This window comes from Amycolatopsis sp. NPDC104587, from assembly GCF_055583645.1.
The window spans coordinates 607,249-663,148 of the sequence record NZ_JBVJNO010000002.1; the positions used below are offsets into that span (position 1 = coordinate 607,249).

General features: G+C 73.3%; 52 protein-coding genes and 1 riboswitch (2 of these 53 running past the window's edge). Of the genes, 26 read left to right on the top strand and 26 right to left on the bottom strand.

All coding sequences use genetic code 11. From position 1 onward, the window contains the following. The 3 genes from ACZ61C_RS07240 to ACZ61C_RS07250 form a co-directional block, all read right to left on the bottom strand. Positions 1 to 459, bottom strand: the 5' portion of a protein-coding gene (locus ACZ61C_RS07240) for a S1C family serine protease (protein ID WP_465303822.1). The gene continues 564 nt to the left of window position 1, outside the view; the window shows 459 of its 1,023 coding nt (coding positions 1-459); it begins with the start codon at positions 457 to 459; its stop codon lies off the left edge, out of view. Positions 460 to 557: 98 nt separating this feature from the next. After that, a complete protein-coding gene (locus ACZ61C_RS07245; RefSeq protein WP_465303824.1) occupies positions 558 to 1,880 on the bottom strand; it encodes a M20 family metallopeptidase in 1,323 nt (440 codons plus the stop codon). Between the two features lie 39 nt (positions 1,881 to 1,919). Beyond that, entirely contained in the window at positions 1,920 to 2,663 is a 744-nt protein-coding gene (locus ACZ61C_RS07250) for a class I SAM-dependent methyltransferase (protein ID WP_465303826.1), read from the bottom strand. A gap of 163 nt (positions 2,664 to 2,826) precedes the next feature. On the opposite strand from ACZ61C_RS07250, the gene ACZ61C_RS07255 reads away from it, so the two are divergent. After that, complete coding sequence (locus ACZ61C_RS07255) at positions 2,827 to 3,729, top strand: DNA-3-methyladenine glycosylase family protein (protein ID WP_465303828.1); 903 nt, start codon at positions 2,827 to 2,829, stop codon at positions 3,727 to 3,729. A gap of 505 nt (positions 3,730 to 4,234) precedes the next feature. On the opposite strand, the gene ACZ61C_RS07260 is transcribed toward ACZ61C_RS07255, so the two are convergent. Next, positions 4,235 to 4,483, bottom strand: coding sequence for a hypothetical protein (locus ACZ61C_RS07260; RefSeq protein WP_465303830.1), 249 nt, complete (start codon positions 4,481 to 4,483; stop codon positions 4,235 to 4,237). A gap of 15 nt (positions 4,484 to 4,498) precedes the next feature. Beyond that, positions 4,499 to 4,747 (bottom strand): hypothetical protein, encoded by a 249-nt coding sequence (locus ACZ61C_RS07265; RefSeq protein ID WP_465303832.1) that lies wholly within the window; start codon positions 4,745 to 4,747, stop codon positions 4,499 to 4,501. A 726-nt stretch (positions 4,748 to 5,473) separates the two neighbouring features. Here ACZ61C_RS07265 and ACZ61C_RS07270 point away from each other — a divergent pair. The 9 genes from ACZ61C_RS07270 to ACZ61C_RS07310 all read left to right on the top strand — a co-directional run bounded on the left by ACZ61C_RS07270 (position 5,474) and on the right by ACZ61C_RS07310 (position 16,500). Further along, positions 5,474 to 5,605: a hypothetical protein gene (locus ACZ61C_RS07270; protein ID WP_465303834.1), complete on the top strand. Its 132-nt coding sequence runs from the start codon at positions 5,474 to 5,476 to the stop codon at positions 5,603 to 5,605. Between the two features lie 338 nt (positions 5,606 to 5,943). After that, positions 5,944 to 9,897, top strand: coding sequence for a Pls/PosA family non-ribosomal peptide synthetase (locus ACZ61C_RS07275; protein ID WP_465303836.1), 3,954 nt, complete (start codon positions 5,944 to 5,946; stop codon positions 9,895 to 9,897). After that, positions 9,894 to 10,697 carry a dimethylarginine dimethylaminohydrolase family protein gene (locus tag ACZ61C_RS07280; protein ID WP_465303838.1) on the top strand — a complete coding sequence of 268 codons (804 nt, stop codon included), beginning with the start codon at positions 9,894 to 9,896 and terminating at the stop codon, positions 10,695 to 10,697. Before ACZ61C_RS07275 ends, ACZ61C_RS07280 begins: the two co-directional genes overlap by 4 nt. Next, a complete protein-coding gene (locus tag ACZ61C_RS07285) occupies positions 10,694 to 11,356 on the top strand; it encodes a BPL-N domain-containing protein (RefSeq protein ID WP_465303840.1) in 663 nt (220 codons plus the stop codon). Before ACZ61C_RS07280 ends, ACZ61C_RS07285 begins: the two co-directional genes overlap by 4 nt. Further along, the gene (locus ACZ61C_RS07290; protein WP_465303842.1) at positions 11,353 to 12,564 is read left to right on the top strand and encodes a heparan-alpha-glucosaminide N-acetyltransferase domain-containing protein; all 1,212 of its coding nucleotides are present in this window, start codon (positions 11,353 to 11,355) and stop codon (positions 12,562 to 12,564) included. The genes ACZ61C_RS07285 and ACZ61C_RS07290 overlap by 4 nt, the downstream gene beginning before the upstream one ends. Next, positions 12,561 to 13,292, top strand: coding sequence for a BPL-N domain-containing protein (locus tag ACZ61C_RS07295; protein ID WP_465303844.1), 732 nt, complete (start codon positions 12,561 to 12,563; stop codon positions 13,290 to 13,292). The genes ACZ61C_RS07290 and ACZ61C_RS07295 overlap by 4 nt, the downstream gene beginning before the upstream one ends. A gap of 122 nt (positions 13,293 to 13,414) precedes the next feature. Continuing rightward, complete coding sequence (locus ACZ61C_RS07300; protein WP_465303846.1) at positions 13,415 to 14,197, top strand: M50 family metallopeptidase; 783 nt, start codon at positions 13,415 to 13,417, stop codon at positions 14,195 to 14,197. Between the two features lie 44 nt (positions 14,198 to 14,241). After that, positions 14,242 to 15,192, top strand: coding sequence for an aldo/keto reductase (locus ACZ61C_RS07305; protein WP_465303848.1), 951 nt, complete (start codon positions 14,242 to 14,244; stop codon positions 15,190 to 15,192). A 75-nt stretch (positions 15,193 to 15,267) separates the two neighbouring features. Beyond that, positions 15,268 to 16,500 carry an aldehyde dehydrogenase family protein gene (locus ACZ61C_RS07310; protein WP_465303850.1) on the top strand — a complete coding sequence of 411 codons (1,233 nt, stop codon included), beginning with the start codon at positions 15,268 to 15,270 and terminating at the stop codon, positions 16,498 to 16,500. Positions 16,501 to 16,506: 6 nt separating this feature from the next. On the opposite strand, the gene ACZ61C_RS07315 is transcribed toward ACZ61C_RS07310, so the two are convergent. Then, positions 16,507 to 16,758 carry a hypothetical protein gene (locus tag ACZ61C_RS07315; RefSeq protein WP_465303852.1) on the bottom strand — a complete coding sequence of 84 codons (252 nt, stop codon included), beginning with the start codon at positions 16,756 to 16,758 and terminating at the stop codon, positions 16,507 to 16,509. Between the two features lie 54 nt (positions 16,759 to 16,812). Between ACZ61C_RS07315 and ACZ61C_RS07320 the strand changes: the two genes are divergently transcribed. Then, positions 16,813 to 17,907: a dihydrofolate reductase family protein gene (locus ACZ61C_RS07320; protein ID WP_465303854.1), complete on the top strand. Its 1,095-nt coding sequence runs from the start codon at positions 16,813 to 16,815 to the stop codon at positions 17,905 to 17,907. Between the two features lie 36 nt (positions 17,908 to 17,943). Here the strand turns inward: ACZ61C_RS07320 and ACZ61C_RS07325 are convergent, their stop codons facing one another. Both ACZ61C_RS07325 and cobN read right to left on the bottom strand, forming a co-directional pair. Further along, positions 17,944 to 19,152 carry a chitinase gene (locus ACZ61C_RS07325; protein ID WP_465303856.1) on the bottom strand — a complete coding sequence of 403 codons (1,209 nt, stop codon included), beginning with the start codon at positions 19,150 to 19,152 and terminating at the stop codon, positions 17,944 to 17,946. Positions 19,153 to 19,589: 437 nt separating this feature from the next. After that, the gene (gene cobN, locus ACZ61C_RS07330; protein ID WP_465303858.1) at positions 19,590 to 23,156 is read right to left on the bottom strand and encodes a cobaltochelatase subunit CobN; all 3,567 of its coding nucleotides are present in this window, start codon (positions 23,154 to 23,156) and stop codon (positions 19,590 to 19,592) included. A 49-nt stretch (positions 23,157 to 23,205) separates the two neighbouring features. Continuing rightward, positions 23,206 to 23,277: riboswitch (cobalamin riboswitch) on the bottom strand. Between the two features lie 84 nt (positions 23,278 to 23,361). Here cobN and ACZ61C_RS07335 point away from each other — a divergent pair. Beyond that, positions 23,362 to 24,090 carry a hypothetical protein gene (locus ACZ61C_RS07335; RefSeq protein ID WP_465303860.1) on the top strand — a complete coding sequence of 243 codons (729 nt, stop codon included), beginning with the start codon at positions 23,362 to 23,364 and terminating at the stop codon, positions 24,088 to 24,090. On the opposite strand, the gene ACZ61C_RS07340 is transcribed toward ACZ61C_RS07335, so the two are convergent. Genes ACZ61C_RS07340 through ACZ61C_RS07350 form a run of 3 tightly spaced genes read right to left on the bottom strand, consistent with a single transcriptional unit; the run spans position 24,087 to position 26,097 of the window. Further along, positions 24,087 to 24,320: a helix-turn-helix transcriptional regulator gene (locus tag ACZ61C_RS07340; RefSeq protein WP_043784651.1), complete on the bottom strand. Its 234-nt coding sequence runs from the start codon at positions 24,318 to 24,320 to the stop codon at positions 24,087 to 24,089. The two genes, ACZ61C_RS07335 and ACZ61C_RS07340, sit on opposite strands and share 4 nt — an antisense overlap. 2 nt (positions 24,321 to 24,322) lie before the next feature. Then, positions 24,323 to 25,174 (bottom strand): ABC transporter permease, encoded by an 852-nt coding sequence (locus ACZ61C_RS07345; RefSeq protein WP_465303862.1) that lies wholly within the window; start codon positions 25,172 to 25,174, stop codon positions 24,323 to 24,325. Then, positions 25,171 to 26,097, bottom strand: a complete 927-nt coding sequence (locus tag ACZ61C_RS07350) for an ABC transporter ATP-binding protein (RefSeq protein ID WP_465303864.1) — start codon at positions 26,095 to 26,097, stop codon at positions 25,171 to 25,173. Before ACZ61C_RS07350 ends, ACZ61C_RS07345 begins: the two co-directional genes overlap by 4 nt. Before the next feature lie 107 nt (positions 26,098 to 26,204). Between ACZ61C_RS07350 and ACZ61C_RS07355 the strand changes: the two genes are divergently transcribed. Genes ACZ61C_RS07355 through ACZ61C_RS07370 form a run of 4 tightly spaced genes read left to right on the top strand, consistent with a single transcriptional unit; the run spans position 26,205 to position 29,704 of the window. Then, entirely contained in the window at positions 26,205 to 26,519 is a 315-nt protein-coding gene (locus ACZ61C_RS07355; protein WP_465303866.1) for a DUF6191 domain-containing protein, read from the top strand. A 4-nt stretch (positions 26,520 to 26,523) separates the two neighbouring features. Further along, on the top strand, positions 26,524 to 27,597 hold the full coding sequence (locus tag ACZ61C_RS07360) for a precorrin-3B synthase (protein WP_465303868.1): 1,074 nt from the start codon (positions 26,524 to 26,526) through the stop codon (positions 27,595 to 27,597). Then, entirely contained in the window at positions 27,594 to 28,217 is a 624-nt protein-coding gene (locus ACZ61C_RS07365) for a precorrin-8X methylmutase (protein WP_465303870.1), read from the top strand. Before ACZ61C_RS07360 ends, ACZ61C_RS07365 begins: the two co-directional genes overlap by 4 nt. Continuing rightward, complete coding sequence (locus tag ACZ61C_RS07370) at positions 28,214 to 29,704, top strand: precorrin-2 C(20)-methyltransferase (protein WP_465303872.1); 1,491 nt, start codon at positions 28,214 to 28,216, stop codon at positions 29,702 to 29,704. Before ACZ61C_RS07365 ends, ACZ61C_RS07370 begins: the two co-directional genes overlap by 4 nt. On the opposite strand, the gene ACZ61C_RS07375 is transcribed toward ACZ61C_RS07370, so the two are convergent. Then, complete coding sequence (locus ACZ61C_RS07375; RefSeq protein WP_465303874.1) at positions 29,698 to 30,306, bottom strand: LuxR C-terminal-related transcriptional regulator; 609 nt, start codon at positions 30,304 to 30,306, stop codon at positions 29,698 to 29,700. The two genes, ACZ61C_RS07370 and ACZ61C_RS07375, sit on opposite strands and share 7 nt — an antisense overlap. A gap of 89 nt (positions 30,307 to 30,395) precedes the next feature. On the opposite strand from ACZ61C_RS07375, the gene ACZ61C_RS07380 reads away from it, so the two are divergent. Together ACZ61C_RS07380 and ACZ61C_RS07385 are read left to right on the top strand one after the other, a co-directional pair. After that, complete coding sequence (locus ACZ61C_RS07380; RefSeq protein ID WP_465303876.1) at positions 30,396 to 34,055, top strand: nSTAND1 domain-containing NTPase; 3,660 nt, start codon at positions 30,396 to 30,398, stop codon at positions 34,053 to 34,055. Continuing rightward, entirely contained in the window at positions 34,052 to 34,774 is a 723-nt protein-coding gene (locus ACZ61C_RS07385; protein ID WP_465303878.1) for a GNAT family N-acetyltransferase, read from the top strand. Before ACZ61C_RS07380 ends, ACZ61C_RS07385 begins: the two co-directional genes overlap by 4 nt. 1 nt (position 34,775) lies before the next feature. Here the strand turns inward: ACZ61C_RS07385 and ACZ61C_RS07390 are convergent, their stop codons facing one another. From ACZ61C_RS07390 to cbiE, 6 genes are read right to left on the bottom strand one after another with little or no spacing between them, the layout of a single operon-like run. Continuing rightward, positions 34,776 to 37,871: an arabinosyltransferase domain-containing protein gene (locus tag ACZ61C_RS07390; protein ID WP_465303880.1), complete on the bottom strand. Its 3,096-nt coding sequence runs from the start codon at positions 37,869 to 37,871 to the stop codon at positions 34,776 to 34,778. A gap of 18 nt (positions 37,872 to 37,889) precedes the next feature. Further along, complete coding sequence (gene bluB, locus ACZ61C_RS07395; RefSeq protein ID WP_465303882.1) at positions 37,890 to 38,549, bottom strand: 5,6-dimethylbenzimidazole synthase; 660 nt, start codon at positions 38,547 to 38,549, stop codon at positions 37,890 to 37,892. After that, positions 38,546 to 39,265, bottom strand: coding sequence for a cobalt-precorrin-6A reductase (locus ACZ61C_RS07400; RefSeq protein ID WP_465303884.1), 720 nt, complete (start codon positions 39,263 to 39,265; stop codon positions 38,546 to 38,548). The genes bluB and ACZ61C_RS07400 overlap by 4 nt, the downstream gene beginning before the upstream one ends. Beyond that, positions 39,262 to 40,278, bottom strand: coding sequence for a Gfo/Idh/MocA family protein (locus ACZ61C_RS07405; RefSeq protein WP_465303886.1), 1,017 nt, complete (start codon positions 40,276 to 40,278; stop codon positions 39,262 to 39,264). The genes ACZ61C_RS07400 and ACZ61C_RS07405 overlap by 4 nt, the downstream gene beginning before the upstream one ends. Beyond that, positions 40,275 to 41,036 carry a precorrin-4 C(11)-methyltransferase gene (gene cobM / locus ACZ61C_RS07410; RefSeq protein WP_465303888.1) on the bottom strand — a complete coding sequence of 254 codons (762 nt, stop codon included), beginning with the start codon at positions 41,034 to 41,036 and terminating at the stop codon, positions 40,275 to 40,277. The genes ACZ61C_RS07405 and cobM overlap by 4 nt, the downstream gene beginning before the upstream one ends. Then, positions 41,033 to 42,241, bottom strand: coding sequence for a precorrin-6y C5,15-methyltransferase (decarboxylating) subunit CbiE (cbiE, locus tag ACZ61C_RS07415; protein ID WP_465303890.1), 1,209 nt, complete (start codon positions 42,239 to 42,241; stop codon positions 41,033 to 41,035). Before cbiE ends, cobM begins: the two co-directional genes overlap by 4 nt. Positions 42,242 to 42,309: 68 nt before the next feature. On the opposite strand from cbiE, the gene ACZ61C_RS07420 reads away from it, so the two are divergent. The 5 genes from ACZ61C_RS07420 to ACZ61C_RS07440 all read left to right on the top strand — a co-directional run bounded on the left by ACZ61C_RS07420 (position 42,310) and on the right by ACZ61C_RS07440 (position 47,678). Continuing rightward, complete coding sequence (locus tag ACZ61C_RS07420) at positions 42,310 to 44,268, top strand: putative cobaltochelatase (RefSeq protein WP_465303892.1); 1,959 nt, start codon at positions 42,310 to 42,312, stop codon at positions 44,266 to 44,268. Beyond that, the gene (gene cobO, locus ACZ61C_RS07425) at positions 44,268 to 44,882 is read left to right on the top strand and encodes a cob(I)yrinic acid a,c-diamide adenosyltransferase (RefSeq protein WP_465303894.1); all 615 of its coding nucleotides are present in this window, start codon (positions 44,268 to 44,270) and stop codon (positions 44,880 to 44,882) included. Before ACZ61C_RS07420 ends, cobO begins: the two co-directional genes overlap by 1 nt. Further along, positions 44,876 to 46,213, top strand: coding sequence for a cobyrinate a,c-diamide synthase (locus ACZ61C_RS07430; RefSeq protein ID WP_465303896.1), 1,338 nt, complete (start codon positions 44,876 to 44,878; stop codon positions 46,211 to 46,213). Before cobO ends, ACZ61C_RS07430 begins: the two co-directional genes overlap by 7 nt. Then, on the top strand, positions 46,200 to 47,237 hold the full coding sequence (cobC, locus tag ACZ61C_RS07435; protein ID WP_465303898.1) for an Rv2231c family pyridoxal phosphate-dependent protein CobC: 1,038 nt from the start codon (positions 46,200 to 46,202) through the stop codon (positions 47,235 to 47,237). Before ACZ61C_RS07430 ends, cobC begins: the two co-directional genes overlap by 14 nt. A gap of 84 nt (positions 47,238 to 47,321) precedes the next feature. After that, positions 47,322 to 47,678, top strand: a complete 357-nt coding sequence (locus ACZ61C_RS07440) for a VOC family protein (protein ID WP_465303900.1) — start codon at positions 47,322 to 47,324, stop codon at positions 47,676 to 47,678. Here the strand turns inward: ACZ61C_RS07440 and ACZ61C_RS07445 are convergent. From ACZ61C_RS07445 to ACZ61C_RS07470, 6 genes are all read right to left on the bottom strand, one after another. Next, positions 47,662 to 48,363, bottom strand: coding sequence for a helix-turn-helix transcriptional regulator (locus tag ACZ61C_RS07445; protein WP_465303902.1), 702 nt, complete (start codon positions 48,361 to 48,363; stop codon positions 47,662 to 47,664). The two genes, ACZ61C_RS07440 and ACZ61C_RS07445, sit on opposite strands and share 17 nt — an antisense overlap. Before the next feature lie 37 nt (positions 48,364 to 48,400). Then, entirely contained in the window at positions 48,401 to 48,877 is a 477-nt protein-coding gene (locus ACZ61C_RS07450; protein WP_465303904.1) for a hypothetical protein, read from the bottom strand. After that, a complete protein-coding gene (locus ACZ61C_RS07455) occupies positions 48,874 to 49,359 on the bottom strand; it encodes a SigE family RNA polymerase sigma factor (RefSeq protein ID WP_465304222.1) in 486 nt (161 codons plus the stop codon). The genes ACZ61C_RS07450 and ACZ61C_RS07455 overlap by 4 nt, the downstream gene beginning before the upstream one ends. Positions 49,360 to 49,402: 43 nt before the next feature. Continuing rightward, positions 49,403 to 50,125 carry an adenosylcobinamide-GDP ribazoletransferase gene (locus ACZ61C_RS07460; protein ID WP_465304224.1) on the bottom strand — a complete coding sequence of 241 codons (723 nt, stop codon included), beginning with the start codon at positions 50,123 to 50,125 and terminating at the stop codon, positions 49,403 to 49,405. A 93-nt stretch (positions 50,126 to 50,218) separates the two neighbouring features. Then, positions 50,219 to 51,232 (bottom strand): nicotinate-nucleotide--dimethylbenzimidazole phosphoribosyltransferase, encoded by a 1,014-nt coding sequence (gene cobT / locus ACZ61C_RS07465; RefSeq protein ID WP_465303906.1) that lies wholly within the window; start codon positions 51,230 to 51,232, stop codon positions 50,219 to 50,221. Between the two features lie 13 nt (positions 51,233 to 51,245). Further along, positions 51,246 to 51,887, bottom strand: a complete 642-nt coding sequence (locus ACZ61C_RS07470) for a bifunctional adenosylcobinamide kinase/adenosylcobinamide-phosphate guanylyltransferase (protein ID WP_465303908.1) — start codon at positions 51,885 to 51,887, stop codon at positions 51,246 to 51,248. A 36-nt stretch (positions 51,888 to 51,923) separates the two neighbouring features. On the opposite strand from ACZ61C_RS07470, the gene ACZ61C_RS07475 reads away from it, so the two are divergent. Continuing rightward, entirely contained in the window at positions 51,924 to 52,856 is a 933-nt protein-coding gene (locus ACZ61C_RS07475) for a cobalamin biosynthesis protein (protein ID WP_465303910.1), read from the top strand. Beyond that, on the top strand, positions 52,853 to 54,334 hold the full coding sequence (locus ACZ61C_RS07480; RefSeq protein ID WP_465303912.1) for a cobyric acid synthase: 1,482 nt from the start codon (positions 52,853 to 52,855) through the stop codon (positions 54,332 to 54,334). The genes ACZ61C_RS07475 and ACZ61C_RS07480 overlap by 4 nt, the downstream gene beginning before the upstream one ends. On the opposite strand, the gene ACZ61C_RS07485 is transcribed toward ACZ61C_RS07480, so the two are convergent. Then, complete coding sequence (locus ACZ61C_RS07485; RefSeq protein ID WP_465303914.1) at positions 54,331 to 54,888, bottom strand: TetR/AcrR family transcriptional regulator; 558 nt, start codon at positions 54,886 to 54,888, stop codon at positions 54,331 to 54,333. The two genes, ACZ61C_RS07480 and ACZ61C_RS07485, sit on opposite strands and share 4 nt — an antisense overlap. Positions 54,889 to 54,973: 85 nt before the next feature. On the opposite strand from ACZ61C_RS07485, the gene ACZ61C_RS07490 reads away from it, so the two are divergent. Next, a complete protein-coding gene (locus ACZ61C_RS07490) occupies positions 54,974 to 55,714 on the top strand; it encodes an SDR family oxidoreductase (protein WP_465303916.1) in 741 nt (246 codons plus the stop codon). 8 nt (positions 55,715 to 55,722) lie between these two features. Here the strand turns inward: ACZ61C_RS07490 and ACZ61C_RS07495 are convergent, their stop codons facing one another. Next, positions 55,723 to 55,900 carry the 3' portion of a septum formation family protein gene (locus ACZ61C_RS07495; RefSeq protein ID WP_465303918.1) on the bottom strand. 158 nt of this gene lie beyond the right edge of the window, so the window shows 178 of its 336 coding nt (coding positions 159-336); its start codon lies off the right edge, out of view — the gene reads right to left on this strand; the stop codon is at positions 55,723 to 55,725.

Sequence of the window (55,900 nt, forward strand, 5' to 3'; positions counted from 1 at the left end):
GGAGGTGAGGATGACCCCGGAGCCGATGGCCTCGCCCTGGTCGGTCGTCACGTTGATCTGGACGACGCTCGGCGTCACCTTCGCCGCGACGGCGCTGACATCGCCGGACGTGGAGTTCGAGACCGTCTGGCCGTTGGCTGCCGGCGTGCTCACCGACGTCGTCGTGCCGTCCGCCGAGGACGTCGTGAGCCCGACGATCGCGGCGCCGCCGACCCCGCCGACCAGCGCGGCGCCGAGTGCGGTCGCGCTGACGATCAGCGCGACCCGGCTTCCCTTGCGCGGCTTGGTCTTCAGCGCGGTCGGGGCCTGCGGCGGCTGCGGCGTGAAGAGCGGGTTCGGCGCGGCCTGCTGCTGCGGGTAGCCGTACTGGTGAGCGTACGGCCCGTACTGCGGAGTGCTCTGGTGCGGCTGGTGCCCACCGGGTGAGGCGGGGCCGGGCCGACTCTCGTTCTCGGTCATGACACCAGGTTCGCGCCCGCGCTTGTGAGCAACCTGTGGAAACACCTCAGGCTTTGCTGAGAAGAATCAGCTGAGAAAACTCAGCTGGTTCTCAGGCGTCAGGCGAAGAACGACGGAACGTCCAGCGCACCTCCCGCCGCCTCGAACTCGTCGTGCACCGCCTTCCGCAGCTCGGCGTCGCCGAGGTAGTCCGCGGCGGTCAGGGCGAGGCCCAGCGCGCCGTCGCGGACCGCCGCGTCCCCGCTGGGCGAGCCGGCCGCGGCCGCGAACTCCTTGGTGTGCAACGCGACCGTCGGACCCGAGACGGCCAGCATCGGGTGCAGCGCGGGCATCCGGTAGGAGAGGTTGCCGAGGTCGGTCGACCCGGTCAGGGACTCCGGCACGATGCCCGGCGGCAGCGGTTTGCGGCCGGTGCCGGCCTCGTTGACCGACCAGCGCCCGGCGAGCGCGGTGTTGAACCGGATCGGCAGGTAGGCGGCCTGGGCGTCCCAGATCAGCTCGACCCCGCAGCCGGTCATCGCCGCCGCGCCCTCCGCGATCGACGTCATGCGCGCGGCGAGGTCGCGCAGGGTGTCCGGGCTCTGGGAGCGGAGGTAGAACAGCAGCGCGGCGCGGGCCGGGACGACGTTCGGCCGGGCGCCGCCGTCGGTGAAGATCCCGTGGACGCGGTCGCTCTGCGGGAGCTGCTGGCGCAGCGCGGAGACGCCTTGGTACGCGGCTACGGCGGCGTCGAGCGCGTTGCGGCCCATGAACGGCTGGGCGCTCGCGTGCGCGCCGACGCCGTGGAAGACCATCTCCAGCTGACGGCGGCCGAGGAACGGGTGCAGCGCGATGTCGTGGCCGAACGGGTGCAGCATGATCACGGCGTCGACGTCGTCGAACACCCCGGCGCGGGCCAGGATCTCCTTGCCGCCACCGCCTTCTTCGGCCGGTGTGCCGATCAGGCTGACGCGGCCGCCGAGCCGCTCGGCGACGGTGGCGGCGCCGAGGAAGCCGCCCGCGGCGGTGGTGCAGATGATGTTGTGGCCGCACGCGTGGCCGAGGCCGGGCAGCGCGTCGTACTCGGCGAGGACGGCGATGTGCGGGCCGTCTCGCTCGGGCGTGCCGGCCCGCAGCGCGGTGTCCAGGCCGCCGACGCCGACGGTCGCCTCGTGACCGTGGCGCTTCAGGAGGTCGGCAAGCGCTTGCACCGAGCGGTGCTCGGCAAACCCTTCCTCCGGATGGGCGTGCAGATCTTGGCTCAACGCCACCAGATCGGGTGAACTCCGCTCCACCGCGGCGGTCACCTCGGCCCGCGTCGCCTCGTCCGCGCCGGGGTAGGGCGAGGACAGCGGTTCGGCGGCCGCGACGGCGTCGGCGGTGGCCTCGACCAGGGAACGCAGGTAGCTGTCGTCGGGCGGGACGGGCTCGTGGTGGGTCATGGGGCGATGCTAACCGGCGGGCCCGACAATCCGCGGCGCTCAGGTCAGCCGGCCCGCCACGATCTGCGTGACACCCGCGTACCGCTCGGTGATGTCGGTGAACCCGCGGGCGCGCAGGCTCGCCGCCACTTCGCCGCGGTCGAACATCCGCTGCCCGCTCAGGATCCCGCCGACGGACTCCGCAACCCGCGCGGGTTGCCAGCCTCGACGGGCGCTCGTGAGCAGCACGACCCGCCCGCCCGGCTTGAGCACGCGCGCGAAGGAGTCCAACGCGGTTTCCGGCTCGGCGAACATGTGGAGCGCGGCGAAGCAGCAGACGCCGTCCACAGTGGACTCCCGCAGCGGGAGGCGCACGGCGTCCGCGCGCAGGTAGGCGACGTCGGCGCTGCTCTCGGCGACGGCCTTGGTGAGCATCGTGCGCGCGCCGTCGAGGCCGATCGCGAGCCCGTCCGGCCCCACGGCCGCCCCGAACGCACGGGTGAACCGGCCGGTGCCGCAGGCGACGTCGAGCACGGTCCGGCCGGGTTCGAGGCGGAGGAGCTCGGTGGCGAGCCGGACCTCGCCCGCCATGCTCGGGCCGAGCGGCCCCTTGAGCGCGCGGCCGAGGGCGGGGCGCCAGTACCGCTCGTAGACCTGGGGGAGCAGGGTCGTGCGCATCAGGCGTTGCGTGAGCCCGGTCGGCGGACCGGCCTGGGTCGCGGTGCCGAGCAGATCGAGGAAGCCTTCGCCGCGCTCGGCTGGTTCTTCCAGCAGCTTCTCGAGGCGTTCGAGTGCGGTGGTCACGGGCCCTCCCGGAGTTCGGATACCGGCAGTATGCCAAACCGGGGCGGGTTGCGCGCCGTTCGCTCGATCAGGTGAAGAACGCCGGGCTCAGACGTTCGAGGCCGGAAATTGTCGGTGCCGGTTCCTAACGTCGTCGGCGAGGTTCCCGATCCGAGGAGGAGAGATGACGATTCCCATGGTGGACAACACAATCGCGGTGCACGGTGAGTTCGACCTTGCCGCTGCGGCCCGGTTCCTGACCGGGTTCGCCCCGGCCGGCCGGCCGGAAGCTCAGCCGGGCGCGCTCCGGGTGGCCTTCCCGCTCGACGGCGAGTGGACCCCGGTGGGAGCGGTGCTGCGGCAGAGATCGCCCGGCGAGGTGACGGTGGAGGTCCACGCGCCGCCCTCGCAGGCCGACGCCGTCGTGGCGCAGGTGAGGAGGATCTGCTCTCTGGACGTCGACGGCACGACGTTCCCGACGGTCGGTCACCGCGACCCGGTGGTGTCCTTGCTGCGGGATCTGCAGCCAGGACTGCGTCCGGTCCTGTTCGCATCCCCGTACGAGGCGGCGTGCTGGGCCGTGCTGAGCCATCGGGTGTGGATGACCCAAGCGGTCCGGCTGCGCCGCCGCTTGACGGAATGCCACGGCACGGAAGTCGACGTCGGCGGGGTGACCTTGACGTCGTTCCCGGCACCGGCGGTGTTGGCGGACCTGGAGTATCTGCCGGGCCTGTCCGGACGGAAGGTCCAACGCCTGCGCGGAATCGCTTCGGCGGCCGTCGCGGGCGCGCTCGACGCGACCGCGTTGCGGGCGATGCCGCCCGAGGAGGCACTGAAGGAGCTGCAGCTGCTCCCGGGGATCGGGCGTTTCAGCGCAGAGCTGATCCTGATCCGCGGCGCGGGCCACCCGGACGTCTTTCCCCGTGGGGAGAGCCGTCTTCACGAGATCATGCGGGAGGCGTACCACCTGCCGGAGGCGGAGGTCGCAGAGCTGACGGAGATCGCGGAGGCCTGGGCGCCGTTCCGAAGCTGGGTGTCGTTCTTGTTCCGCGTCGAGGGCGAAGCGCGGATGAGGGAGTCGCGATGACCTGACCCGGGTGGCGGTATGTCGGGGTTCGCGCGAGCTTGATCACCTCGCCGAAGCCACGCCCGCGGCGGCCGTGTGGACTCTCGCCTGACAAGGGTGCGGTTGCACCCCGCCTGCACACGGCGAGGTGCAACCGACCGGCCGCCGGCGGCAGTCCGCACTCGGTGACCAGCCGCACGAGCTGGGTGATCTCGCGTCCGTGAAGAAGGCGCATCGCCGCCGAGCCTGCAACGGCGGCACCGGCGTCCGCGGCCGAGCGAGCGGAGGACTACGGCCCCAGTGCGGATTGGCGTCGGGAAGTTCCCGGCTCACCCGAGTCTCGGTTTCCGCGGCGGCCGCACACGTCGGCAGGCGTGGCCCGAAGCGCCACCACCTTGATGCCGAACAACAGCTCCGCGTGGGCCTCGGAAGGCACGCCTCGGGCGCCTGACCTTGATGCCCGGGTGTTCGGTTCGGTCGGCCACTTGACCGATCGTGCGAATGCCCTGCTCCAGGGCGTCGATGATCACTCCCGCCAGTGTTCCCGCCGGGCCGGGACCTCCAGCGCCGGCAGGAGCGCCAGGTCGGCCAGGCCCGTGATGTCGACGACGAACACTTCCCCGCCCGGGCCGGCTCGCCCAGAGAACCGAGGAGGTCGCCGCGGTCGTCGAGCAAGGACGGCCCCGTCCGTGCACAGCACGAGGTGCCGGTGCCGGAGGCTGTTGCAGTCGAGCTCCTGGCCGACGAGGTGCCCGAGATCGCCGTCGATCGCCATGCGGCCGGGGCAAGGTCAGGCACCGCATGGCCGGGTCGTCACCGAACGTGTGCCAGTCGCCGGTGGCGGCCGGGCGTGATCGTCGTGCCCCGTCGTTTCGGCGAGCGGGGAGAACTCCTCGGGCCGCAGCTCGCCCAGCTCGGGGTGGCGCCGGCGCAGCACGGCGTTGCGCGAGGTGATGATCGCGGCGTCCGGGAGGACGGTGTGGGGGCGGCAGCCGACCGTCATCTCGCCCGCCGGCGCGCCCGCGATGCCGTACCGCACGGCATCGTCCGCCTGCTGGCCACCGGGTTGGACAGCACCCAGCGGACCTGGCCGAGCTCCTTCGCGCGGCGCAGCGAGACCTACGCCGACCGGACCGCTTCCGCCGCGTGCGCTGCGCGATCGTCGGCAAGGAAGACGCCCACCCTCGCGCCGAATCCGGCACCCAGACCATCCACATAGGACTGTAGCCTGAGCGTGGCGATCGCCGCATCCGCCAGCTCCCTCGCCACCTCCTCGTTCTCCGCTCCCGCTGGAGCCTGCACACCGGCCCGTCACAATCGACGGGCTCAGCCGGAGCGCCTGCCGCTCGTCGCTCGGCGGTGAACCGGGATCAGGCGAGGCCACTGTGCCCGGGGTGCGCGCCGCGGCGGGCACACCGGCGGAAAGCGGTGCAGCCGGATACCGGCACATGCTCGGCAGGGAGCTCCGCCGGCTCCGCGAGGAGCGCGGCCTGACGCGCCGCGACCTCAACCGCCGGCTGCGCAGCGACCCAGACCCTCGCCACCTGCGAGCTCGGCGCCCGGCGGTGCTCGGTCGCCCGCCTGGTCGAGCTGTACCTGGCACTGGAAGTGGCCCCGAAACGCTGCCCGCCCACGTCGGGCAACGCTGTTCCGGCACCTTCGAAGCCACGGAGTCCAACGGGCCCGGGTCGGCCCGCGCCGCGTCGTCCGCGCGCGGCACCAGGGCCGGCCCGTTCCGCCGCTGAGCCGAGGGCAAGCTCGCCGAGTGCGGCACCGACGACGCCCGCAGGAGGTGCGCCTCGACCTCGCTGCCCTGGAGCGGCGCGCCGAGCTCCGCGGAACCAGGACCACCACCTTGTTCGCCCGCATCCGGCCGCTGCCCGACCACACGGGCTGACCCGCTCGGGCGAACTCCGGACCGCGAGGCGCCTATCCTCGACACCTTTTCGCTCGTCGCGAGTGAACGTAAGACTTCCGCAATCTTTCCCGTGACCCCGAGCGTCGGATTCACATGAATTTCACCCGCGCTTCCCCTGATTCCGCGCTTGTCGGCATTTTTCCGGACATCGGAATGCTCATTCACGAATGGTTTGATCACCCGCGTGGGGAAGATCACCGTTTGTTACTTGCCAACTACGGTCAACTCTGTCGAGGATGGAGATACATACCAACGGGTGAACCGGGCTACACCGTATGGAGTCCTGAAGGCAGCCGTTCGAGTGGAAAGGGAGCTGCGTGGGGTTCACGGACTTTCCGTCCGATTCCGTCGTCGCCACGGCGGCCCGGCCGTCGGACGCCGAGCCGGTCCGGCGGTTGCACCACGTCTTCGAGCGAACCGCCGACCGCGTTCCGGACGCCGTCGCGCTCGAGGTCGGCGGCGATTCCTTCAGCTACGAAGAATTGGACCGGCGGGCCAACCGGCTCGCCCACCGGTTGCGCGCCGCCGGGGTCCGGCGCGGGGCCAGGGTCGCGATTCTCGTCGAACGCAGCCTGCACACCTACACCTGCCTGCTCGCCGTCGGGAAGGCAGGCGGGGTGTTCGTGCCGATCGACCCCGCGTCCCCCGCCGACCGGGTCGCCTACATCACCGAAGACGCGGGCGTCGACCTGCTGCTGACGACGCCGGACCGCGTCCAAGACGCCCCGTGCCCGACGCTCGATCCCGCCGACCTCGCCGGCCGCGACGACCGGCCGGACCTCACCGAGGACGACCTGCTCGACGCCGACCCGAGCGCGTACGTGATCTACACCTCCGGGTCCAGCGGCCGCCCCAAAGGCGTCGAGGTCGCGCACCACAGCATCCGCAACTTCCTCGACGTCGTCCCCGAGCTGTACGACGTGCGTCCGGACGACCGCGTCTACCAGGGGATGACGATCTCCTTCGACTTCTCGATCGAGGAGATCTGGCCGACGTGGGCGGTCGGCGCGACGCTCGTCGCGGGCCCGACCGACTCCCGCCGGCTGGGCGCCGAGCTGGCCGAATTCCTCGAGGAGGCGCGGATCAGTGTCCTCTACTGCGTCCCGACGCTGTTGGCGACGATCCCGCACGACCTCCCCCTGCTGCGCAACCTCCTCGTCGGCGGTGAAGCGTGCCCGCGCCAGCTGGTCGACCGCTGGGCGCGCCCCGGCCGCCGGATCCTCAACACCTACGGCCCGACCGAGGCCACCGTCACCGCGACCTGGTGCGAGCTGCGGCCGGGCCGGCCGGTCACGATCGGCGTACCCGTGCCGACGTATTCGGTGGTGCTGCTCGACGACGACCGCGTGCCGGTGCCCGCCGGCGAGGTCGGCGAGATCTGCATCGGCGGCCCGGGCGTCGCCAAGGGGTACGTCGGGCGGCCGGAGCTGACCGCGGACAAGTTCATCAGCCACGACGGCGAGCGGGTGTACCGCACCGGCGACCTCGGCCGGCTCGTCGACGGCGGGGAAATCGAATACCTGGGCCGCGCCGACGCCGAAGTGAAGATCCGCGGGCACCGCGTCGACCTCGGCGAGATCGAGAGCGTCCTGCTCGCCGACGCGGACGTCTCGGCGGCCGCCGCGGCGATGGTCGAGGTGACGCCGGGCAGCCCCGAGCTCGTCGGCTACGTGGTGTCCACAGCGGACGAGACCGCGCTTTACCCGCGCCTGCGGGAAAAGCTGCGTGACCAGGTGCCCGCGTACATGGTGCCCGGGTTCTTCGTCACGCTCCCGGTGCTGCCGATGATGCCCAGCGGCAAGGTGGACCGCCGCGAGCTGCCGGTGCCCGAAGGCCGGAAAAGAACCCTGGACGGCCCGCTCGTCGCCCCGGCCACCGAAACCGAAGAGACCGTCGCGCGAGTGTGGGCGGAAGCGTTCGGCATGGCGCCCGAGGACTTCTCGGTGACCGCGGACTTCTTCGCCGACCTGGGCGGCCACTCGCTGTTGGCCGCGACTGTCGTGTCCCGGCTGCGCGAGCACGACCTCGCCGCCGGGATCGCCGTGCGTGACCTCTACGCCCACCCCGACGTCCGCTCCCTGGCCGCGCACCTGGACGCGCACGAGCCCGCGGCGGCCACCGAAGCCGAGCCGCGCCACGCGCCGATCCGCCATCGGACGCGCCGGATCGCGGTCGCCGGCGGCGCGCAGGCCGTGGTCGTCTACCTGCTGCTGCTGGTGATCACCCTGCCGGTCGCCTACGTCTACACCTGGAACGATGGTGACGTCTCGGTTTCCGTCCTCGCGCAGCTGCTGGTCGCGATCCTGGTCAGCTACCTCGGCGTCCGCTGGCTGGTGCCGCTGCTGCTGGTGTGGCCGCTTTCGGCGGGCATCCGGCCGGGCCGCTACCGCCTGTGGGGGCCGACCTACCTGCGGCTCTGGACGCTCGACCTGCTGCTGAGCGTCGGCCCGCTGCCGGTGGTCAGCGGGTCCGGGCTGATGCCGCTGTACCTGCGCCTGCTCGGCGCGCGCGTCGGCAAGCGCGCGGTGATCGCCACCAGCTCGATCTCCCTGCCCGCGCTGGTGCGCGTCGAGGACGACGCCGCGATCGGCTACGGCGCGGTGCTGCGGCCGTGGCGGGTCGAGGACGGCTGGGTGACCGTCGGGGAGATCACCGTCGGCGCGGGGGCGTTCGTCGGCGCGAACTCCGTCCTGGAGCCGGGCACCTCGGTCGGGCCGGGCGCCGCGCTCGCCGAGCAGTCGCTGCTCGGGCGCGGGGAGTCCGTGCCCGCGGGCGAGCGGCGGGCCGGGTCGCCGTCGGCCCGGGTGGACGCGCTGTCCCCGGTCGTCGAAGACCTGCTGGCGCCGGCCGAAGCGGGCCGCGGGTGGCGGTGGCACCACGTGCTGCTGACCCTGCTGGGCCTCGGCGCCCTGGAGGTCGGCGCGATCTGCCTGATCCTGCCGAGCGTCGCGTTCGTGTGGTGGGCACTGCTGGGCTGGGGCGTGCTGGCCGGCGTGGTCGCGACCGTGCTCGCCGGGCCGATCTTCGTGGTCACCGTCTGCCTGGTCGTCGCGCTCGGCCGGAAGCTCGTCCTGCCGGACACACCGGTCGGGATCCACCCGGTGCGCTCCGGGCTCGGCGTCCGCAAGTGGGTCGCCGACAAGCTCCTCGAGTTCAGCCTGACCTTCACGAACTCGCTCTACGCAACGCTGTACACGGTCCCGTGGCTGCGGCTGCTCGGTGCCCGCGTCGGGCGCGGTGCCGAGGTGTCCACGGCCGGGCACCTCGACCCGGACCTGCTCACCCTCGGCCCGGAAAGCTTCGTCGCCGACATGGCCACGGTCGGCGCGGCGACGTTCGCCCGCGGCCGGGTCGCCTTCCTCACCACCGACGTCGGGCGGCGCGCGTTCGTCGGCAACGCCTCGGTCGTGCCGGCCGGGACGGCGCTGGGCGAAGGGTCCCTGGTCGGCGTCGGCACGGTCCCGCCCGGGACGCAGGTGCCCGGGGACTCCTCGTGGCTCGGCTCGCCCGCGATGCACCTGCCGCGGCGCCAGGACAGCGGCGACTTCCCCGAGGAGCAGACGTTCCGTCCGCCACGGCGGCTGGTCCGGCAGCGCCTGGGCATCGAGTTCGCCCGCGCGACGCTCCCGGCGTCCTTGCTGGGCCTGAGCTTCTACCTCTTCCTGCTGGCGCTGTCCGGGCTCGCGGCCGGCCGCGACCTGCCGGTGCCGGCGCTGGTCTCGCCGCTGGTCGCGATCGCGTCCGGGCTCGGGGTGATCGGGTTCTGCGCGGCGACCAAGCGCAACGTCGTCGGCGAGTACACCCCGCGCGTCGAGCCGCTCTGGAGCCCGTTCGTGCGCCGCAGCGAGTTCGTCACCGGGCTCTACGAGTCGGCGGCGGTCCCGGCCGGGCTCGGCATGCTCGTGGGGACACCGTTGCTGCCGCCGCTGCTGCGCTGGTTCGGCGCCCGGATCGGGCGGCGCACGTGGATCGGCACGACGTACCTGACCGAGTTCGATCTGGTGCGGGTCGGCGACGACGCCACGGTCGGCACCGAGGTCTCGCTGCAGACTCACCTGTTCGAGGACCGTGTCATGAAGATGTCGGTGGTCACGGTCGGGGACGGCGCGACCGTCGGCACCCGCGCGATCGTGCTCTACGACGCCGTGGTCGGCGACGGCGTCTCCCTCGGCTCGCTGTCGCTGCTGATGAAGGGCGAACACCTCGCCTCGCGCACCTCCTGGCGCGGCATTCCCGCGCAAACCCTGCTCGTGAAAGGACTTCCGGCGTGAACACCGCCCTGCTGACGTCCGGCGCCCACCACTTCCGGGTCGACTACGAGATCAACCCGTACATGGACACCGCGGTGCAGCCGGACCCGGCGGCCGCGCTCGCCGAGCACGACGCGCTCGTGGCCGCGCACCTCGCGGCGGGGCGCAAGGTCGAGTTCCTCGCCCCGGCGCCGGAGTGCCCGGACATGGTCTACACGGCCAACGCGGCCGTGGTGCGCGACGGCCGGGCCGTGCTCGCGAACCTGCCGCCCGAACGGCGCGCCGAGACGCCGTACCACCGGGACTGGTTCACCGCCAACGGGTTCGAGGTCACCGAGTCGCCGTACGCGTTCAGCGGCCAGGGTGACGCGCTCGCCCACGGCGACCTCCTCCTGGCCGGGTACGGGCAGCGGACCGACCGGCGCGCTCACGACGTCGTCGCCGAGGTGCTCGGGTACGAGATCGTGCCGCTGCGGACGACCGGGCCGCGCTGGTACGACCTGGACCTCGCGGTCGCCGTGGTGGCGCCCGGTGTCCTCGCGTACTGCCCGGCCGCGCTCGACGAACCCAGCCGCGGCCGGCTGCGCGACCTCGGCGGCACGCTGATCGAAGTTTCCGAAGCCGAAGCCGAGGCGTTCGCGCTCAACCTGGTGAGCGACGGCGCCACCGTGACGATGACCGCGGGCGTCCCGGTGCTGGCGACGGAGCTGCGGGAACTCGGCCTGGACGTCGTCGAGCTCGAAACGACGCAGCTGCGCAAGGGCGGCGGCGGGGTCCGCTGCACCGCGCTGACCCTCGACAACCCCGGGCGGGCCGCGTGAAGCTCGCGCTCGTCTACCGCGGCCCGGCGACCACCCCCGGCTGCCCCGAGGCCGTCGCCGGGCTGCTGCAGTCGACCCGGCACGGTTTCGACGTCCGGTTCACCGGTCCGCGCGAAGAGATCCCGCTCGGCTCGGCGGCGCTGTCGGAGGCGGCGCTGTACGCGCAGCCGGGCGGCGGGACGCTCGGGCGCGCGTACCGGAAGCTGCGCGGCCACCGTGACGACATCCGCGCCTTCGTCGACGGCGGCGGCCGCTACCTCGGTTTCTGCCTCGGCGGTTACCTGGCCGGCGCGACGCCGGGGTTCGGGTTGCTGCCCGGCGACACCGACCGCTACATCGACACCGGCAACGCGACCATCGACCACGACGAGGACGCCATCGTCAAGGTCCGCTGGCGCGGTCGCCGCCGCAAGCTGTACTTCCAGGACGGCCCGGTGTTCGTGCTCGACGACCCGGCGGCCGCGGACGTGCTCGCCACCTACCCGAACGGGACGGCCGCCGCGCTGGTCGCCCCCTTCGGCGCGGGCCGGGTGGGCGTCGTCGGCCCGCACCCGGAAGCCACCCGCGACTGGTACACCGACGGCGGCCTGCGCGCACCGTGGCTCCGCTTCGGGCACGACCTCGGCCGCGACCTCGTGAACACGGTGATGGCCGCATGACGGACACCGCGCGCGAGACACAGCCGGGCACGACCGAAACCCCGCGCGACCGCGGGCCCCGGGTCCGCCTGACCGCCGTCGACGCCACGCGGGGAATCGCGCTGCTCGGCATGATGGCCGTGCACTCGCTGCCGGAGGAGAGCACGCCGGGCCACCCGTCCCTGTCGTTCGCGATCTTCGGCGGCCGCGCGGCGGCGGCGTTCGCCGTCCTGGCCGGGGTCGGGGTCGCCTTCATGACCGGACGGCGCCGGGTGCGCGGCGCCGGGTTCCGCGCCACCGCCGCGATGCTGGCCGTCCGCGCGCTCGCCATCGGCCTGATCGGGCTGGCGCTGGGCTACACCGACGCCGAACTGGCCGTCGTGATCCTGCCGTACTACGCGATCCTGTTCCTGTTCGCGATCCCGCTGGTCCTGCTGCCGACGTGGGCGGTCGCGGCCGTCGGCGTCGCGGTCGCGGCCGGCGTCCCGCCGCTGACGCACCTGCTGCAGCCGCACCTGCCCGAACCGACGTTGCTGAACAACGGGTTCGCCTACGCCGTGACGCATCCCGTGCGGCTGCTGACCGAGCTGACGCTCACCGGCGAGTACCCGGCTCTGTCGTGGACGGTGTACCTCTGCGCGGGCATCGTTGTTGGCCGGCTTTCGTTGCGCCGCGTCAAGACCGCGGTCGCGCTGCTGGGCACCGGGGTGGCGCTGGCCGTCGGCGCGGTGGCGGCGTCGTGGGTGCTGCTGCACCGCTTCGGCGGCCTGACCGAGATCTGGTCCGCGCAGCCGTTCAGCGTCCTGACCGTGCCGGAGACGACGGAGCTGCTCAACCTCGGCGGCGACGGCACAACGCCGACGTCGACGCCGTGGTGGCTGGCCATCGCGGCCCCGCACACCGGGACCGCGCCGGACCTGGTCGGCACGACCGGCTCCGCGATCGCCCTGCTGGGGCTGATGCTCCTGCTCGGCCGGGTCGTGCGCCCCGCCGTGCTCGCTCCGCTGGCCGCGGCGGGCAGCATGACGCTGACCTTCTACACCGCGCACATCATGTTCCTGAACTCCGACTACGACGTGTACAGTCCCGGCGTCGGGTACGCGCTTCAGGTGGCCGCGGTGCTGGTCGTCGGCCTGGCCTGGCGGGCGACAGCCGGGAAGGGACCGCTGGAGTCGCTCGTCACGGCGCTGGCGAAACGGGCGCGAGAACCGTTCCTGGAGCGGGCGTGACCGGGTTGTCCCGCCGGGGTCTCCTGGCGGGCGTCGCGGCGGTGGGCCTGCTCGCCGCGTGCGGTGGGCCCGAACCGGGCCCGCTCGCCCTCGTCTACCGCGGCGACGGCGCGACCGGCCCGTGTTCGGACGCGGTGGCTGCCTTGCTTCGCGCGCACCCGCGTGGTTTCCGTGTCGAGTACTGCGGCCCCGACGAAAAGATTCCCCTGACAACCGAGGCGTTGTCAGCCGCGGTGCTGTACGCGCAGCCGGGCGGCGGAGGCCTGTCGGACGCGTGGCGGGTGATGCGCCGCCACCGCGACACGGTCACCGCGTACGTCCGCGGCGGCGGCCGCTACCTGGGCTTCTGCCTGGGCGGCTACCTGGCGGGCGCGACCCCGGGCTTCGGCCTGCTCCCCGGCGACACCCGGCAGTACATCACTTCGCGCGGCGCGACCACCAAGTCCACAAAGGACACTCTGGTCGAGGTGGACTGGGAGGGCAGCCGCCACGAGATGTACTTCCAGGACGGCCCGCAGTTCGTCCTGAACGCACCGGCAACGGTGCTGGCGCGCTACACGAACGGAACGATCGCGGCGGCGGTCGCGGGTTACGGCCGCGGCCGGGTCGCGGTGGTCGGCCCGCACCCCGAGGCCCCGGCGTCGTGGTACCGCGACGCCGGCGTGGCGGACCCCGGCGACGGACGGCTCGACCTGGGTTTCGCCTTCGTCGACCGCGCCCTGGCCTGACTTCTGCCGGAGGGGCGGCTCGGTACGGCGCGCGTGGTGGGTCGACCCGATACCGGAAGCCGCAAAGCGGCCAGCGGCGGGGACTCACCGTAGCCAAATATCGCCTGTGGTGAGGTGTTCGGGTGAGCTCGCCCGTTCAACTCGCGCTCGGTGGCCCGGCCGGTCACGCCCTGTCAGCCTTTCGCGCGGTCGCCGCCGCCCCTTCGTCGGCCGGTGACCTGCTCGAGCAGGCCCAGACTCCCGCCGTGATCACCCTGGTCGCCGGTGGGGTGGCGCTGCTGGTCGTGCTGGTCGGCGGGTCGCCCTGGCGGCTGGTGCGTAACGTCGTCACCATCGTGCACGAGGCCGGGCACGCCCTGGCCGCGGTGCTCGTCGGGCGGCGGCTGCAGGGCATCAAGCTGCACTCGGACACCTCGGGCGTCACCGTGTCGCGCGGGAAGCCCGAAGGGCCGGGCATGGCGTTCACCGCGATGGCCGGGTACCTCGCGCCGTCGGTGCTGGGGCTGCTGTTCGCGAGTCTGCTGGGGAACGACCTGGTCGGGACCGTTCTCGTCCTGATCGCGCTGCTGCTGCTCGGCGTGCTGGTGATGGTGCGCAACGCCTACGGGGTGTTCACCGTCGTCGCCAGTGCGCTGGTGCTCGCGCTGGTCGCGTTTGTCGCGCCGGTCGAGGTGCAGGCTCCGTTCAGCTACCTCGTGACGTGGTTCCTGCTGTTCGGCGGGGTGCGGCCGGTGGCCGAGCTGCAGGTCAAGCGGCGGCGCGGGCAGGCCCGCGACTCCGACGCCGACCAGCTGGGCCGGCTGACCGCGGTGCCGCCGGTGCTGTGGGTGCTGGTGTTCGCCGTGGCGACCGTCAGCTGCCTGATCGCGGGCGGGCTGTGGCTGCTGGAGCCCGCCGCCGCCTGAGCGCCGGTGGCAGGAATTCACCGGCCGCGGGTTAACTGGGTGCCATGAATGATCTCCGCACCCTGGGCCGGACCGAGCTCGCCGTTTCGCCGCTGTGCCTGGGCGGGAACGTCTTCGGCTGGACGGCCGACGAGGCACAGTCGTTCGCCGTGCTCGACGCCTACCGCGCGGCCGGTGGCAACTTCGTCGACACCGCGGACTCGTACATGTACCACTTCCCCGGCAACGAGCCCGGGCAGTCCGAGGTCGTCATCGGCCGGTGGCTCGCCGCGCGCGGGAACCGGGACGACGTCGTCGTCGCGACGAAGGTCGGTGACCACCCGCAGTACAAGGGCCTGGCGCCGGCCATCATCAAGGCTGCCGCCGAGGAGTCCCTGCGACGGCTGGGGATCGACCACATCGACCTGTACTACGCGCATTTCGACGACGAGTCCGTCCCCGTGGAAGACATCGTGACCGCGCTCGACGAGCTGGTGCGGGCGGGCAAGGTGCGGGCGCTCGGCGCGTCGAACGTCAGCCCCGAGCGGCTCTCCGCCTCGCTGGAGTTCGCCGCCCGGGAGGGGCTGACCGGCTACAGCGTGCTCCAGCCGCAGTACAACCTCGTCTCGCGGGACACCTACGAGGGCGCGCGCCGGGACGTCGTCCAGCAGACGGGCCTGGCTTGTGTTCCCTACTTCGCGCTCGCGTCGGGGTTCCTGACCGGGAAGTACCGTCCGGGGCAGGCGGTCGACAGCGTGCGGGACCTGCCCGGCTTGGCCGGGGGCTACGCGGACAGCGAGCGCGGGGTCAAGGTGCTCGCCGCCCTGGAGACGGTCGCCGCGGCACGGGGTGCGCAGCCGGCGACGGTCGCGCTGGCCTGGCTCGCGCAGCAGCCGACCGTGGTCGCGCCGATCGCCTCGGCACGCACGGTCGAGCAGGTGCCGGCGCTGGTCGCGATGGCCGACCTGCGGCTGTCGGACGACGAACTGACCGCGCTCGGCGACGCGTCCGCCTGAGGGGGCGGCGGAGCCCCTGGTCACGCCCATGCGGCAAACTGGTCTCTCGCCGGTCCGCGCGGAGGGAGACGAACGATGGACGAGGTCGCCAAGGCCGTCGAGGAGTGCGCACGGGCGGCGAAGCTGGCCGCGCCGTCGCTCGCCGCCGCGAGCGCCGAGACCATCGACGCCGCGCTGAGCGGGATGGCCGAGCGGCTGGTCACGCACCGGGAGGAGATCCTGGAGGCGAACCAGGCCGACGTCGAGCGGGCGAAGGCCGAGGGCATGAGCGCCGGTCTGCTCGACCGGCTCACCATCACCCCGGAGCGGCTCACCGGCATGGCCGAGCAGCTGCGCCTGCTCGCCGGCGCCCCGCACCAGGAGCGGTCGGTCGAGGTGTCCACGCTGGACGGCGGCCTGAAGCTGGTCGAGCGACGTCGCCCGGTCGGCGTGATCGGCGCGAACTACGAGGCGCGGCCGAACGTGACCGTCGACGTGGCGTCGCAGCTGGTCAAGTCGCGCAACGGCGGGGTGCTGCGCACCGGCTCGGCCGCGCTCGGCTCGGCCCAGCGGTTGCGGGAGGTCGTCATCGCGCCGGCGCTGACGGAGGCCGGTATCAACGCCGACTGCGTCCAGCTGGTGCCGCGCGTCGAGCGCGAGGCCGCGTCCGCGCTGGTGCGGCTGCCCGACCTGGTGCCGCTCGTGATCCTGCGCGGCAGCGGGGACAGCACGCGGGCCCTCGCCACCGAGGCGGCCGTCCACGGCGTGCGGACGCTCGCCCACGCCGACGGCGGCGGTGTGCTGTACGTCGACCGCGGGGCGGACGTCACGAAGGCGCGCGACCTGGTCTACGCCAGCCTCGACCGGCTGGGCGTCTGCAACCGGCTGAACCTGCTGCTCATCCACGAGGGCATCCACGACGAGGTCTGGCCCGGGATCGCCGAAGCGCTGGCCGAGCGGGGTGTCACGCCTTCGCTGGCGCCGCACGAGCACGCCATCGGCTACGAGTGGGCGCTGGACTCCGACCGGGAGGCGACCGTCACCGTCGCGAAGGTCGGGGCGCTGGCCGACGCCGTCGAGATCGCCAACGAGCGGACGTCGGGCCTGGCCGCGGGCATCTCCACCGAAGACGAGTCGGCCGCCGACGCCTTCTTCGACGGTTACACCGGCACCGGCGTCTTCTGGAACGCGCCGACCCGGCTCCTCGACGGCTTCAAGCTGCTCGCCGTGCCGGAAACCGGCATCAACCTGGACAAGGTCCCCGGTCCGCGCGGACCGGTGACCTACACGGACCTCTACGTCCGCCAGTACGCCGTCCTGCCGGCCTGAGCCCGGTCAGATCCGCGGCGGCACGCTCGCGAGCCGCCGCAGGTCCCGCACCGTCTGCTCGGTGTTGTCCAGCAGCTCGGTCCGGTCGAGGGTGTCGGCGGCGTGGCGGAAGATCGCGGTCGGGCCGTCGCCGATCGCGATCGCCGCGACCAGGCGGCCTTCCGGGTCGCGGGTGAGCCCGGTCGACACCCGTACCTCACGGCCGACGGTGTCGACCGTGGTGAGGGTCCGTTCGTGGTACCAGCCGCGCGTGCCCATGCCGGATAGACGCCGCGATCGCCGGGCGCGTTACGGAACGGCATACTGGGCCGGGTGATCACCCGGCCGCACGTCCTGCTGTCCGCCGCGCAGTCGCTCGACGGCTTCCTCGACGACACCTCACCCGAGCGGCTCGTACTGTCCACAAAGGACGACTTCGCCATCGTGGACCGGTTGCGGGCCGAGGCCGACGCCATCTTCGTCGGGGCCGGAACGGTCCGCGCCGACAACCCGCGGCTGCTCGTCCGGTCGCCGGAGCTGCGGCAACAGCGGCTGGCGCAGGGGAAGCCGGAACAGCCCGTCAAGGTCACCGTGACCACCCGCGGCCTCGACCCGGACGCGCAGTTCTTCACCGTCGGCGACGCCGAGAAGATCGTCTACGCGCCGCCCGGGGCGGCCGACGCGCTGAAGAGCGTCGCCACCGTCGTCGACGCGGGGAATCCGCCGGACTTCGGGCGTGTCCTCGACGACCTCGGCGCGCGCGGCATCAAGAACCTGCTGGTCGAGGGCGGCGGCGGGATCCACACGCGGTTCCTCGCCGAAGGCCTCGCCGACGAGCTGCGGCTCGCGATCGCGCCGTTCTTCGTCGGGCAGCCGGACGCGCCGCGGTTCGTCGGGCCCGGGCTCTACCCGCGGCCGCTGGTGCTCACCAGTGCGCGTGAGCTCACCGGAATGGCGATCCTCGAGTACCGCGCGGCCGCCGAACCGACCGGCCGGGACGTCGGCCGGCTGAAGGAAGCCATCGCGCTGGCCGCCGAATGCCCGCCGAGCCACACCTTCCGGGTCGGGGCCGTGATCACCGACGCCGACGGCGAGGTCGTCGCGACCGGGCATTCCGGCGAAGGTGATCCGGCCAACCACGCCGAGGAAGCCGCGCTGGCCAAGTGCGAAGGCGATCCGCGTCTGGCCGGGGCGACCATGTACAGCTCGTTGGAGCCGTGCAGCCATCGGAGCTCCCACCCGCGCAGCTGCACCCAGCTGATCCTCGACGCCGGGATCCCGCGGGTCGTGTTCGCCTGGCGCGAGCCGCCCGTGTTCGTCGACGCCCAGGGCACCGAGCTGCTGCGACAGGCGGGGCGGCACGTCGTCGAGGTGCCCGCGCTGACGCGAGAGGTCCAGCGCGAAAACACCCACCTCGACTGGAAGTAGGCCCGTGCGGGCGCGAGCCCGCACGGGCCGGACGGCTCAGCAGGCGCCGTTGTCGGTCCAGACACCCCATTCGCCGGTGGTGCCGGGCTCTTCGCCCTGCGTCCACCACTTCGCGGTGAACTTGTGGCTGTTGTGCTTGACCACGTCGTCCTTCACGTAGACCTTGGTGCGATCCCACTCCGCCGCGGTGCAGGAGCCGCCGCCCGGGGTGGTCGGCGTCGTGGTCGGGTTGGTCGGCGTCGTCTGCGGCGGGGTCGCGCCGGCGAAGCGGACGCTGAACTTCGTGAAGTCCCAGTCGTTCTGCGGGACGTTGCTGCAGACGCCGTTGTCGGTCGTGCCGACGCAGGCGCGGTCGCGGTTGACCGACCAGAAGGTGAAGCGGCCGAGGCCGTGGCTGGTCGCGTAGTCGTACACCGTCTGGAAGTCCGCGGTGTAGAACATCTCCGAAGCGTCCGACTTGCCGTTCATGCCGGAGAAGCCTTCGTGCGAGTACGCCGTCGCGCTGTCCCAGCCCATGTGCGACATCAGCAGGCCGTGCAGGCCTTCGAGCGCGGACACCTGTGACGAGCCGCCGTTGAAGCCGCCGTCGAAGGGCATGATCGAGAAGTTGTTGGGGGAGAAGCCGATCGACTTCGCCTGGTCGAGCAGCTGCGTGCCGAACCAGCCGGTGCCGGCCGCGGTGCCCGGCATGGTCACCGACACGAAGAGGCCGGGGTTGTTGGCCTGCAACGTCTTCGCCGCGCCGAGCTCGTTGGCGATGGCCGCGGTGTTTTCGTACTCGGGCTCTTCGAGGTCGAAGTCGATCGCCTTGAGCGAGTACTTCGAGATGACCTGCTGGTAGGCGGCGGCCGTCGCGGCGACGTTCCCGCAGGTCTGGCCGAGCTTCGTGCCGCCGTACCCGCCGACGGACACCGAGACGTCGCCGCCGTTGGCGCGGATCCGCGAGATCACGTTCGCGACGGTGGTGTCGGACGAGACCGCGTTGGTGCCGTCCCAGGTGGGGCTGCAGCCGCCGCCGTTGGGCGCGAGGATGAAGGCCAGCTGGAAGGCCTTGAGCCCGGTCGCGTTCATCACCGTGATGGGATCGGGCGGGTTGTTGCTCACGGGCATCAGGTACGGGGCCGCGGCGTACCAGTTGTTGCTCAACGCGGCCGTCGCCGACGGCGCGCCGAGCACGAGGCTCACGGCGGTGGCGGCGAAAGTGGCGGCGGCGAGCCCGACGGCGGCCAGTCTGCTCCTGCGCATGACTTGTCCTCCCGGTGGGGATCGAGGGTGGACAAACTATTGGACTAGACCATTGACGAAGTCAAGACTCGAAGGTCGGGCGCCGCGGATCGGCGGGCGAAAAGCGCCGTAATATCCGATATTTGTCCGGACAACATGAAGGCTCGGGTGAGCTGACGACGGCCGCGCGCCCCGAGGGGCGCGACAGGATAAGCCAAGTTTCGAACCCGCGCGCGCTCAGCTCGGCGACCGGGTTACCAGTTCAACCGGGCGGCAGAGTCACCGCGCGGCGGGTCGCAGCGGGACCCCGCCGATCAGCTTCTCGTGCGGCGAGCTGATCGGCGGGGGCTTCGCTCCCCGGTCCGGGCGGCCGGTCGGGGAGGCCCGTCTTCGCGTCGTCCGATCCGGTGGTCGTGGGCCTCCGGGCGATGCGTTCAGCGGCCACCGTGAACCTGGTGTCACTCCGCCTCGAGGTCGCCCTCCAGGGACAGGTACACCTCACGCATCTTCGCCAGCAGCTCCGGGTCCGGCTCTTCCCACAGCCCACGGTCCGCCGCCTCGTTCAGGCGCTCCACGATGCCCCGCAGCGCCCACGGGTTGGCTTGCCGCAGGAACTCCTGGTTCACCTCGTCCAGCACGTACGACTCGGTCAGCTTCTCGTACATCCAGTCGCCGACCACACCGGCCGTCGCGTCGAAGCCGAACAGGTAGTCCACCGTCGCCGCCAGCTCGAACGCGCCCTTGTAGCCGTGGCGTCGCATCGCCGCCAGCCAGCGCGGATTCACCACCCGCGCGCGGAACACCCGCGCCGTCTCCTCGCCCAGCGTCCGCGTGCGGACCGCGTCCGGCGAAGTGCTGTCGCCCACATAGGACGCCGGGGCCGTGCCCGTCAGCGCGCGGACCGTCGCGATCATGCCGCCGTGGTACTGGAAGTAGTCGTCCGAGTCGGCGATGTCGTGCTCGCGCGTGTCGGTGTTCTTCGCCGCCACCACGATCCGCTTGTACGAGCTCTCCATGTCCTCGCGCGCGGGGCGGCCGTCCAGGTCGCGGCCGTACGCGAAGCCGCCCCACACCGCGTACACCTCGGCGAGGTCCTTGTCGTCGCGCCAGTTTCCGCTGTCCATCAACGGCAGGAGGCCCGCGCCGTACGCTCCCGGCTTCGAACCGAAGATCCGCGTCGTCGCGCGGCGCGCGTCCCCGTGCGAAGCCAGGTCGGCGGAAACGTGCGCCCGGACGAAGTTCTCCGACGACGGTTCGTCCAACTCGGCCACCAGGCGCACCGCGTCGTCGAGCATCGTGATCACGTGCGGGAACGCGTCGCGGAAGAACCCGCTGATCCGGATCGTGACGTCGATCCGCGGCCGGCCGAGCTCGGCCGGCGGAATCGCTTCGATGCCCGTGACGCGCCGGGACGCCTCGTCCCACACCGGCTGGACCCCCAGCAGCGCCAGGACCTCCGCCGCGTCGTCGCCGGACGTCCGCATCGCCGAGGTCCCCCACACCGACAGCCCCACCGAGCGCGGCCAGTCGCCGGTGTCCTCGCGGTACCGCTTCACCAGCGAGTCCGCCAGCGCCTGGCCGGTTTCCCAGGCCAGCCGGCTGGGGATCGCCTTCGGGTCGACCGTGTAGAAGTTCCGCCCGGTCGGCAGCACGTTGATCAGCCCGCGCAACGGCGACCCGCTCGGCCCCGCCGGGATGTACCCGCCGTCCAGCGCGTGCAGCACCGCGTCCAGCTCGCCGGACGTCCCGGCCAGCCGCGGCACGATTTCGGTGGCCGCGAACGAAAGGACCTGCGCGACGGCGTCGTCCGGCGCCACCGACGCGACCGCCGTGGCGTCCCAGCCGCGCATCTCCATCGTCTGGACGAGCTCTCGCGCCGTCTTCTCGACCGCGTCCACTTCGGACATCGGCGCGTCTTCCTTGAGCCCCAGCGCGGACCGCAGGCCCGGCACCGCGCCCTGCTTGCCGCCCCACATCTGCGACGCGCGCAGCATCGCCAGCACCAGGTTGACCCGCGCCTCGCCGGTCGGCGCCTCGCCGAGGATGTGGAGGCCGTCGCGGATCTGCGCGTCCTTGACCTCGCACAGCCAGCCGTCGATGTGCAGCAGGAAGTCGTCGAACTCCGCGTCGTGCGGGCGTTCCTCGACGCCGAGGTCGTGGTCCAGCTTCGCGGCCTGGATCAGCGTCCAGATCTGCGCGCGGATCGCGGGCAGCTTCGCCGGGTCCATCGCCGCGATGTTCGCGTGCTCGTCCAGCAGCTGCTCGAGCCGCGCCATGTCGCCGTACGACTCCGCGCGCGCCATCGGCGGGATCAGGTGGTCGACGATCGTCGCGTGCGCCCGCCGCTTGGCCTGCGCGCCCTCGCCCGGGTCGTTGATGAGGAACGGGTACACCAGCGGCAGGTTCCCGAGCACGGCGTCGGGCGCGCACGACGCCGAGAGCCCGGCCGTCTTGCCCGGCAGCCACTCCAGCGACCCGTGCTTGCCCAGGTGGACCACGGCGTGCGCGCCGTACTCCTCTTCCAGCCACCGGTACGCGGCCAGGTAGTGGTGGCTCGGCGGCAGGTCCGGGTTGTGGTAGATCGCGACGGGGTTCTCGCCGAACCCGCGTGGCGGCTGGATCATGATGATCACGTTGCCGCTCTGCAGCGACGCCAGCACGATGTCGCCGTTGTCGACGTACAGCTCGCCGGGCGCCGGGCCCCAGTGCTCCTCGACGCCTTCGCGCAGCTCCGCGGGCAGCGCGTCGAACCATTCCTGGTAGCGCGCCGCGGGCACCCGGATCGGGTTCCCGGCCAGCTGCTCCTCGGTCAGCCACTCCGGGTCCTGACCACCGGCCGCGATCAGCGCGTGGATGAGTGCGTCGCCGTCGGGCTGGTCGGTGCCGGTCGGGTTGACGCCCGGGAACGCGTCCGGGCCCAGGTCGTAGCCCTGTGCGCGCATCCGCCGCAGCAGCTCGATCGCCGACGCGGGCGTGTCCAGCCCGACCGCGTTGCCCACGCGAGAGTGCTTCGTCGGGTACGCGGACAACATCAGCGCGATGCGCCGCTCAGCGGGCGGTGTGTGCCGCAGCCGCGCGTGCGCCAGCGCGATCTTCGCGACGCGGCTCGCGCGCTCGGGGTCCGGGACGTACCGGGGGAGGCCGTCGGCGTCCAGCTCCTTGAACGAGAACGGGACCGTGATCAGCCGGCCGTCGAACTCCGGGACGGCCATCTGGTTCCCGGCGTCCAGCGGCGACAGGCCGTCGTCACTGGCCGACCACGTCTCGCGGTCGCTGGTCAGGCACAGCGCCTGCAGGATCGGGACGTCGAGGGCGGCCATCTCGGCGACGTCCCAGGCCTCGTCGTCCCCGCCGGCGCCCACCTCGGACGGCCGGGTGCCGCCGGCCGCCAGGACCGTGACCAGCAGCGCGTCGACACGGCCCAGCGCGGCCATCATCTCCGGCTCGCGGGTCCGCAGCGACGCCGTGTAGATCGGCAACGCGCGGCCGCCCGCGGCTTCGATCCGGTCGGCGAGCGTGTGCACGAAGTTCGTGTTCCCCGACAGGTGGTGGGCGCGGTAGTAGAGGATCCCGACCAGCGGGCCGTCATGCTCCGCGGCGGGCCGCTCCAGGACACCCCACGAGGGCTGTTCCGCGGGCGGCTCGAAGCCGTCGCCGGTGAGCAGGAGCGTGTCGGAGAGGAACCGGTGCAGCTGCGTGAGGTTCGCCGGGCCGCCCTGCGCGAGGTAGGCGTGGGCCTCGGCGGCGATGCCCGCGGGCACGGTCGAAAGCTTCATCAGCTCGGCGTCCGGCGTCTGCTCCCCGCCCAGGACGACGACGTGCGCGCCCGACGCCAGCAGCGTGTCCAGGCCCTCCTGCCAGGTCCGCGGGGTGCCGAGGATGCGGACGACCACGATCCGGACGCCGTCGAGCAGGGCCGGCAGCTCCGCGGCGCCGAGCCGCGCGGGGTTGCCGAGGCGGTACTCGCCTTCGGCGGAGCGCGCGCTGAGCAGGTCTGTGTCCGAAGTGGACAGAAGCAGGATCACGAGGTTCCTCCTCGGGGTCCGCGCCCCGGGTAGACGGGCGCGCCGGCCGGAGTTCCTGGCTCCCGGAGATCGCTCTCCGGTGACAGTGGCGGGACCGCCCCGGACTCTCACCGGGTTCCTCCACCTGACGGCGCGTGGGTATCGGTCTCACTCTCCGATGCCGGTCCGGGCGCGTCAAGGTGACGTTGGTCGGTAGCCTGGTGGCTTGGAATCCCTGCTCCGGAGCTTCACCGCCGCGCAGTCCACGCGGCAGCCGTACCGCCGCGCGACCGCCGACGAGCTGGCGGCCGCCGAGACCGGGTTCGCCGCGTGGTTCGACCGGGCGCCGCACCGGCTCGGCGAGCTGGGGTTCTCCGTCGAAAGTGACACGCTCGCGGTCCAGGAGACCGGCTCCGAACGGGCTTGGGGCCTCTACGCGATCGACCGGTCCGCGCCGCCGTCGCTGGTGGTCGAGGTGCCGCACGCCTCGTCCGACCTGCGGACCGAGCTGATCGGGCTCGCCCTGTTCGAACGGACGCCGGGCGCGGTCCTCGTGGTCGGCGGCGCGCACCGGCGCCGCGAGGACCCGGCGCACGACACCGGCACCGTCTTCCACGTCGTCAGCACGCTGCTGGCCCGGCGCGGCCTGCCGCAGGTCCAGCTGCACGGCTTCACCGACACGACGCTGGCCTCGGCGGACGTCGTGCTCTCGGGTGGGGCCTCGGTGGCCGGCGACGCCGCGCGCCGGGCCGCCGAGACCCTCACCGCCACCGGGTTCCGCGTCTGCGCGGCCTGGACCGAGCCGTGCCGGGGCCTCGCCGGGACGACGAACGTCCAGAGCCAGGCCGTCGACGGCACGCCGTTCCTGCACGTCGAGCTCAGCCGGACCGTGCGCGAAGCCCGCCGCCCCGACGTCGTCCGCGCGCTGGCCGAGGCCGATCTCCGGAAGCCTTAGGCCGAGCGTTCGCCCAGTCGCGGGAAGGGCTTGGTGGAGAACAGGACCTCCACCGAGACCTCGAAGAACTCCGCGATCCGCAGCGCCAGGTACAAGCTCGGGCTGTACTCGCCACGCTCCAGGTAGCCGATCGTCTGGTAGTGGACCCCCAGGGCCTCCGCCAGCTGGCGGCGGGAGATCGACCGCTCCGCGCGCAGCATCGCGATCCGGTTGTAGACGACCTCACTCATCACTACCCCACACGCTGCATGGCCTTCTCCCGGCGTTCGGCCAGTGACGAGCCCGCTTCCCGCCTCGCCATCCGGCGCAGCAGCACCGGGGCCAGTGCCAATCCGATCACGGCCCACGCCACGAGCACGCCGAGGGTCGGCCAGGTGCGCCACGACCGGCCGATTTCGACGACCACTGTGTCGGCCGGGAGCAGCGCCGAGCGCATCCCGAGGCCCAGCCAGTACATCGGGAAGACCTGCGCGATGCCCTGGACCCACGCCGGCAGCGCGGTGACGGGGTAGAAGATCCCCGAGATCGCGCCCAGGCCCATGATCGGCAGCGTGATCAGCGCGATGGACCGCGGGCTGCTGGTCAGCGACCCCAGCGCGGCTCCCAGCGGCAGCGTCGCGAGCAGGCCGATCGCCAGCACCCACAGCAGGTGCAGGTACGACCAGACGCCGTCGGGCGCGAGGGAGTCGAACAGGAACAGGCACGGGACCAGCACCAGCACGATCCCGGTGACCTGCGCCATGGACACCGCCGTCGTCTTCCCGACCAGGTAGCCGAGCATGCCGTTCGGCGTCGCCTTGGCGCGCAGCAGCGTGCCGTCCTCGCGGTCGACGGCGAGGTAGCCCGCCGCGCTGTTCAGGCCGTTGAACACGATCCCGGCGCCGAGCACGCCGGGCACGGTGGCCGCGCCGAGGGAGAACCCGGTGCCGGGCAGGGTCGCGTTCCGCATGAAGAACAGCGTGCCGAGGAAGAGCACGACGAAGACGAACTGGCCGAACAGGTCGTCTCGGTTGGTCCAGGTCTGCTTGAACTCGATCCAGCCGCGCTCGAGCCCGGCGCGCAGCGCCGCCCCCTGAGCGTTCATCGCGCACCCGCTTCCTGGAGACCGAGCTCCGTCTCTCCGCCGGCTTCGGCGCGGTGGACCAGCGTCATGTAGGTGTCTTCGAGCGACGCCCGCCGGACCTCGAGGTCCGCGACGGCCTCGCCGTGCTGCTTGAACAGGTCGTACACGTACTTCGTGGCCTCGGTTGTGGAGTGGACGAAGCGCTGGCCGTCGAGCGTCCAGCGGACCTCGGCCTCGCCGGCGATCTGCCGGGACAACGCGTCGGCCGAGCCGTCGGCGATGATGCGCCCGCCGTTGAGGATGAGGATCCGGTCGGCGAGCTTCTCGGCCTCGTCGAGGTCGTGCGTGGTGAGCAGGATCGTGGTGTCGAGCTCGTCGGAGAGCCGGTGCACCAGGTCGTGGAACTCGCGGCGCGCCTCCGGGTCGAAGCCCGCGGTCGGCTCGTCGAGGAACAGCAGCTCGGGCCGCCCGACGATGCCGATCGCGACGTCGAGCCGCCGCCGCTGGCCGCCGGAGAGGGTCCGGATCTTCTTCTGCGCGTGCTCGGTGAGCCCCACCGCCGCGATCAGCTCGTCGGCCGGCCACGGCCGCGGGCTCGACGGCGTCGAGTACGGCTCGTAGTACCGGCCGAGGTGCGCGAGCAGCTCGCGGACGCGCCACTTGCCGTGGTCCCGCCAGGACTGGAGCACGACCCCCAGCCGCGCCCGCCAGTCCTCGCCGCCGTGGCCCGGGTCGGTGCCCAGCACGCTCACCTCGCCGGCCGACCGCATGCGGAAGCCCTCGAGGATCTCGATCGTCGTCGTCTTGCCCGCGCCGTTCGGCCCGAGCAGGCACACCACCTCGCCGCGGTGGGCCTCGAACTCCACGCCGTGGAGCACGTCGTTCGTGCCGTAGCGCATCCGCAACCCGCTGACGCGGACGACGGGTTCCGCCGGATCTCTCATCGCCTGACCCCCATCTGACTGATGCGATCGAATGTAGCACACCTACTACATATGACGTGAGTTCTGCTGTCCGGGAAACCTGACCGGCGGTCAACCGTTCACCGGGCATGGGAACCTGGCTGGGGCTGGCTCTTCCGGGCGGCGTCGTGATCCTGCTGGTCATGGCCGCGATCGAGCTGCGCCCGCGCAAGAACGGCTCGCGCTTCAAGGCGCGGCTGTCCGCGACCTACATCGAGGAGACGACCGCCTTCCTCTACGGCACGAAACGGCGTGAGCTGGACCACCGGGAGACGATGTCGATGCTCGTCGAGCAGGACGCCGAAGGCGCGCCTCCCTGGCGTGACGTGGACCTCGACGCGGGAACGGCCCGGATCCGGCCGCGTTCGGCCCCGGAGGAGCCGGAGAACCGCGAGTTACAGTGAGCCCATGCCGACCCCCGCGCGTGTGCGAGCCGACGCGTGCCCCGGTGTTTTCGCGCCGCACGACGCCGCGGACGGCCCGTTGGCGCGGGTCCGGCTGCCCGGCGGTGCGGTTTCCGCGGCGCAGCTGCGCGCGCTGGCCGACTGCGCCGAAGCCTGCGGTGACGGCGACCTCCACCTGACCTCACGCGGCAACGTCCAGCTGCGCGGCGTGACCCGGCCCGGCCTCGCGGGCCGGCTGACCGACGCCGGGCTGCTGCCGTCGCCGTCGCACGAGCGGGTCCGGAACGTCCTCGCGTCGCCGTTGAGCGGCCTGCGCGGTGGCCTCGCCGACGTCCGCGGGCTGGCCGTGTCGCTGGACCTGCTGCTGTGCTCGGTCCCCGAGCTGGCGTCGCTGCCCGGGCGCTTCCTCTTCGCTTTCGACGACGGCCGGGGTGACGTCGCGGGGGAAGGCGCCGACGTCTGCTGGCGCGCGCTCGACGCGGACGAAGGAGCCCTGCTGCTCGCCGGTGGCGACACCGGACGGCCGGTGGCCCGCGCGGACGCCGTCGCGGCGCTGGCCGAGGTCGCGCTCGACTTCCTCCGCGTGCGCGGCTCGGCTTGGCGGGTCGCGGAGCTCGACGACCCGGCCTGGCGGGGAACGCCGGCGCCGCGGCTCCCGGCCGAAGTCCCGGCTGGGCTCATCAAGCGCGACCGCGGTCTCGCGGCGGCCGTCGTGCCGCGGTTCGGGCAGCTCTCGGCCACGCAGGCGCGAGCCCTGGCCGGTTTCGGCCCGGCGCTGGTCACGCCGTGGAAGTCCGTGGTCCTGCCGGACGTGCCCGTGGACGTCTTCGAACGGCTGGGCTTCGGCGGCGAGACCTTGGGCACCAGCGCCTGCATCGGGCGCCCCGGCTGCGCGAAGTCGCGGGGCGACGTGCGGGCCGACGCCGTGTTCCGGCCGGGCCTGCGCGCGCACTTCTCGGGTTGTGAACGGCGGTGCGGGAAGCCGTCGCAGTCCCATGTGGACGTGGTCGCCGAGGACGGCGGTTACCGGGTCGACGGCCGGTGGATGCCGCTCGACGAGCTGAAGGGAACTCTGTGATCGACTACCTGCGGGACGGTGCCGAGATCTACCGGCACTCGTTCGCCACGATCCGCGAGGAGGCGGACCTGGCGATCCTGCCCGACGACGTGGCGGGCCTCGCGGTCCGGATGATCCACGCCTGCGGCATGGTCGATCTGGTCGACGACCTGCGCTACTCGCTCGACGTCGTCGAAGCGGGCCGCGCCGCGCTCGAGGCGGGCGCGCCGATCCTGTGCGACGCGCAGATGATCGCCAGCGGTGTGACGCGCCGCCGCCTGCCCGCGGGCAACGACGTCGTCTGCACGCTGTCCGACCCCAAGGTCCCGTCGCTCGCCGAGCGGATGGGCACCACGCGTTCGGCGGCGGCGCTGGAGCTGTGGCGCGACCGGCTGCCCGGCTCGGTCGTGGCGATCGGCAACGCGCCGACCGCGCTCTTCCGGCTGCTGGAGATCCTCGACGAAGGGGTCGGCGCGCCCGCGGCGATCATCGGCGTGCCGGTCGGGTTCGTCGGCGCGGTCGAGTCGAAGGTCGAGCTCGCCAAGCAGGCCCCGGCGCCCTACCTGGTGGTGCACGGGCGGCGCGGCGGCAGCGCCATGGCCGTCGCGGCCGTCAACGCCCTCGCGAGCGTCGAAGAATGACCGGCACGCTCTACGGCGTCGGGCTCGGCCCCGGCGATCCCGAACTGATGACGGTCAAGGCCGCGCGCCTGATTTCCGAAGCGTCCGTGATCGCCTACCACTCCGCGCGCCACGGCCGGAGCATCGCGCGGTCGGTCGCCGAGCCGTACCTGCGGGACGGGCAGATCGAGGAGAAGCTCGTCTACCCGGTCACGACCGAGACCACCGACCACCCCGGCGGGTACGAAGGCGCGATCGCCGACTTCTACGAGCTGAGCGCGAAACGCCTCGCCGAACACCTCGACGCGGGCCGCGACGTCGTGGTGCTCTGCGAAGGCGACCCGTTCTTCTACGGCTCGTACATGTACATGCACGAACGGCTGTCCGGCCGGTTCCCCGCCGTGGTCGTGCCCGGGGTGACGTCGGTGAGCGCGGCGTCGTCCGTGCTCGGCCGCCCGCTGGTCCAGCGCGACGAGGTGCTGACCGTGCTCCCGGGCACGCTCCCGGCGCCCGAGCTGGCGCGGCGGCTCGCCGACACGGACGCGGCGGCCGTCCTCAAGCTGGGCCGCACCTTCGGCTCGGTGCGGGAGGCCCTCGAAGAGGCCGGGAAGCTCGACGACGCCGTGTACGTCGAGCGCGCGACCTGGGGGCAGCAGCGGATCGAGCCGCTGGCCGAGGTGGATCCCGAGTCCGTGCCGTACTTCTCGCTGGCCTTGCTGCCGTCGCCGGCTTACGCGTCCCGTCAGGCTCCCGCCGCGGCTCCGGTTCCTGCGGCCGCCACGGGTGGTGAGGTCGTCGTGGTCGGCCTCGGCCCGGCGGGCCCGGAGTGGCTGACCCCGGAGGCCGTGACGGAGCTTGCGGCCGCCGAGCACGTTGTCGGGTACGGCCCGTACGTCGCGCGGGTGCCGCAGAAGGCCGGGCAGCAGCGGCACGCGTCGGGCAACCGCGTCGAGGCGGACCGGGCTCGGGAGGCTCTCGAGCTGGCCGCGTCGGGCGCGCGGGTCGCCGTCGTCTCGTCGGGTGACCCCGGGGTCTTCGCGATGGCTTCGGCGGTGCTGGAGCAGGTGTCGCTCGGCCACGGCGCCGGGGTGCGCGTCCGGATCGTGCCGGGGGTGACGGCGGCGCAGGCGGCCGCGTCCCGCGTCGGCGCGCCGCTCGGGCACGACTACTGCGTGCTCTCGCTGTCCGACCGGCTCAAGCCGTGGGAGGTCATCGAGCGCCGGCTGGACGCGGCGGGCGCCGCCGACCTGGTGCTGGCGCTGTACAACCCGGCTTCCAGGTCCCGCACGACGCAGCTGGCTTCGGCGCGTCAGGTGCTGCTCCGGCACCGCGACCCGGCGACCCCGGTCGTGGTGGCGCGGGACGTCGGCGGCCCGGAGGAGGACGTCCGGGTCACCACGCTCGGCGACCTCGATCCGTCCACAGTGGACATGCGCTGCCTGCTGATCGTCGGCTCGTCGCGGACCCGCGCGGAGCACGGCGTCGTCTGGACCCCGCGCAGCTACTGACCCAGCCCGGCGTCGCGGGCCCGGGCGACGACGGCCGCCCGGTCGGCCGTGCCGAACTTGGCCAGGACGGCGCAGACGACGTTGCGCACCGTCTTCGGCGCGAGGTTCAGCCGGGCGGCGATCGCCAGGTTGCCCAGGTCATCGGCGAGCAGGCCGAGGACCTCGCGCTCGCGGGCGGTCAGCTCGGGCAGGCCCGGCGCGAGCCCGGTCAGCCGCGCGTACAGCCGGTCGGCGGCGTCCTCGCCGAACACCGCGGCGCCGCCCGCGACGACCCGGATCGCGCGGGCCAGGTCGGCCGGGCCGACGTCGTCGTGCAGGAGCCCGCGGGCGCCCGCGCGCATCGCCGCGACCACCAGCTCGCCGTCGTCCGGTGCGGTCAGCACCAGCACCGGGGTGCGGCCGGCGTGCCGGATCACCGCGAGCCCGGCGCGGCCGGCGGGCCGGAGCAGGAGGACGTCCGGCCGGGCGGCCGAAAGGGCGCCGAGAACCGCGCCCGGGTCCGGCGACACGGACCCGACCACCTCGATACCGTCGGCGGGTGCGGGCGCCACCGGCACACCGGCGGCGACGACCTTGAGCAGTTTCCCCAGGCTGCGCGTCATCACACCGTCGTGTCTAACGCGGAAAACCTGTCCAGTGTCGGGCCGGTTCCGGTGAACAATGACCAGAACGCGAAAACGGGGGGACGCCGGTGGCGCGACGTGAGGGGCCGCTCGGGCCGGGCGAGGACGCCGTGGTCGGGTTCGCCGCCGGGCTGCGGCGGCTGCGGGAGGAGGCGGGCGGCCCGACCTACCGGACGCTCGCCGCGCGCGCCGGCTACTCGGCGGCCGCGCTGTCCGACGCCGCGGGCGGCCGCAAGCTGCCCGGGCTCGCGCTCACCACGGCGTACGTCACCGCGTGCGGCGGCGACACCGGGGAGTGGGAGACACGCTGGCGGGAGGTCTCCGCGAGCCTGACGGCCGGCAGCACACCCGGCCCCGAGACGGAGACCCCGTACCTCGGGCTGGCCGCGTTCCAGCGCACCGACGCCGGCCGGTTCTTCGGGCGCGAGAAGCTGGTCGGCGAGCTGACCGCGAAGCTGCGCGAACGGCGGTTCGTCGGGGTGTTCGGCGCGTCGGGCTCGGGAAAGTCGTCGCTGCTGCGGGCCGGGCTGGCCGGTGCCGGGCCGGCGCGGGTCCGCACACCCGGTGAGCACCCGCTGAGCCAGTGCGCGGACGCCCTCGCCGAGCCCGGCGGCCTGCTGGTCGTCGACCAGTTCGAGGAGGTCTTCACCCTCTGCCCCGACGACGTCGAGCGCGCCGCGTTTGTCGCCGCGCTGCTCGAGCGGGCCGGTGACGAGCACGGCAGCCAGGTCGTCATCGGGGTCCGTGCCGACTTCTACGGCCACTGCGGGCGGCACGCCGAGCTCGTCGACGCCTTGCGCGACGCCCAGGTCCTGGTCGGCCCGATGACGGCGGACGAGCTGCGGACCGCGATCGTCGAGCCGGCCGTCCGGCAGGGGTGCCAGGTGGAGTCCGCGCTGGTCACGACCCTGGTGGCGGACGCCGCCGGCCGTCCCGCGGTGCTGCCGCTGGTCTCGCACGCGCTGCTCGAGACCTGGCGGCGGCGGCAGGGCATCACCCTCACCCTCGCCGGGTACGAGGCCACGGGCGGCATCCGCAACGCCGTCGCGCACACCGCCGAAGCCGTCTACGGCGAGCTCGAACCGGGGCAGCAGGCGAAGGTCCGGCAGATCTTCCTGCGGCTGACCGCGCTCGGCGACGGCACCGAAGACACCAAGCGCCGGCTGCGGCGCCGCGAGCTCGACGACGACCCGGCGACGGCCGAGGTCCTCGAGCGGCTCGCGGCCGCCCGCCTGCTGGCGCTGGACCGCGACGGCGCCGAGATCGCCCACGAAGCCCTGATCCGCAGCTGGCCGCGGCTGCAGGACTGGCTCGCCGAAGACCGCGAAGGCCACCGCCTGCACAGGCAGCTCGCCGAAGCCACCGACCTCTGGGAGTCCCTGGACCGCGACGCGGGCAGCCTCTACCGCGGCACCCGGCTCGGCCTCGCGACCGAGTGGGCCGCCCGCTCGCCGGGCGCGCTCACCGCGCGTGAACAGGCTTTCCTCGACGCCGGCCGCGCGCAGGCCACGGCCGAGGCGGACGCGGTCCGGCGGCGTACCCGGCGGCTGCGTCAGCTCGCGGCGCTGCTGGGCGTGCTGCTGATCCTGGCGGGCGTCGCGACGGGCTTCGCGATCGACGCCTCCCGAACGGCGACCGACCAGCGCAACGTCGCGCTGGCGCGGAAAGCCGTCGGCGACGCGGCGGACCTGCGGCAGACCAACCCCGCGCTGTCGGTCCAGCTGAGCCTGGCCGCCTACCGGCTGGCGCCGTTGCCGGAGACGCGGGACAGCCTGCTGGGCGCGTTGAGCACGCCGTTCGCCACCCGGGTCGGTCTCCCCGAACCGCTGGGGCACGACAGCGCGGTCGCCCTCGCCGGGCACCTCATGGTCGTCGCGGGCGCGACCCGGACCGTGCAGGTCTGGGACATCGCCGACCCGCGGCACCCGGCGTTGCTGTCGACCCTGCCGGAGGTCGGCAAACCGCACTACCCGGTGGCGCTCGGCGAAGACGGCCGGATCCTCGTGACCGCGACCGACGACCACGCGTTCCGGCTGTGGGACCTGCGCGACCCGCGGCGGCCGGTGTCCCGCGGACTGGCGCGCGGGCACACCGACACCGTCTACAACGCGCAGATCAGCCGCGACGGCCGCACGCTCGTGACCGCGGGCCGGGACGACACGACCCGGATCACCGACATCTCCGACATGGACGCCCCGAAGCAGCTCGTCATGCTCCCCGGCTCCGGGCCCGAGCAGTACGAGAAGGCCGTGCTCAGCCCGGACGGCGCCACCCTCGCGGTGAGCAACGACCGGACCACGCAGCTGTGGGACCTCCGGGACCCGGCGCACCCGGCGTGGCTCTCGACGTTCACCAGCCACACGGACCTGGTGGACCTGGACGCGTTCAGCCCCGACGGGCGGACACTGGCCTCGACCGGCTGGGACAGCCGGACGCGGCTCTGGGACGTCACGGACCCGCGTGCGCCGCGGCCGCTGCGGGACCTCCCGCACAACGGCATCGTCTGGATGGCGGCGTTCAGCCCGGACGGCCGCACGCTCGCCACGGTCGACGACCAGCTGGTGCGCGTGTGGGACGTCGCGACCGGCCGCCAGCTGACGCAGCTGCCCGGGCACACGAACTCGGCGGTCTGGGTCGGCTACACCCCCGACGGGCGGTCCCTGGTGAGCGCCGCGGCCGACCAGACCGTCCGGCTCTACGACGTCCCGGCGGTGGAGCTGACCCGCGTCTCGGTCCCGGTCGGCTTCTCCCCGGACGGGCGGGTCCTGGTCGCCACGGGCGCCGACGACGTCCAGCTGTGGTCGTTCGCCGAGCCGGGCGCGCCGCGCCTGGCCGGCCGGCTCAGCGGCCTGCCCGGCGCGGTCACGGCGACGGCGCTGAGCCCGGACGGCCGCACGGTCGTCGTCGCGCTGCTCACCGGTCCGTCGACGGCGGTGGCACGGGGCCTGCTGACGCGGTGGGACGTCTCGGATCCCGCGCACCCGCGGCAGATCGCGTCGGCGGCCGCGCCGAGGACGTACTCGCTGGCGTTCAGCCCGGACGGCCGCCGCCTGGCGACCGGCTACGACAACGGGCCGCTGGCGTTGTGGGACGTGAGCGACCCGCGCCGGTTCGCGGCGCCGGTCACCCTGGCGAGCCCGTACGCCGGGACCGTGTTTTCGGCCGCGTTCGCCCCGGACGGCCGGACCCTGGCCTACAGCCAGAAGTCGCAGCCCTCGGCGGTGTTCCTCTGGGACGTGGGCCGCGACCCCGCGCGGATCGCCACGCTCGATGTCGGGTCCGGGGCGGCGGGCACGGTCGCGTTCCGGCCGGACGGGCGGGTGCTGGTGGCAGGCAGCTCCGACCGGACGGTGCACCGCTGGACGGTCGCCGACCGGGCGCCGCTGCCGCCGCTGGCCGGACACTCGGACGAGCTGGGCGCGGTCGTGTTCGACCCGGCGGGCACCCGGATGGTGACCACGGGCTCCGACCGCACGGCCCGGCTGTGGGACGTGAGCGACCCGGCCCACCCCGCCCAGCTCGCCGAACTGGAGCCGGGCATCGCGGGCGGCGCGGTGCTGAACCCGGACGGCCACACGGTGGTGCTGGCGGGCGGGCAGCGGTGGGAGACGAACCCCGACCTCGCCGCGGCGGCGATCTGCCGGATCGCGGTGCCGACGCTGACCGCCGCGGACTGGGGACAGTACTTCCCGGAGCTGCCCTACGAACCGCCGTGCGGTCAGCGGTGACGACGGACGTGCGCCGAGCCGAGCGGGCGGTGCACCGCCGGATGGCCTTGGCCTGCGAAGCGGCGGTGGCCGCGGGGGTGCCGGGGCGGTTCCGGGCGTGGGAGGAGGCGGGGTTGCTCGCCGTGCTGGCGACCGACCCCGAGCTGAGCTTCCTCGCGACGGTGACCGGCGTGACTCCCGAAACGCTGCCTGCGGTGCCCGGCTTCGTGGCCGGGCCCGGCTGGGCGGGTGTCCGGCCGACAGTGGTGTCCGAGGGGCCGCTCGAGGGGTTCGTGCGGACGCCGGACCGCCTGCTGGCCACCCGGCCGCTGGAGCCGCGTCCCGCGTCCGGCCCGCCTTCGGACGACGTTGATGGCGGCGTCTTCTCGCGGGTTCTGCTGGCCGGGTTCGAGACCGGCGGACGCGTCGCAGAGTTCATGGCCGCGGAACACCGGCACCCGGCGGTGCGGCGGTTCCTGGTGCTGGAGCGGGAAACGCCGATCGCGGCGGCGGCCCTGACGATCCACGACGACGTCGCGGTGCTCGGGGCCGCGTCGACCCTGCCCGGGCACCGCGGCCGCGGCGCGCAGGCCGAGCTGCTGCGGCGCCGCCTTCAGGTGGCGGCCGAAGCGGGGTGCACGCTGGCCGTGGCGACGGCCCGGCCCGGGTCGGTCAGCGCGGCCAACCTCGGGCGGGCCGGGTTCCGGCTCCACCGCCGTCCGGCGTGGACCCGGCCCTGACCTAGCGCGTCGGGTCCTTGCCGTTCGGCTGCCGCGGTCCCGGACCCGGTGACCACCAGCCCGGCACCGTCTTCTCCCCGTGGACCACCGTAGGCGCTATCCCCTCGGTGAACGGCTCGATCTGCAGCAGCTGGCCCCACGACTGGCTCGGCTGGCCGATCAGGTAGCTCGGCACCTCCGGCTCCTCGGCCAGCTCCTCGAGCCAGCCGATCGGCCCGCCGTTCGTCGACGACGCCCACTCCGCCTCGTCCGCCAGGCCGCCCGCCGTGATGCGGTACTCGGGGACCTGGGAAATCCCGTCGTGGGAGGTCACCGGCTGGGCGCACGGGTACACGAACGACGCCGGCCAGTCGATGTACACCGGCTTGGTGCCGATCTTGTCCGTCAGCGTCGTGAACGTCGGGACGCGCGGGGCCGACGCCGCGATCCAGCCGTCCTCCGTCAGGTCGTTGTCGACGATGTTGATGCGGACCGCGTTGGTCTCCGGGGGGAGGTCGCGCAGGTTGATGCGGGTGTCGTTCCAGCCGCCGGTGCCCGAGCCCGGCGGGAGCATGAACTGGCTGCGGAGGATCTTCACGCCCTCCGGGGTGCTGACGCCGTAGTCGAGGCTGACCGACGTCGGGCGGCGAGCGGCGCCGGCCGTCGCCACCACGACCTGGCCGTCCGCGGGCTTCTCCGTCAGCGCGTACCAGTCGCTGCGCAGGCGGCCCGCGCGCGTCTCCGGGTCGAGGAAGCTCGACCACATCGGCACGGTCTCCGGGGTGAACCCGTGCGGCGGCTCGGCCAGCGGGTCCTTGTCGTCGACCGGGCGGGTGTGGAAGCCGGTCTGGACGCGGCCGTTGTCGCGGTCCGGGTTCGGCAGTGGCGAGTTCTCCGGCGGCTTGGTCACCTCGGCGACCGTCCGCTGCTCGGCCTGCGGGTGCAGGATGGACGTCGCCGCGTCGCGCTCCACCATCACGTGGTCGGAGAGGTTGCAGCTCTTGCCGAAGACGTGCCCGACGTTCGCCGCGCCCAGGCTGTAGCTGCCGGCCTGGTTGTGGATCGCCCACGCCATCGTGACGAACTCGCCCGCCGCCACCAGGCCGCAGACCACCACCAGCGAAAGCGACCCGAGCCGCAGCGCGCGCAACCGGCCTTCTTGCGGCTGTGCGGTCAAGCCGGGCCGGTGCGCGCGGACGTTCTCCACGAACGCGTAGATCCCCGCGATCGCGGCCGCCACCAGCAGGATCGTGGACAGGCCGATGCCGCCGATCGACGGCGCCACGTTCGTCCACTGGACACCGAGGCGCGAGACGAACCAGTAGGTGTTGGGCCCGGTCGCGGCCAGCGCGGCGACCACCAGGAGCCCGGCGAGGAACGCGGCGCGGTTGCGTTTGGACCGCAGCACCGTCGAGCCGGTCGCGAGCGCGGTCAGCGCCGCCATCGACGCCCCGACCGCGGCGAACGCGCCGAAGTGGTGCGTCCACTTCGTCGGGGTCAGGGCCAGCAGCAGGAAGAACAACGCCGTGGTGCTGATCAGCCGGCGCGCGGGCCCGAGGGCCGCGCCCTGGATGCGCCCGCGGCGCAGCAGCATCACCAGGCAGGTCGCCGTGCAGAGCCCGACCAGCAGCACCGGGAACCGGCGGGGCGCCGAGCCGTCCGGCAGGTCGGCGAACAGCAGCTGGTACCGCGCCAGCTCCTGGAACCACGACAGGTTCGGGCCGACCTGGGTGCGGATCCGGGTGGCCTCCTGCACGGTCGCGAACGTCTGGTCGGCGAACACCACGACCAGCACGAGCAGCCCGGCCGCGGCGACCGGCGCCAGCACCGGCAGCCAGCCGCTGTCGTTCGCGCGCTGGCGGACCAGCTTGAACAGCGGCCGCGCGGCGACCAGGAACGGCGCCACGGCGATCAGCCCGGTCGGCGTCGCGGCGAGGGTGAACCCGGCCGCGGTCAGGCCGAGGCACAGCGGCAGCAGCCGCCGCGTGACCAGCGTGCGTTCCACCGCGCAGATCGCCAGCAGCGAGCCGAGCGCGGCGACCGGTTCCGGGCGGACGCCGTTGTTGTAGGGCATCCACCAGATCAGGAACACCGTCGCGGCGGCCCAGCTGGCCGGGCGGCTGGTGCGGATCTGGGTGCCCAGGCGCGGCATCACCTCGCGGCTGATCAGCAGCCAGCTCAGCACGCCGAGCAGGAACGACGGCAGCCGGATCCACGGTGGCACGACGCTGACGTGCGCCATCAGCTCGAACACGTGGTAGAACCAGCCGAACGGCGCTTCGGCGACGCCGAACCAGCGGTGGTAGTTCGTCAGGAACCCGGTCTGCTCGGTGACCCGGGCCATCGTGAGGATGTACCCGTCGTCCGAGGTCACCGGTCCGATGAAGACCCACGCGCCGAGCGCGACGATCACCGTGGTGTCCCGCAGCGTCAGCCGCCACCAGCCGACCGGCGCCCAGCGCGGGGCGCGGCGTGCGAAGCCGGAGTCGCGCCGCCAGACCGCGATCATGCAGCCGATCAGCGACAGGATCGCTAGCACGCCGACGGCGATCTTCAGCGCGGTCGGCGACGTCTGGTAGCGCGTGTCCGGCACGACCGAGACGTGCAGGCCGGCGATCGGGTCCTTGCTGGAGTTGATCGAGGAGTAGATGCCGACCACGCGGGGCCGGACGTCGCCGTCGGCGTGGAAGATCGGCGTCCCGGCCACGGCCAGGGTCATCTGCGACGCGTCGACGTCCAGCTCGACGTCGCACTTCTCGGCGGGCAGCGGCTGCTGGGCGATCTGCTGGCCCTGGCTGGAAGCGAACAGCACGCCGTTGTCGACCCGCAGCTGCAGGCCGACGCCCTTGCCGGCGTTCGGGTCGGTGCGGCCGTCCGGCACGGTGGCGAACAGCAGGCCCGGGCCGCCGGTGCGGGCGTCGACCGAGCGGATGGCGGCGCACGGCAGTTCGGCGCGCAGGTCCTGGGCCCAGTACCCGGTCAAGGGCGCGTTGACGGAGCGGGTGTCGCTGCCGGTCGGCCAGACGACCTCCGCCGTGTCCTGCACCACCGGCAGGAAGGGGAAAGCCAGCGCGCACAAGGCCGAGAGCAACCCCAGCGCTACGGCAATCAGACGCATCGGCGCAACGCTAACGGGTCAGAGGTCGGCCGCTGACGCAGCCCCCGGGTCACGCGGGGTGAACCGTCCGTGGTGTACCGCCGCGGCCAGGGGACGGCGGGTGCGCCATCCGTGGCGCTCGAGGTCGGGCACGGTCTCCAGGCGGCTGACCGGGCCCACGCACAGCCACGCGACCGGCCGGACGCCGTCGGGGATGCCGAGCAGTTCGCGCAGGAACGGCTCGCGGTAGAAGCTGACCCAGCCGACACCGAGGCCTTCCGCCGTGGCGGCGAGCCAGAGGTTCTGGATGGCCAGGCACACCGAATAGAGGCCGGCGTCGGCGATCGCGTGCCGGCCGAGCACCGCGGGCGCACCGCGCGCCGGGTCGTAGGTGACGACGATGCCGAGGCTCGCCTCGAGAATCCCCTCGATCTTGATGTTCGCGAAGGTGCCCGCGCGCTCTTCGTCGAGCTGCGACGCGAAGATCTCACGCTCTTCGTGGACGTGCTGCGCGAACTTCTCGCGCGTCGCCTGGTCGTCGACGAGCACGAAGTCCCACGGCTGCGTGAGCCCGACGCTCGGCGCGGCGTGCGCGGCTTCGAGGATCCGCGTCAGGGTGGCGTCCGGGATCGGCTCGCCGGTGAACTCGCCGCGGACGTCCCGGCGTTTGCGCAGGACCTCGTAGAACTCTTCGCTCATCGGTTCAGGACCCATTCGACGGCTTCGGGCACGGTCGTGACGCTCTCGGTGGCGGGCCGGGGCGGCCGCCGGACGAGCAGGACGGGTCGGCCCAGCTCTCGCGCGGCGGTCAGCTTGGCGCTGGTCAGCGTGCCGCCGGAGTCCTTGGTGACCAGGACGTCGACCTTCTCGAGCAGTTCGCGTTCCGCGGCCACCTCGTACGGCCCGCGGGCGAGGACCAGCTCGTGGTGGCGGGGCAGCGGCGGCTCCGGCGGATCGACGCAGCGGATGAGGAACCACAGGTCGTCGAGGTGCGCGAAGGCGGGCAGGCCCTGGCGGCCGCTGGTCAGGAAGACACGGTGGCCCAGGTCGGGGAGCCGGTTGGCGGCGTCGGCTAGATCGTCGGCCCAATGCCAGACGTCCCCGGGGCCGGGCGTCCAGCCGGGCCGGGCGAGCCGGAGGAGGGGGACGCCGGTGCGTTCGGCGGCCTGCGCCGCGTTCGCGCCGATGCGTTCCGCGAAGGGGTGCGTCGCGTCGACAACGGCGTCTATGTCGTTGTCGCGGATCCACCCCGCGAGGCCGTCGACACCGCCGAAGCTGCCTACGCGCACTTCGCCGACCGGCAGCCGTGGCCGAGCGACGCGTCCTGCGAGCGAAGAGACAACGCGGACTTCGTGCGTCACAAGCGCTTCGGCCAGTTTTCGTGCTTCGCCGGTTCCGCCGAGAACGAGGATCACGAAGAACGTCCGTAGCCGACCGCTTCGCGCCACCGGTCCAGCGTCCGCAGGTTGGCCAGCGTCTCCGCCCAGGGCAGGTCGGGGGACTGCCGGTCTTCGACGTGCGTAGCAACGTGGTCGGCTTCGCGCGCGAAGACGCCCTGTGTCGCTTCGACCTCGATGACGTCCTGCTCACCGACCGCCGACGTCAAGATGATCTGCGACGTCCCCGGGGTCCGCAGCGGGTGGATCCACGCCGGTTGCGGCACGTAGAGCTGACCTTGGGTGCCGAACACGCGGATGCTGTCCTCCCGCGCCAGCCGGATGCCGCACGAGATCGTCGCCAGGATGTCGCCGGGCAGCCGCAGCAGGCCGGTGGCGTACTCGTCGACGCCGTCCTTCGACAGCAGCGCCATCCCGCTGACCTCGCTGGGTTCGACGACGTCGAGCCCGGTTGCGGCCTGCGCGACCAGCCGGGCCAGCGACGTGCAGTAACACCCGACGTCGAGGATCCCGCCGCCGCCCAGCGCGGGGTCGGCGAGCCGCGCGGCGTCCCCCGGTTCGGCGGCGAAGGAGAACGTCGTGTCGACCGCCCGCACCTCGCCGATCGCGCCGGACGCGATCAGCTGCACCAGCCGCCGCGTCTGCGGGTGCAGCCGGTACATGAACGCCTCCATCAGGAAGACGTCGTGCTTGCGGGCCGCGTCCACCACTTCTTCGGCGTCGGCGGCGGTCACCGTCAGCGGCTTCTCGCACAGCACGTGCTTGCCCGCTTCGGCCGCCGCGATCGCCCACTCCTTGTGCATCGGGTGCGGTGTCGAGACGTACACGGCGTCGACCTCGGGGTCGGCGAGGAGGTCTTCGTAACTCCCGTAGGCCTTCGGGATCTCGAAGCGCGCCGCGAAGTCCCTTGCCCGGTCGGCGTTCCGCGCCGCGACGGCGGTCAGCCTGCCGTGCTTGCTCTCGTCGACGCCCGCGGCGAAGTGGGCGGCGATGGTCCCGGCGGCCAGCAGGCCCCAGCGCAGTTCCGTCACAACGACTCCGGTTGGTCCGCCCGGTCACGGGCACGGGAATAGAGGAAACTGTCGGGAAAGCCCGCCGCGGCGAGCACCCGGCCGACGAAGATGGTGGCCGCGCGGGTCATCCCGGCTTCGCGCACCAGCGCGGGGAGTTCGCCCAGCACCCCGCGCACGACGGTCTCACCGGGCTGGCTCGCGAGCGCGACGACGGCGACCGGGCAGTCGGCGCCGTAATGCGGAGAGAGTTCCTCGGTGACGCGCTCGACGTGGTTGATCGCGAGGTGCAGCGCCAGCGTCGCCCGGGTGGCGGCGAAGGCGGCGAGGGTTTCCGTCGGCGGCATTTTGGTGGACCGCGCCTGCACGCGGGTGATCACCAGGCTCTGGCCGATTTCCGGCACGGTGAGCTCCCGGCCGAGGACGGCGGCCGACGCGGCGAAGGCGGGCACACCGGGAACGACCTCGTACGGCACTTCGGCGGCGTCGAGACGTCGCATCTGCTCGGCGACGGCGCTGTAGAGAGACGGATCACCGGAGCACAGCCGGACGACGTCGTGACCGCCGCGGTGAGCGTCGACGAGGTGCTCGACGATCCGGTCGAGGCTGAGGTTCGCGGTGTCGACCAGTTGCGCGCCGGGCGGGCAGTGGGCGAGCAGCGCGGTCGGCGTCATGCTGCCGGGGTAGAGGCAGACCCCGCAGCGGCCGAGAAGATCCCGGCCCCGCACGGTGATCAGGTCCGCGGCCCCCGGCCCGGCCCCGACGAAGTGGACGGTCATCGGCTGCTCCACTGCGTCACGACGCGGGCCGGGGTCCACCCGGTGAACGCCCCCAGCGCCGCCGCCCGCTCGACGCCGATCCGCAGCAGCTCGCCACCCAGCCGCGCGTACGTCCGGGCCAGGATCGTCTCGGCCTCCAGCGTCACGCCGTGCGCGACGATCCGGGCGCCGGTCTCCAGGCACACCTCCAGCAGGCCCGGCGTGGTCAAACCGCCGCCGAGGAAGATCGCGTCCGGCGCGGGGAGCGCGCTCAGCGACTCCGGCGCCGGTCCGGTGACCACCTGGAGCTCGGGCACGCCCAGGTCGAGCGCGTTGCGGCCGATCCGCTCGGCGCGCTCGGGGTCCTGCTCGACCGCGATGGCGCGGTTGAGCTCGTGCAGCCGTGACCACTCGATCCCGACACTGCCGGCGCCCGCGCCGACGTCCCACAGCAGCTCGCCGGGGCTCGGCGCGAGCCGCGCCAGGGCGGAAACACGCAGGTCGCGCTTGGTGAGCTGGCCGTCGTGGGCGTAGACGTCGTCGGGCACGCCGATCAGCGGCAGCGCGGGCCCGGCGCACTCGAGCGCGTGCACGGTCAGCGGGCCGGAGTCGTGTTCCCAGCCGTCGGCGATCCGCTCGTCCGGGCCGCCCAGGCCCTCCAGTGCGATCAGCTCGCTCTCGCCGTAGCCGCGCACGGTGAGCAGCGAACGCAGCGAAGCCACTTCGGCGCCGAGGACGAGCACGCGACGCCCGGGCGCGAGCACCCGCGCCACCCGCGCGACGCCGCGGCCGACCACGCTGACCACGGCCGTCTCCTCCGCCGACCAGCCGAGCCGGGCCCGGGCGAGCGTCACGGACGACAACGCGGGCAGGACGTCCAGCTCGTAGCCGTGCGCGACCAGGGTGGTGCCGATGCCGGAGAGGAAGGGGTCACCGCTGGCCAGCACGCAGACGCGTTCGCCGTCGTGTTCGGCGAGCAGCGCGTCGAGGCCGGGTAGCAGCGGGCTGGGCCACGGGCGGGTTTCCACCTCGCCCGGCAGGTACTCCAGCTGGCGGGGCGCGCCGAGGACGACGTCGGCGCCGAGGACCAGGGCCTGGGCCTGTTCGGAGAGCCCGGCCCACCCGTCGGCCCCGATCCCCACCACCGTCAGGCGTGGCCGGCCGTCCCCCGGACCCCACTCCGGGACCGCGTGTCCCGGGGCCGGTCGACGTGATTCTTCGCGCACGATTTCCCACCCTAAGCGAGCCGGGCGCTGTGCGATGATCGGCCGGTCGCCGAGCTGGAGGAGTGCTGTTGAAGCCGTACCCGTTCACCGCCGTCGTCGGGCTGCCGGACCTGCGTCTCGCGCTGGTCCTCTCCTCGATCTCACCCGCCGTCGGCGGGGTGCTGGTGCGCGGCGAAAAGGGCACCGCGAAGTCGACGATGGTCCGGGCACTGGCCGGTCTGCTGCCGAGCGTCGACGTCGTGGACGGCTGCCGGTTCTCCTGTGACCCCACGGCCCCCGACCCGCTCTGCCCGGACGGCCCGCACGAAGGCGCGTCGAGCCAGTCGAGCCACCGCCGGCCGGCCAAGCTGGTCGAGCTGCCGGTCGGCGCGGCCGAGGACCGCGTCATCGGCTCGCTGCACCTGGAGCGCGCGCTCGCCGAAGGGGTCACGGACTTCCAGCCCGGCCTGCTGGCCGCCGCGCACCGCGGGCTGCTCTACGTCGACGAGGTCAACCTGCTCCACGACCACCTCGTCGACACCCTGCTCGACGCCGCCGCGATGGGCCGCGCGACCGTCGAGCGCGAGGGCGTCTCGGTGTCGCACGCCGCACGGTTCGTCCTGATCGGCACGATGAACCCCGAGGAAGGCGAGCTGCGGCCGCAGCTGCTGGACCGCTTCGGGCTGACCGTCGAGGTCGCCTCCAGCCGTGACCCGGAGCAGCGCGTCGAGGTCGTCCGGCGTCGTCTTGCCTACGAAGCCGACCCCGACGGTTTTGCCGCGCAGTACGCCGACGAGGACGCGCGGCTGGCCGAAGAGATCGAGTCGGCGCAGAAGCTGCTGCCCGCGGTCAAGCTGCCCGACGACGCGCTGCGCCAGATCGCCGAGATCTGCGCGTCGTTCGAGGTCGACGGCATGCGCGCAGACATCGTCACCGCTCGGGCCGCGGTCGCGCACGCGGCCTGGGCGGGGCGTGACGAGGTGACCACCGACGACGTCCGCGTCGCTGCGCGGCTCGCGTTGCCGCACCGGCGGCGCCGGAACCCGTTCGACGCGCCCGGGATCTCCGAAGAGCAGCTGGAGCAGGCACTTCAGGACGCGCAGCCCCCGGAGCCGGGCCCCGAAGACGACGGTCCCGGCTCGGGTTCGACACCGGACGAAACGCCTGAAGTTCCGCAGGGAGACGCACCGCAGGGGCAGCAGCCCCAGCAGAACCAAGGCGGGCAGCAGAAGACCGTCGGCGCCGGCGAGACGTTCAAGGCCCGCGTGTTCCGCGTCAAGGGCATGGGCGAGGGGGAGCGCGGACGCCGTTCGCGCGCGATCACCGACAGCGGGCGGACCATCGGCGTCCAGCCCCCGAGCGTCCGGGACGGGCGGCCACACCTGGTCGCGACCGTCAAAGCCGCGGCCCCGCACCAGAAAGCCCGCGGCCGCGACGGCGCCGGCCTGAAGCTGCGGCCGGAGGACCTGCGGTTCGCGCTGCGCGAAGGCCGTGAGGGCAACCTCGTCCTCTTCTGCGTGGACGCGTCCGGCTCGATGGGTGCGAAGGCCCGGATGCGTGAGGTCAAGTCCGCGGTCCTGTCGCTGCTGCTCGACGCCTACCAGCGCCGGGACAAGGTCGGGCTCGTCACCTTCCGCGGCACCACCGCCGAGCTCGCGCTGCCGCCGACGATCAGCGTCGACGCGGCCGCGTCCCGCCTCGAAGGCCTGCCCACCGGCGGCCGGACGCCGCTGGCCGAAGGTCTCCTGGAAGCCGCGCGCGTGCTGCGCGTCGAAGAGATCCGCGACCCGCGCCGCCGTCCGCTGCTGGTCGTCGTCACCGACGGGCGCGCCACCAGCGGCCCGGACGCCGTCGCGCGCGCCCAGGCCGCGGCCGGGCTGCTGAGCGGGGTGACTTCGGTCGTCATGGACTGCGAGAGCGGGAAGATGCGGCTCGGGCTGGCCGCCGACCTCGCCGCGCACCTGGGCGGCGAGCACGTGCCGTTGGCCGACGTCGCCGCGGAGTCGCTGGCCGACGCCGTCCGCGCGCGGACGGGACGGGCCGCCTGATGCCGCAGGGAAAGCCTTCGGCGGTGCCGGAAGACGGGCTGACCACGCGCCAGCGTCGCAACCGACCGCTGCTCGCCGTGCACACCGGCGAGATGAAGGGCAAGTCGACGGCCGCGTTCGGGATGGCGCTGCGGGCCTGGAACCAGGGCTGGTCGATCGGCGTGTTCCAGTTCGTCAAGTCGGCGAAGTGGCGCGTCGGCGAGGAAGCCGCGTTCCGTGCTTTGGGGAAGCTGCACGAAGACACCGGCGAGGGCGGGCCGGTCGAGTGGCACAAGATGGGCGAGGGCTGGAGCTGGGCGCGCAAGTCCGGCACCGAAGAGGACCACGCGACGAACGCGCGGGAGGGCTGGGCGGAGATCAAGCGCCGGCTCGCCGCCGAGACGCACGGCTTCTACGTCCTCGACGAGTTCTCCTACCTGCTCAAGTGGGGCTGGCTCGAGGTCGACGACGTGGTGTCCACCTTGGTCTCGCGTCCCGGGCACCAGCACGTGGTCATCACCGGCCGGTACGCGCCGCCGGAGCTGGTCGAGGCCGCCGACCTGGTCGCCGAGATGACCAAGGTCAAGCACCCGATGGACGCCGGCCAGAAGGGCCAGCGGGGGATCGAGTGGTAGCGCGCGTGGTCGTCGCCGCGCCCGGTTCGGGGCACGGCAAGACCACGATCGCCGCCGGGCTGATGGCGGCGCTGCGCGAGGCCGGGCACCGCGTGTCCGGGCACAAGGTCGGGCCGGACTTCATCGACCCGGGCTACCACGCCCTCGCGACCGGACGCCCGGCGCGCAACCTCGACCCGTTCCTGCAAAGCGAAGACCTTCTGATTCCCTTACTGCGGCACGGTTCTCATGGTGCCGACATCGCCGTCATCGAGGGCGTGATGGGCCTTTTCGACGGCGCGTTGGGCACCGAGGGGTACGCCTCGACCGCGCATGTGGCCCGGCTGCTGGACGCGCCCGTGGTGCTGGTCGTCGACGCGTCGGCGGCCTCGCGCAGTGTCGCGGCGACCGTGCTCGGGTTCGCGTCCTACGACACGCGAGTGCGGCTGGCCGGGGTCATCCTCAACAAGCTGGGTTCGCAGCGGCACCTCGACGAGATCGCGGCCGCGCTGGAAGCCACCGGTGTCCCGCTGCTGGGAGCGTTGTACCGCAACGAAGAGATCCACGCGCCGAGCCGTCACCTCGGGCTCGTCCCGGCGGCCGAGCGGGCCGCGGAGTCTTCCCGGGTGCTGCCCGCGCTGGCCGCGTGGGTGCGGGACGGCGTCGACCTCGAATCGATCGTCCGGATCGCTTCGGCGGCGTCTCCGCTCTCCACGCCGCCGTGGGAACCGTCCGGTGTGGACGGTCCGCGCGTGACGGTCGCGGCCGCGGGCGGGCCCGCGTTCACCTTCCGCTACACCGAGAACGTCGAGCTGCTCGCCGCCTGCGGGGTCGACGTCGTCGACGTCGATCCGTTGCGAGACAAAGCGTTGCCAGAGGGCTGCGCCGGGCTTTACTTCGGCGGTGGGTTCCCCGAGGTGCACGCGGCGGAGCTGTCGGCGAACACGGCGTTGCGCGCCGAGGTGGCTTCGGCGATCTCCCAGGGTATGCCGGTGAGCGCGGAATGCGCGGGGCTGCTGTACCTGTGCCAGTCGCTGGACGGCGTGCCGATGGTCGGCGCGCTGCCCGCGGACGCCAAGATGACCGCCCGCGGCAAGCTCGGTTACCGGCGTGCGGTCGCCGTCGAGGACAACGTCCTGGCCGCGGCCGGTCAGCGTGTCACCGGGCACGAGTTCCACCGCACGGAGGTGACACCGTCGCACGGCGCGTCGGCGGCCTGGGGCTGGGACCGGCAGCTGGACGGCTTCGCGTCGCCGACGCTGCACGCGTCCTACCTGCACGTCCACTGGGCCGGCTATCCCGAGCTGGCGCAGCGGTTCGCGGCGCGGGTCCGGGCCCATGCCGGCGTCTGATCCCGCCTCCGCGGGCTACGACCTGCACCACCACGGCGACCGCGAGGTCGGGCCGGGGCTGGTCGACCTCGCGGTGAACGTCCGGCTGCCGCGCCCGCCGTCGTGGCTGCGGGCCGAGCTGGCGTCCGCTTTGGACTCCCTCGCGGCCTATCCGTCCACTGTGGATTCGACGCGGGCGGTGGCTGCGCGCCACGGACGTCTTCCGGAGGAGGTCCTGGTCACCGCGGGGGCCGCGGAGGCGTTCACACTGCTGGCGTCGGCGTTCCGGCCGCGCCGCGCGGTGGTCGTGCACCCGCAGTTCACCGAACCGGAGGCCGCGCTGCGCGCCGCGGGACACGCGGTGTCGCGCGTGATCCTGTCCGAAGAGGACGGTTTTGTGCTCGACCCGGCGTCGGTGCCCGCCGACGCGGACCTGGTGTTCGTGGGCAACCCGACCAACCCGACGTCGGTGCTGCACCCGGCGGAGTCACTGCTCGCCCTGACCCGCCCCGGCCGGACGCTGGTGGTCGACGAGGCGTTCCTGGACGCCGTCCCCGGCGAGGCCGAAAGCCTGGCCCACGGTGTGCCGGGCGTCGTGGTGCTGCGGAGCCTGACGAAGACGTGGGGCCTGGCCGGGCTGCGCGCGGGCTACGTGCTCGCCCAGCCGGCGGTGATCACAGGGCTGCGCGCGGTCCAGGTGCCGTGGTCGGTGTCCACTTTGGCCGGCGTCGCGACGGTGGCGTGCTGCCGTCCGTCCGCGTTGGAGGAGGCCGAAAAGCTGGCCGTCGCCGCGGAAGCCGACCGCGACTACCTGGTGTCGCGCTTGACGGCAGCCGGTGTCGCGGTGCTGGGTGACCCGCGAGGCCCGTTTGTGCTGGTGAGGGTTCCGGACGGCGCTTCGCTGCGCACGCGGCTGCGGGAGGCGGGGTACGCGGTCCGCCGCGGCGACACGTTCCCGGGCCTCGGCCCGGACCACCTGCGGCTGGCCGTCCGGGACCGGGTGACCACCGATGGGTTCCTGACCGCGTTGCGGGAAGTCCGGTAAACACCGACAGGGGGCTGTCGCCGCCGCCGTCGAGAGTGGTCTTCGCCGCCGGGAAATGCCCGGTGGGGCAGCGAAAGGACCACCATGCCCGGATTCAACGACGTCGCCTGGTTCGAGATCGGCTCCGACGACCCGGCGGCCGCCGAACGGTTCTACGGGGACGTCTTCGGCTGGACCGTTGCGCAGGACGACACCGCCAGCACCGACGCTGCCTACCGGGTCGTCGACACCGGTGGTTCGCGCGGTGGCCTGTTCACCGGCGCGGAGAACTACGCGATCTTCAGCGTGCTGGTCGAGGACGTCGAAGCCGCGTGCCGGCGGGTCGAGGCCGCCGGGGGGAAGATCCAGCGGCCGCCCGCGGTGAACCCCGTCGGGGTGACCTTCGCGCACGTGCTCGACCCGGCCGGCAACCACTTCTCGGTGTTCAGCCGGCCAAGCTGAGCTGTTCGACCACGCCGTACGGGATGTCGAGGTCCTCGCGCCGCAGCGGGCGGTGCGGGGGCACCTCGGCGGTCACCGCCACCGCCGTGATCCGGTCGGTGCGGAAGGCCCGGACGCCGGCGCGCAGCCGGCACCACGCCACCAGGTACCAGTGCCCGGGCTTGCCGACGTACCCCAGCGGCTCGATCTCCCGCCGTGTCACGGCGCCTTCACGATCGCCGTAGCCGATGCGCAGGACGCGGCGGGTGCGCAGCGCGCCGGCGACCTCGCGCGGCATCGGCGGGACGCCGCCCGCGTCGTCGAGGAGGTGGACGCGGCCGGCCAGGTCGTGGGCCGCCGCGGCGTCGTCCGCCTGCATCACCGAGACGAGCTTGCGCAGCGCCGAGCCCGCTTCCGCGCGAAAGGGCGTGCCTTCCAGCCGCTTCAGCGCGAGCGCCAGCGCGACGGCCTCACCCGGCGTCAGGTTGACCGGCGGCAGCGTGCGCGCCTTGTCGAGGCAGTAGCCGCCGGTGCGCCCGGCCTCGGCGTAGATCGGCACGCCCGACTGCTGCAACGCGCTGATGTCCCGCTCGACGGTGCGCGCGCTCACCTCGAACCGCCCGGCCAGCCACCGGGCGCTCCGCGGCCGCGGCGAGACGGCCCGGAGCTCTTCGACGAGCGCGTAAAGACGATCGGTCCGGTTCACGAGCCGCACTCTAGGCGGGGGGTACGACAGTTTTCGGCTAGTCGCAGAGCTGCTTGAACTCGGTCGCGCCGGGCCGGAACCGGAACCGGACCTCGTGTCCGTGGTAGTCCCGGAAGACGGCGGAGTTCGGCGCGTCGAGCGTCATCGTGCCCTCCTGGTACGGCGTGTCCCAGCCGGCGGGCGCGGTGTGCGCGGGGCCGGCCAGCGGCGTCACGGCCTCGTAGTAGCGGAGGCCGATCCGCATCTCGTCGACACCACAATGCGTCAACAGGGCGAAGTTCGGCAGGGAAACGACGGTGGGCGCGGGCAGCGGCCGGACGGCGGGCGGCACGGGCGCCGGCTCGGGATGCGCCGACAGGACGACGATCACCCCGGCGGCGACCACGGTCGCGGCCGCGGCCACCAGCGGCGCGACCAGCCGCCGCCGGGGCGCCGGGAGCGGCGCGGGCTCGACGTCCACGGTGTCGGCGAGGGCGTGGAAGGCCCGTTCCAGGCGGTCTTCGACATCGGTCATCGGAGTTCTCCTTCCAGCTTCGCGAGCGCGCGGGACGCGCAGGTCTTGACGGTGCCGCGCGAGACCCCGAGCGTCTCGGCGATCTCGGCTTCGGACAGGCCGGACCAGTACCGGAGCACGAGGACCTCCCGCTGCCGCCGCGGCAGCCGTCGCACGGCGGCCAGCACCTCACGGTGCTCCTCGCCGAGCAGGGTTTCGGTGTCGGCGGGCGGGCCGTCGTCCCGTTCGGTCTTGTGGTGCCTTCGCCGCAGGGCCGCGCGCCGCTGCGCGGACCGGGCGCCGTTGACCACCGAGACGCGCAGGTAGCCACCCGCGCCGTCGGGATCGTCGAGCGGCCAGCGCCGGAAGAGCGCGACGAAGGCGTCCTGCACGACGTCCTCGGCGAGCGCGCGGTCGCCTAGCAGCAGCACGGCCAGCCGCACGAGGCCCGGGCGGTGGGCGTGGAAGAGTGCCGTCAGGTCGACGGCGGGATCGGCGCTCAGGGTCCCTCCTCGGCGTTTACCTGGTACACGCCGGGCCGGGGGCCTAGGTTGACAAGACCACCAGCGCGGCCGCGACCCCGGCTTCGACGCCCGCGCCGAGGACGTCGCCGGTGACTCCGCCGAGACGTTTTGTGCAGCGCCAGAGGAGGGCTGCGGCGACGGCGTAGGCGAGGAGCACGGCCAGGGGGCCGCGCCACCACGGCAGCCCGGGGGCAAGCGTGCTCAGCCCGGCGGCCGCGACGGCGACGGCAGCGGCGGCGGTCCGGGGGACCGAGCCCGCGACGGTGGCGCCGAGTCCCTCCGGTCGCGCCGAGGGAACGCCGCGTGCGCAGGCCATCGAGAGGGTGCAGCGTCCGGCGAAGATCGCCGTGACGACCACCGCGACGGGATGAGCGGCGCCGGCGAGGGCGCCGACCTGGACGAGCAGGACGAAGACGAGCGTCGCGACCCCGGTCGGCCCGGAGTCGCCGCGGCGCATGACGTCGAGGGCTTTGGCCCGGTCGTAGGAGGCGCCGAGGCCGTCGGCCGTGTCGGCGAGCCCGTCGAGGTGCAGGCCGCGGCTGCCGAGGGCGACCGCGCCGAGAGCCAGGGCGGCGGTGGCGAGGCCGGGCAGGTGAACGGCCTGCCCGGCGGCCACGACCAGCCCGGCCACGGCGGCGAGGGGGAGGGCGGCGAGCGGAGCGAGCAGCATGGCGCGACCGGCGACGGGTCGGTCGATGACGCGCGGAGGCGGGACGGGCACGGTGGTCAGCGTGCCGACGGCCATCCGCGCCGCATCCGTCCAGCGGCTCACTCGCGGCTCGATGCGGGGATCATGGGCGACATCCGCCGAGGGGCCGCTCGAGACCCGCCTCGCCACTCACGCGAGATCCGCCAGCAGGCCCATCTCCGCCAGGATCGCCCGCGCCGCGCGCAACGTCGGGACCGCCTGAACCGCGCCGCTTCCCTCGCCCAGCCGCAAACCGAAGTCCAGGATCGGCTCCAGGCCGAGGGCCTTCAACGCGTACGCCTGCGACGGCTCCGTCGAGCGGTGCCCGGCCAGCCACCACCGCTCGGCCCCGGGCGCGATGTCGCGCGCCACCAGGGCGGCCGCGCCGGAGAACACGCCGTCCAGCAGGACCGGGGTGCTGCTGAGCGCCGCCTGGACCAGGAAGCCCGCCGTGGCCGCGACGCAGGCGCTGCCCACCGCCGTCAGGCGCTCGAACGGGTCCGACACCCGGCCCGAAGCCCGCGCCAGCGCCGCCGAGACCGCGGACGTCTTGCGAGCCAGGCCGGCCGCGTCCACGCCCGTGCCCGTGCCGACCACCTCCGCCGCCGGCAGGCCCAGCGAGGCCGCGACCAGCGCCGCGCACATCGCCGTGTTGCCGATCCCCATGTCGCCCGGGATCAGCACGTCCGCGCCGGCTTCCTCCCGCGCGATCGCTCGGCCTGCTTCGAACGCCGCCTCGGCCTCGCCCGGCTCCAACGCGTCCTCGACGTCGATCGAGCCCGAACCGCGGCGGATCTTGTGCGCCGTCACCGCGGCGGGCACGTCGGCGCCGTCCCAGTCGACGCCGAGGTCGGCGACCCGGACCTTCGCGCCGACCTGCGCGACCAGCACGTTCACGCCGCTCTTCCCGGCCAGGAACACCCGGACCATCGCCGCGGTCACCTCGCGCGGGTACGCCGACAGCGCCGAGACGCCGTGGTCGCCCGCGAAGACGACCACCCGGACGTCGTCGAGCGGACGCGGCGGCACGCTCCCGTGCGCCGCGGCCAGCCAGGCGGCGATCTCCTCCAGCCTGCCGAGCGAGCCGAGGGGCTTGACCAGCCCGTCGAGCCGCTCCAGCGCGGCGGCGCGAGCGGCGGGGTCGGGCACGGGAACGTCGAACACGAGCGCCTCCTGGCTACAGGTCGAGCGCCCGGCCCGCGACGACCAGCACGACCCGGTCGGCGTCGGCGGACACCCGGTTGTTCAGTGCGCCCAGCACATCACGGAACAGCCGTCCGGACGACGTCGCGGGCACCACACCGCTGCCGACCTCGTTGCTGACCGCGACCACCGGCACCCGTGCCGCGGCCCACGCGGCGAGGAAGTCCTCGAGCCGGTCGTCCAGGCGGTGCTCCCAGCCGCGCTTCTGCTGCCACGCGCCGACGTCGTCGAGCACCCGCGAGAGCCACGTGCCGAGGCAGTCGATCAGCAGGGGTTCGGTCGCGGCGCGCAGGGTCCCGGCCAGGTCGGTGGTCTCGACGGTCTTCCAGTGCGCCGGCCGCCGCGCCTGGTGCGCGGCCACCCGGGCGGCCCATTCGGGATCGTCGTCGCTCGCCGGGAGGCCGGGCGCGACGTAGACGAGGTGCGGGTGGCGGGCGACGAGCCGCTCGGCGTGCCGCGACTTCCCCGAGCGGACGCCACCGAGGACGAGCACCTTTCCTTCGTCGCGTCCGTACCGGCGGAGGGCGCGAGCCAGGGTTTCGAGGTACCCGGCGAGCCGGTGCGTCAGCCCCGCCGACGTTTTCTTCCCCGCGGAGGCGGCGTTGGGCACAGTCATACCGGGCATTGTGGTGCACGCGCTAACGTGCGCGACGTGCCACTCCGTCTAGGGACAACCGCGGCCGGACTCGTGACCGGATATGTCGCCGACACCCTGTTCGGCGACCCCCGTCGGGGGCATCCGGTCGCCGTCTTCGGGACCGCCGCGGGCCGCCTCGAACGCCGCATGTGGGCGGATTCGAAGCCGCGCGGAGCGGCGTACGCGGGGTTGTGCGCCTTCAGCGCTGTCGGCCTCGGCGTCGCGCTTCAGGCCGCTACCCGGCGAAGTCCCTTCGCGCGCTTCGCGGCAACGGCGGTCTGTACGTGGGTAGTACTCGGCGGACGCGGTCTCGCGGCCGAAGGAAGCGAAATGGCCCGGTTGCTCGAAGCTGGCGAAGTCCCCGAAGCGCGTCAGAGGCTTTCGCACCTCTGCGCACGCGACGCGACAACGCTCGACTCCGCCGAGCTCACCCGCGCGGCCACCGAGTCGATCGCGGAGAACACCTCGGACGCCGTGGTCGCGCCGCTGTTCTGGGGCGCGGTCGCCGGGCTGCCGGGCCTGCTCGGCTACCGCACGCTGAACACGCTCGACGCGATGGTCGGCTACCGCTCCCCGCGCTACCGCCGCTTCGGCTGGGCCGCGGCACGCGCCGACGACGTGGTGAACCTGGCGCCGTCCCGGATCGGGGGAGTGCTCACGGCGGTGTGCGCGCCCCTGGCGGGAGGCCGGACGCGTGGCGCCTGGCGGGTCTGGCGCCGCGACGGCGGCCGGCACCCGAGCCCGAACGCGGGCCAGGTCGAGGCGGCGTTCGCGGGCGCGCTGGACATCCGGCTCGGCGGGACGAACAGCTACGCCGGCGAGGTCGAGACCCGCGCCCGGCTGGGGGAGGGCCGCGACCCGGAGCCGGTGGACCTCCGCCGGGCGGTGCGCCTGTCCCGGCTGGTCGGCGCGGCGGCGGTCGTGGTGGCCGCGGGGGCGGCCCGATGACCGGCCTGCTCGTCGCCGGGACGACGTCGGACGCCGGGAAAAGCCTGGTCACCGCCGGGATCTGCCGGTGGCTGGCCCGGCAGGGCGTCCGGGTCGCCCCGTTCAAGGCGCAGAACATGTCCAACAACTCCATGGTCTGCGGCGACGGCGCCGAGATCGGCCGGGCGCAGTGGCTGCAGTCCCGCGCCGCGCGGGTCGAGCCCGAAGCCGCCATGAACCCCGTGCTGCTCAAGCCCGGCAGCGACCGGCGCAGCCACGTCGTCGCGCTCGGGAAGCCCTTCGGCACCCTCGAAGCCGGCGAGTACGCCACCGGGCGGGCCGGCCTGGCCGAGATCGCCTTCGCCGCCTTCGAGGACCTCAGCTCCCGCTACGACGTCGTCGTCTGTGAAGGCGCCGGCAGCCCCGCCGAGATCAACCTCCGCGGTGGTGACTACGTCAACCTGGGCCTCGCGCGGCGTTTCGGCCTGCCGGTGCTGGTCGTCGGCGACATCGACCGCGGTGGGGTGCTGGCCGCGATGTTCGGCACGCTCGCCCTGCTCTCGGCCGAAGACCAGGCGCTCGTCGCGGGCTGGGTGGTCAACAAGTTCCGCGGGGACGTCGGGCTGCTGCGCCCCGGCCTGGACAGCCTCGAGAAGGTCACCGGCCGGCCGGTGCTGGGGGTGCTGCCGTGGCTCGACCGCGTGTGGATCGACTCCGAGGACGCGCTCGCCGCGGCGGGCTGGCGGCGGGAGGTCCACAGCGGTGGCCTGCACGTCGCCGTGGTGCGTTTTCCGCGGGCCTCCAACGCCACCGACGTCGACGCCCTCGCCGCCGAACCCGGCGTCAGCGTGACGCTCACCGCGGACCCGGACACCGTCGCCGCGGCGGATGTCGTGGTGCTGCCCGGGTCCAGGGCCACCGTGGACGACCTCGCCTGGCTGCGCGAACGCGGCCTCGACACGGCGCTGGCGGCCCGGACCGCGGCCGGGAAGCCGGTGCTCGGCATCTGCGGCGGGTACCAGATGCTGGCCGAGTCCATTGTGGACGACGTCGAGTCCGGCGCGGGGGAGGTGCCGGGCCTGGGCCTGCTGCCCGCGCGGGTGACGTTCGCGGCGGAGAAGGTGCTGGCCCGGCCGAACGGCAGCTGGCGCGGCCACCCGGTGGAAGCCTACGAAATCCACCACGGCTCGGTGACGTCCGACGAGACCTGTGAGTCCTTTTTGGACGGCCTGACCGCCGGCCCGGTCTGGGGCACGATGTGGCACGGCGCGTTCGAGAACGACGCCTTCCGCCGCGCGTGGCTCACCGAAGCGGCGGCCCAGGCGGGTGTGGGCTGGACGCCGTCGCCGGGTGCCCCGGGCTTCGCCGACCTGCGTGAGGAGATGCTGGACAAGCTCGCCGACGCCGTCGGCGAGCACCTGGACACGGCGGCGCTGCTGACCCTGCTGGAGCAGGGCGCGCCGCGTGACCTGCCGTTCGTCCCGCCGGGCGCGCCCTAGCGGCGGATCCCGTCGACGATGACCGTCACGACCGTGGGCGCGCGGGTCTCCCACTCCGCTTCCGGGATCCGCGACAGCGCGCCCAGGAGCAGGATGACATCGGCCGCATCGACGCCGTCCCGCACTTCGCCGGTGGCCTTTCCCCGGTCCAGCAGCATTTCGAGCGCTTCGTCGAGCCGGTGGTGGTGGTCGGTGTAGAGGTCGTGCCACGCCGACGCCTCGATCGCCGCCATGACCCCGCGCTTGACCCGCGCGTACTCGACGAGCCGCTGCATCCAGCGGGTCAGCGCCGCCAGCGGCGGGTGTTCGGCCAGCAGCGGCGCCACGGCGTCGACGAGCTGGGTGAGCTCGTGCCGGTAGACCTCGGCCAGCAGGTGCTCGCGGGTGGGGAAGTGCCGGTAGAGGGTGCCCTGGCCGACGCCCGCGGCCTTGGCGACCCGGTGCAGCTTGAGGTCGGCGGCCGCGCCGTTGGACTCGCTCAGTTCGGCGCGCGCGGCCTCGACGACCCGGTCGCGGTTGGCGACCGCGTCGGAGCGGCGCTCACGACCCGTCACGGAACCCTCCTCGCTAAATGGACAAGTGTCCGGTACGGTGGACGCCGTAAGCGGACAAGTGTCAGTTTAGCGGAAGGAACGTCCGATGAGCGGACTGGACAGCAAGGTCGTGGCCGTCACCGGGGCCAGCAGCGGGATCGGCGCGGCCACCGCCCGGGAGCTGGCCGCCCGGGGCGCGGCGGTCGTGCTGGGCGCCCGGCGCACCGACCGGCTCGACGAGCTGGTCCGGGAGATCCGGAGCGAGGGCGGCCGCGCGGAGACCCTGGCCGTCGACGTCACCGAGCGCGCCGACCTCGAGCGGCTGGTGGCCCTGGCCGTCGAGCGGTTCGGCCGCCTCGACGTCCTGGTGGCCAACGCCGGAGTCGCCCGGACGGCGCCGGTCGGCGACCTCGACGTCGACGACTGGGACCACATGATCGACGTCAACCTGCGCGGAGTCCTGCACGGCATCGCCGCGGCGCTCCCGGTGTTCCGCGGCCAGGGTCGCGGGCACTTCGTCACGACGGTGTCGACGTCCGGCCTGAAGATCGTGCCGACGCAGGCCGTCTACGCTGGCACCAAGAACGCCGTGCGCACCCTGCTGGAGGCGCTGCGCCAGGAGTCCACCGACGGCGCCCTGCGCACCACCTCGGTCTCACCGGGCTACGTGCGCACCGAGCTCCTCGACCACATCGACGACCCCGGGCAGCAGGCGGAGGCCCAGCAGGCCATGGCGATGCTGGGCATCGGCCCCGACGCCGTCGCGCGCGCCATCGCGTTCGCGATCGAGCAGCCCGACGACGTCGAAATCGGTGACATCACCATCCGGCCGACCCGGCAGGGCTGACCGGTGGCTCAGCGGCGCGTGCGCTGCTGGAACCCGCACACGGCCGTGCGGTTGCCGGCCGCCCAGGCGCCCTCGTCCGGCACGCAGCCGATGAGCACCAGCTCCGGCGGGATCGTGGCCATCTCGTCGAAGGTGCTGCGCAGCCGGTCCTGGCAGCTGGTGAGCGCCGCGCTTTCGGCCTTCCGC

What these genes read in the sequence shown, in the direction of transcription:
- ACZ61C_RS07480 (WP_465303912.1), top strand. Translation starts at nt 52,853, where the DNA reads ATGACCGGCCTGCTCGTCGCCGGGACGACGTCGGACGCCGGGAAAAGC.
- cobO (WP_465303894.1), top strand. Translation starts at nt 44,268, where the DNA reads ATGCCGCAGGGAAAGCCTTCGGCGGTGCCGGAAGACGGGCTGACCACG.
- cobC (WP_465303898.1), top strand. Translation starts at nt 46,200, where the DNA reads ATGCCGGCGTCTGATCCCGCCTCCGCGGGCTACGACCTGCACCACCAC.
- ACZ61C_RS07360 (WP_465303868.1), top strand. Translation starts at nt 26,524, where the DNA reads ATGCCGACCCCCGCGCGTGTGCGAGCCGACGCGTGCCCCGGTGTTTTC.
- ACZ61C_RS07440 (WP_465303900.1), top strand. Translation starts at nt 47,322, where the DNA reads ATGCCCGGATTCAACGACGTCGCCTGGTTCGAGATCGGCTCCGACGAC.
- ACZ61C_RS07470 (WP_465303908.1), bottom strand. Translation starts at nt 51,887, where the DNA reads ATGACTGTGCCCAACGCCGCCTCCGCGGGGAAGAAAACGTCGGCGGGG.
- ACZ61C_RS07340 (WP_043784651.1), bottom strand. Translation starts at nt 24,320, where the DNA reads ATGAGTGAGGTCGTCTACAACCGGATCGCGATGCTGCGCGCGGAGCGG.
- ACZ61C_RS07375 (WP_465303874.1), bottom strand. Translation starts at nt 30,306, where the DNA reads ATGACGCGCAGCCTGGGGAAACTGCTCAAGGTCGTCGCCGCCGGTGTG.
- ACZ61C_RS07345 (WP_465303862.1), bottom strand. Translation starts at nt 25,174, where the DNA reads ATGAACGCTCAGGGGGCGGCGCTGCGCGCCGGGCTCGAGCGCGGCTGG.
- ACZ61C_RS07490 (WP_465303916.1), top strand. Translation starts at nt 54,974, where the DNA reads ATGAGCGGACTGGACAGCAAGGTCGTGGCCGTCACCGGGGCCAGCAGC.
- ACZ61C_RS07325 (WP_465303856.1), bottom strand. Translation starts at nt 19,152, where the DNA reads ATGCGCAGGAGCAGACTGGCCGCCGTCGGGCTCGCCGCCGCCACTTTC.
- ACZ61C_RS07260 (WP_465303830.1), bottom strand. Translation starts at nt 4,483, where the DNA reads ATGGCGATCGACGGCGATCTCGGGCACCTCGTCGGCCAGGAGCTCGAC.
- ACZ61C_RS07305 (WP_465303848.1), top strand. Translation starts at nt 14,242, where the DNA reads ATGAATGATCTCCGCACCCTGGGCCGGACCGAGCTCGCCGTTTCGCCG.
- ACZ61C_RS07370 (WP_465303872.1), top strand. Translation starts at nt 28,214, where the DNA reads ATGACCGGCACGCTCTACGGCGTCGGGCTCGGCCCCGGCGATCCCGAA.
- ACZ61C_RS07255 (WP_465303828.1), top strand. Translation starts at nt 2,827, where the DNA reads ATGACGATTCCCATGGTGGACAACACAATCGCGGTGCACGGTGAGTTC.
- ACZ61C_RS07245 (WP_465303824.1), bottom strand. Translation starts at nt 1,880, where the DNA reads ATGACCCACCACGAGCCCGTCCCGCCCGACGACAGCTACCTGCGTTCC.
- ACZ61C_RS07290 (WP_465303842.1), top strand. Translation starts at nt 11,353, where the DNA reads ATGACGGACACCGCGCGCGAGACACAGCCGGGCACGACCGAAACCCCG.
- cobM (WP_465303888.1), bottom strand. Translation starts at nt 41,036, where the DNA reads ATGACCGTCCACTTCGTCGGGGCCGGGCCGGGGGCCGCGGACCTGATC.
- ACZ61C_RS07315 (WP_465303852.1), bottom strand. Translation starts at nt 16,758, where the DNA reads ATGGGCACGCGCGGCTGGTACCACGAACGGACCCTCACCACGGTCGAC.
- ACZ61C_RS07450 (WP_465303904.1), bottom strand. Translation starts at nt 48,877, where the DNA reads ATGACCGATGTCGAAGACCGCCTGGAACGGGCCTTCCACGCCCTCGCC.
- ACZ61C_RS07390 (WP_465303880.1), bottom strand. Translation starts at nt 37,871, where the DNA reads ATGCGTCTGATTGCCGTAGCGCTGGGGTTGCTCTCGGCCTTGTGCGCG.
- bluB (WP_465303882.1), bottom strand. Translation starts at nt 38,549, where the DNA reads ATGAGCGAAGAGTTCTACGAGGTCCTGCGCAAACGCCGGGACGTCCGC.
- ACZ61C_RS07350 (WP_465303864.1), bottom strand. Translation starts at nt 26,097, where the DNA reads ATGAGAGATCCGGCGGAACCCGTCGTCCGCGTCAGCGGGTTGCGGATG.
- ACZ61C_RS07355 (WP_465303866.1), top strand. Translation starts at nt 26,205, where the DNA reads ATGGGAACCTGGCTGGGGCTGGCTCTTCCGGGCGGCGTCGTGATCCTG.
- ACZ61C_RS07310 (WP_465303850.1), top strand. Translation starts at nt 15,268, where the DNA reads ATGGACGAGGTCGCCAAGGCCGTCGAGGAGTGCGCACGGGCGGCGAAG.
- ACZ61C_RS07460 (WP_465304224.1), bottom strand. Translation starts at nt 50,125, where the DNA reads ATGGCCGTCGGCACGCTGACCACCGTGCCCGTCCCGCCTCCGCGCGTC.